This window comes from Vibrio lentus, from assembly GCF_002875945.1.
GTDB lineage: Bacteria > Pseudomonadota > Gammaproteobacteria > Enterobacterales > Vibrionaceae > Vibrio > Vibrio apostichopi.
Genome location: NZ_MCZK01000166.1, coordinates 1 through 57,671, shown reverse-complemented (window position 1 = coordinate 57,671; position 57,671 = coordinate 1). Strand labels below are relative to the sequence as shown.

At 43.8% G+C, this 57,671-nt stretch carries 52 protein-coding genes (1 of these 52 running past the window's edge); 12 read left to right on the top strand and 40 right to left on the bottom strand.

The features are described from left to right. From urtC to trmJ, 24 genes are all read right to left on the bottom strand, one after another. On the bottom strand, positions 1–58 hold the beginning of the coding sequence (gene urtC, locus BCT49_RS21415) for an urea ABC transporter permease subunit UrtC (protein ID WP_102438047.1). It extends 1,115 nt beyond the left edge of the window; the window shows 58 of its 1,173 coding nt (coding positions 1–58); its start codon is at positions 56–58; its stop codon lies off the left edge, out of view. Between the two features lie 10 nt (positions 59–68). Continuing rightward, on the bottom strand, positions 69–1,697 hold the full coding sequence (gene urtB, locus BCT49_RS21410) for an urea ABC transporter permease subunit UrtB (RefSeq protein WP_102438045.1): 1,629 nt from the start codon (positions 1,695–1,697) through the stop codon (positions 69–71). A gap of 159 nt (positions 1,698–1,856) precedes the next feature. Then, positions 1,857–3,143: an urea ABC transporter substrate-binding protein gene (gene urtA, locus BCT49_RS21405; RefSeq protein ID WP_102438043.1), complete on the bottom strand. Its 1,287-nt coding sequence runs from the start codon at positions 3,141–3,143 to the stop codon at positions 1,857–1,859. Between the two features lie 294 nt (positions 3,144–3,437). Continuing rightward, on the bottom strand, positions 3,438–3,665 hold the full coding sequence (locus BCT49_RS21400) for a zinc ribbon domain-containing protein (protein WP_102438041.1): 228 nt from the start codon (positions 3,663–3,665) through the stop codon (positions 3,438–3,440). 36 nt (positions 3,666–3,701) lie between these two features. After that, a complete protein-coding gene (locus BCT49_RS21395) occupies positions 3,702–4,703 on the bottom strand; it encodes a sensor domain-containing diguanylate cyclase (RefSeq protein ID WP_102438039.1) in 1,002 nt (333 codons plus the stop codon). 289 nt (positions 4,704–4,992) lie between these two features. Then, positions 4,993–5,895, bottom strand: coding sequence for a metal-dependent hydrolase (locus BCT49_RS21390; protein ID WP_102438037.1), 903 nt, complete (start codon positions 5,893–5,895; stop codon positions 4,993–4,995). 133 nt (positions 5,896–6,028) lie between these two features. Further along, a complete protein-coding gene (gene der, locus BCT49_RS21385) occupies positions 6,029–7,510 on the bottom strand; it encodes a ribosome biogenesis GTPase Der (protein WP_102438035.1) in 1,482 nt (493 codons plus the stop codon). Between the two features lie 158 nt (positions 7,511–7,668). Further along, positions 7,669–8,829 carry an outer membrane protein assembly factor BamB gene (bamB, locus tag BCT49_RS21380; RefSeq protein ID WP_102438033.1) on the bottom strand — a complete coding sequence of 387 codons (1,161 nt, stop codon included), beginning with the start codon at positions 8,827–8,829 and terminating at the stop codon, positions 7,669–7,671. A gap of 10 nt (positions 8,830–8,839) precedes the next feature. Next, the gene (locus BCT49_RS21375; RefSeq protein ID WP_017106479.1) at positions 8,840–9,454 is read right to left on the bottom strand and encodes a YfgM family protein; all 615 of its coding nucleotides are present in this window, start codon (positions 9,452–9,454) and stop codon (positions 8,840–8,842) included. Between the two features lie 79 nt (positions 9,455–9,533). After that, positions 9,534–10,802 carry a histidine--tRNA ligase gene (hisS, locus tag BCT49_RS21370; RefSeq protein WP_065113443.1) on the bottom strand — a complete coding sequence of 423 codons (1,269 nt, stop codon included), beginning with the start codon at positions 10,800–10,802 and terminating at the stop codon, positions 9,534–9,536. A 70-nt stretch (positions 10,803–10,872) separates the two neighbouring features. After that, positions 10,873–11,994 (bottom strand): flavodoxin-dependent (E)-4-hydroxy-3-methylbut-2-enyl-diphosphate synthase, encoded by a 1,122-nt coding sequence (ispG, locus tag BCT49_RS21365; protein WP_009848294.1) that lies wholly within the window; start codon positions 11,992–11,994, stop codon positions 10,873–10,875. A gap of 7 nt (positions 11,995–12,001) precedes the next feature. Next, positions 12,002–12,934, bottom strand: coding sequence for a cytoskeleton protein RodZ (gene rodZ, locus BCT49_RS21360; RefSeq protein WP_102438031.1), 933 nt, complete (start codon positions 12,932–12,934; stop codon positions 12,002–12,004). Between the two features lie 440 nt (positions 12,935–13,374). Further along, positions 13,375–14,517, bottom strand: coding sequence for a bifunctional tRNA (adenosine(37)-C2)-methyltransferase TrmG/ribosomal RNA large subunit methyltransferase RlmN (locus BCT49_RS21355; RefSeq protein ID WP_009848292.1), 1,143 nt, complete (start codon positions 14,515–14,517; stop codon positions 13,375–13,377). Positions 14,518–15,123: 606 nt separating this feature from the next. Continuing rightward, positions 15,124–15,558 (bottom strand): nucleoside-diphosphate kinase, encoded by a 435-nt coding sequence (gene ndk / locus BCT49_RS21350; protein WP_004735101.1) that lies wholly within the window; start codon positions 15,556–15,558, stop codon positions 15,124–15,126. A 106-nt stretch (positions 15,559–15,664) separates the two neighbouring features. Next, positions 15,665–16,960: an aminopeptidase PepB gene (gene pepB, locus BCT49_RS21345; RefSeq protein WP_102438029.1), complete on the bottom strand. Its 1,296-nt coding sequence runs from the start codon at positions 16,958–16,960 to the stop codon at positions 15,665–15,667. A 207-nt stretch (positions 16,961–17,167) separates the two neighbouring features. After that, positions 17,168–17,368 (bottom strand): Fe-S cluster assembly protein IscX, encoded by a 201-nt coding sequence (iscX, locus tag BCT49_RS21340; RefSeq protein WP_017098072.1) that lies wholly within the window; start codon positions 17,366–17,368, stop codon positions 17,168–17,170. A gap of 92 nt (positions 17,369–17,460) precedes the next feature. Next, positions 17,461–17,799, bottom strand: a complete 339-nt coding sequence (fdx, locus tag BCT49_RS21335; RefSeq protein WP_004735098.1) for an ISC system 2Fe-2S type ferredoxin — start codon at positions 17,797–17,799, stop codon at positions 17,461–17,463. Between the two features lie 20 nt (positions 17,800–17,819). Next, a complete protein-coding gene (gene hscA / locus BCT49_RS21330) occupies positions 17,820–19,670 on the bottom strand; it encodes a Fe-S protein assembly chaperone HscA (RefSeq protein WP_102438027.1) in 1,851 nt (616 codons plus the stop codon). A 22-nt stretch (positions 19,671–19,692) separates the two neighbouring features. After that, on the bottom strand, positions 19,693–20,208 hold the full coding sequence (gene hscB / locus BCT49_RS21325) for a co-chaperone HscB (RefSeq protein ID WP_009848288.1): 516 nt from the start codon (positions 20,206–20,208) through the stop codon (positions 19,693–19,695). Between the two features lie 80 nt (positions 20,209–20,288). Further along, positions 20,289–20,612, bottom strand: coding sequence for an iron-sulfur cluster assembly protein IscA (iscA, locus tag BCT49_RS21320; RefSeq protein ID WP_004735095.1), 324 nt, complete (start codon positions 20,610–20,612; stop codon positions 20,289–20,291). Between the two features lie 103 nt (positions 20,613–20,715). Further along, positions 20,716–21,093 carry a Fe-S cluster assembly scaffold IscU gene (gene iscU, locus BCT49_RS21315; RefSeq protein ID WP_004735094.1) on the bottom strand — a complete coding sequence of 126 codons (378 nt, stop codon included), beginning with the start codon at positions 21,091–21,093 and terminating at the stop codon, positions 20,716–20,718. A 33-nt stretch (positions 21,094–21,126) separates the two neighbouring features. Continuing rightward, on the bottom strand, positions 21,127–22,341 hold the full coding sequence (locus BCT49_RS21310) for an IscS subfamily cysteine desulfurase (protein WP_102438025.1): 1,215 nt from the start codon (positions 22,339–22,341) through the stop codon (positions 21,127–21,129). 27 nt (positions 22,342–22,368) lie between these two features. Next, complete coding sequence (gene iscR / locus BCT49_RS21305) at positions 22,369–22,890, bottom strand: Fe-S cluster assembly transcriptional regulator IscR (RefSeq protein WP_017110474.1); 522 nt, start codon at positions 22,888–22,890, stop codon at positions 22,369–22,371. Positions 22,891–23,006: 116 nt separating this feature from the next. Continuing rightward, positions 23,007–23,735, bottom strand: coding sequence for a tRNA (cytosine(32)/uridine(32)-2'-O)-methyltransferase TrmJ (gene trmJ / locus BCT49_RS21300; protein ID WP_017110475.1), 729 nt, complete (start codon positions 23,733–23,735; stop codon positions 23,007–23,009). 180 nt (positions 23,736–23,915) lie between these two features. Between trmJ and suhB the strand changes: the two genes are divergently transcribed. Continuing rightward, positions 23,916–24,719, top strand: a complete 804-nt coding sequence (gene suhB / locus BCT49_RS21295; protein WP_102279638.1) for an inositol-1-monophosphatase — start codon at positions 23,916–23,918, stop codon at positions 24,717–24,719. Between the two features lie 252 nt (positions 24,720–24,971). Here the strand turns inward: suhB and secF are convergent, their stop codons facing one another. The 5 genes from secF to queA form a co-directional block, all read right to left on the bottom strand. Continuing rightward, entirely contained in the window at positions 24,972–25,919 is a 948-nt protein-coding gene (gene secF / locus BCT49_RS21290) for a protein translocase subunit SecF (protein ID WP_102438023.1), read from the bottom strand. Between the two features lie 14 nt (positions 25,920–25,933). Next, positions 25,934–27,790: a protein translocase subunit SecD gene (gene secD, locus BCT49_RS21285; RefSeq protein WP_102438021.1), complete on the bottom strand. Its 1,857-nt coding sequence runs from the start codon at positions 27,788–27,790 to the stop codon at positions 25,934–25,936. A 20-nt stretch (positions 27,791–27,810) separates the two neighbouring features. Then, a complete protein-coding gene (gene yajC / locus BCT49_RS21280) occupies positions 27,811–28,140 on the bottom strand; it encodes a preprotein translocase subunit YajC (RefSeq protein ID WP_010440492.1) in 330 nt (109 codons plus the stop codon). Positions 28,141–28,250: 110 nt separating this feature from the next. Continuing rightward, on the bottom strand, positions 28,251–29,387 hold the full coding sequence (gene tgt, locus BCT49_RS21275; RefSeq protein WP_004735086.1) for a tRNA guanosine(34) transglycosylase Tgt: 1,137 nt from the start codon (positions 29,385–29,387) through the stop codon (positions 28,251–28,253). 228 nt (positions 29,388–29,615) lie between these two features. After that, positions 29,616–30,668: a tRNA preQ1(34) S-adenosylmethionine ribosyltransferase-isomerase QueA gene (gene queA / locus BCT49_RS21270; RefSeq protein WP_065105028.1), complete on the bottom strand. Its 1,053-nt coding sequence runs from the start codon at positions 30,666–30,668 to the stop codon at positions 29,616–29,618. A 335-nt stretch (positions 30,669–31,003) separates the two neighbouring features. On the opposite strand from queA, the gene BCT49_RS21265 reads away from it, so the two are divergent. Next, positions 31,004–31,450 (top strand): CBS domain-containing protein, encoded by a 447-nt coding sequence (locus BCT49_RS21265; protein ID WP_102438018.1) that lies wholly within the window; start codon positions 31,004–31,006, stop codon positions 31,448–31,450. Between the two features lie 64 nt (positions 31,451–31,514). On the opposite strand, the gene BCT49_RS21260 is transcribed toward BCT49_RS21265, so the two are convergent. Next, complete coding sequence (locus BCT49_RS21260; protein ID WP_241908110.1) at positions 31,515–34,427, bottom strand: hypothetical protein; 2,913 nt, start codon at positions 34,425–34,427, stop codon at positions 31,515–31,517. 493 nt (positions 34,428–34,920) lie between these two features. Next, entirely contained in the window at positions 34,921–35,826 is a 906-nt protein-coding gene (locus tag BCT49_RS21255) for a hydrogen peroxide-inducible genes activator (protein ID WP_017090958.1), read from the bottom strand. A gap of 209 nt (positions 35,827–36,035) precedes the next feature. Between BCT49_RS21255 and BCT49_RS21250 the strand changes: the two genes are divergently transcribed. The 5 genes from BCT49_RS21250 (at position 36,036) to BCT49_RS21230 (ending at position 40,008) form a co-directional block, all read left to right on the top strand. Continuing rightward, positions 36,036–36,644 (top strand): peroxiredoxin C, encoded by a 609-nt coding sequence (locus tag BCT49_RS21250; protein WP_009848275.1) that lies wholly within the window; start codon positions 36,036–36,038, stop codon positions 36,642–36,644. Between the two features lie 322 nt (positions 36,645–36,966). Beyond that, a complete protein-coding gene (locus BCT49_RS21245; RefSeq protein ID WP_102438093.1) occupies positions 36,967–37,710 on the top strand; it encodes a copper homeostasis protein CutC in 744 nt (247 codons plus the stop codon). A gap of 100 nt (positions 37,711–37,810) precedes the next feature. Continuing rightward, positions 37,811–38,752, top strand: a complete 942-nt coding sequence (locus BCT49_RS21240) for a LysR family transcriptional regulator (protein WP_102438016.1) — start codon at positions 37,811–37,813, stop codon at positions 38,750–38,752. A gap of 115 nt (positions 38,753–38,867) precedes the next feature. Then, complete coding sequence (locus BCT49_RS21235) at positions 38,868–39,419, top strand: porin family protein (RefSeq protein WP_102438014.1); 552 nt, start codon at positions 38,868–38,870, stop codon at positions 39,417–39,419. Between the two features lie 97 nt (positions 39,420–39,516). Beyond that, positions 39,517–40,008, top strand: coding sequence for a hypothetical protein (locus BCT49_RS21230; RefSeq protein WP_102438012.1), 492 nt, complete (start codon positions 39,517–39,519; stop codon positions 40,006–40,008). A gap of 26 nt (positions 40,009–40,034) precedes the next feature. On the opposite strand, the gene phoU is transcribed toward BCT49_RS21230, so the two are convergent. From phoU to BCT49_RS21210, 4 genes are all read right to left on the bottom strand, one after another. Further along, positions 40,035–40,733 carry a phosphate signaling complex protein PhoU gene (gene phoU, locus BCT49_RS21225; RefSeq protein ID WP_102438010.1) on the bottom strand — a complete coding sequence of 233 codons (699 nt, stop codon included), beginning with the start codon at positions 40,731–40,733 and terminating at the stop codon, positions 40,035–40,037. Positions 40,734–40,808: 75 nt separating this feature from the next. After that, entirely contained in the window at positions 40,809–41,627 is an 819-nt protein-coding gene (gene pstB / locus BCT49_RS21220; protein ID WP_004735071.1) for a phosphate ABC transporter ATP-binding protein PstB, read from the bottom strand. Beyond that, positions 41,628–43,340, bottom strand: a complete 1,713-nt coding sequence (gene pstA, locus BCT49_RS21215) for a phosphate ABC transporter permease PstA (protein WP_102438008.1) — start codon at positions 43,338–43,340, stop codon at positions 41,628–41,630. 107 nt (positions 43,341–43,447) lie between these two features. Continuing rightward, positions 43,448–45,664 carry an ABC transporter permease subunit gene (locus BCT49_RS21210; protein ID WP_102438006.1) on the bottom strand — a complete coding sequence of 739 codons (2,217 nt, stop codon included), beginning with the start codon at positions 45,662–45,664 and terminating at the stop codon, positions 43,448–43,450. Between the two features lie 201 nt (positions 45,665–45,865). On the opposite strand from BCT49_RS21210, the gene ppk1 reads away from it, so the two are divergent. Both ppk1 and ppx read left to right on the top strand, forming a co-directional pair. Beyond that, positions 45,866–47,962: a polyphosphate kinase 1 gene (ppk1, locus tag BCT49_RS21205; protein WP_102438091.1), complete on the top strand. Its 2,097-nt coding sequence runs from the start codon at positions 45,866–45,868 to the stop codon at positions 47,960–47,962. Then, positions 47,953–49,464: an exopolyphosphatase gene (ppx, locus tag BCT49_RS21200; RefSeq protein WP_102438004.1), complete on the top strand. Its 1,512-nt coding sequence runs from the start codon at positions 47,953–47,955 to the stop codon at positions 49,462–49,464. The genes ppk1 and ppx overlap by 10 nt, the downstream gene beginning before the upstream one ends. A gap of 97 nt (positions 49,465–49,561) precedes the next feature. Here the strand turns inward: ppx and BCT49_RS21195 are convergent, their stop codons facing one another. Genes BCT49_RS21195 through phoB form a run of 3 tightly spaced genes read right to left on the bottom strand, consistent with a single transcriptional unit; the run spans position 49,562 to position 52,557 of the window. Next, the gene (locus BCT49_RS21195; RefSeq protein ID WP_102438089.1) at positions 49,562–50,518 is read right to left on the bottom strand and encodes a PstS family phosphate ABC transporter substrate-binding protein; all 957 of its coding nucleotides are present in this window, start codon (positions 50,516–50,518) and stop codon (positions 49,562–49,564) included. A gap of 20 nt (positions 50,519–50,538) precedes the next feature. Then, positions 50,539–51,834: a phosphate regulon sensor histidine kinase PhoR gene (gene phoR, locus BCT49_RS21190; RefSeq protein ID WP_102438002.1), complete on the bottom strand. Its 1,296-nt coding sequence runs from the start codon at positions 51,832–51,834 to the stop codon at positions 50,539–50,541. Between the two features lie 33 nt (positions 51,835–51,867). Beyond that, positions 51,868–52,557, bottom strand: a complete 690-nt coding sequence (gene phoB, locus BCT49_RS21185; protein WP_004735064.1) for a phosphate regulon transcriptional regulator PhoB — start codon at positions 52,555–52,557, stop codon at positions 51,868–51,870. Between the two features lie 193 nt (positions 52,558–52,750). Here phoB and rdgC point away from each other — a divergent pair, with 193 nt between their 5' ends. The 3 genes from rdgC (at position 52,751) to BCT49_RS21170 (ending at position 55,577) form a co-directional block, all read left to right on the top strand. After that, entirely contained in the window at positions 52,751–53,665 is a 915-nt protein-coding gene (rdgC, locus tag BCT49_RS21180; RefSeq protein ID WP_017106505.1) for a recombination-associated protein RdgC, read from the top strand. Positions 53,666–53,871: 206 nt separating this feature from the next. Beyond that, positions 53,872–55,290, top strand: coding sequence for a tRNA 5-hydroxyuridine modification protein YegQ (gene yegQ, locus BCT49_RS21175; RefSeq protein ID WP_017106506.1), 1,419 nt, complete (start codon positions 53,872–53,874; stop codon positions 55,288–55,290). A gap of 32 nt (positions 55,291–55,322) precedes the next feature. Beyond that, entirely contained in the window at positions 55,323–55,577 is a 255-nt protein-coding gene (locus tag BCT49_RS21170) for a YfhL family 4Fe-4S dicluster ferredoxin (RefSeq protein WP_102438000.1), read from the top strand. Between the two features lie 42 nt (positions 55,578–55,619). Here BCT49_RS21170 and BCT49_RS21165 read toward each other — a convergent pair whose 3' ends face one another. Beyond that, on the bottom strand, positions 55,620–55,928 hold the full coding sequence (locus BCT49_RS21165) for a hypothetical protein (RefSeq protein WP_102437998.1): 309 nt from the start codon (positions 55,926–55,928) through the stop codon (positions 55,620–55,622). Between the two features lie 276 nt (positions 55,929–56,204). After that, the gene (gene mepA / locus BCT49_RS21160; RefSeq protein WP_102437996.1) at positions 56,205–57,044 is read right to left on the bottom strand and encodes a penicillin-insensitive murein endopeptidase; all 840 of its coding nucleotides are present in this window, start codon (positions 57,042–57,044) and stop codon (positions 56,205–56,207) included. Positions 57,045–57,671: the final 627 nt, after the last annotated feature.

The window sequence follows — 57,671 nt, the reverse complement described above, 5'->3', positions numbered from 1 at the left end:
TCAGTTGGCCACCTTTATCACCACGCATCGCCGAAAGTACAAATGATTTAGACTGCATGATGTTGTCCTTAACCTTCAGCCGCACGACCACGTTGCGGGAACAATCCGCGTGGGCGTTTTTGAATAAATAGAATGATGAAAACCAGTACTAGGATCTTGGCGAGTACTGCGCCAGCCCATGGCTCTAAAATCTTATTGAACAAGCCTAGGCTTAGCCCTGCGACTAATGTGCCCCACAAGTTGCCTACTCCGCCGAACACCACCACCATGAACGAATCGATAATGTACGCCTGCCCCATATTCGGGCCAACATTGGTCAATTGAGAGAGTGCGACGCCCGCGACACCTGCAACGCCCGAGCCTAAGCCAAAGGTCATCGCATCAACACGTTCAGAACGAATACCCATCGCACGCGCCATACCGCGGTTTTGAGAAACCGCACGAACCTGCAAACCTAGTGGTGTCTTTTTCAGAACCATCAATAGCCCCATAAACACCAAACCACAGAACAAGATGATATAAAGGCGGTTGTAGGTCAGAGACAACATTGGGTTTAATTGAAGTGCGCCAGACATCCATTCAGGCGTGCTCACCGAGCGATTGAGTGGAGAGAAAATAGAGCGAACGGCTTGCTGCAGGATCAAGCTAATACCGAAAGTCGCGAGTAAGGTTTCTAATGGGCGACCGTAAAGATGACGAATCACGCTTCGCTCAATTACAATACCCACTAAGCCAGACACAATGAACGCCGCAGGAATAGAAAGTATCAGTGCCAAACCAATGTGATTGGGCATCAACAATTGCAATACATAGGTGGTGTAAGCGCCAATCATGATTAGCTCACCATGGGCCATATTAATCACGCCCATCACACCAAAGGTGATCGCCAAGCCAATTCCTGCCAACACCAATACCGAACCTAAACTCAAGCCAAAGAATACGGTCTCAACACCCGAGTAAAGTGCTTGGCTTTGTTGATAATCGTCCATCGCACGCTCAGCTGCAGCTAAGACTTTCGGTTCTTGCTCACTGCTCAGCAGTTGATTCAATGTTTTCAGAACCACGGAATGTTTGAAGTCGCCAACTCGTTCAATTGAAGCCACACGATCTTCAGTGGTGGCGCTGTTATTAAGAGAGGTGAAAATGGCTAACGACAAGTCCATCAACTCAGCGACTTTGCCCTCTGACTCACTGGTTCTCAGCACAGCTAAACGATCGATAATGTCAGAATCTTTGGTACCGAGCAGATCCAGAACCGCTTTATAACGTACATCTGGGTTACTGCTGTTCAGTCCAATCGAGGCAATTTCCCCACGTAAGATGCCGCGCAGTTTGTTGTTCACGCGAACCTTTTTAAACTGCTTAGCATTCTCGATACTGAGGCTTGATTGATCCCATACCGACAGGGCCGAGGTTGCCGTTTTAATGCTTTGAATCAGGTAGAGCTGTTGATAGTACTCGCTTTGTTTGTCATTAAAGTAATAGAGATTACCGTTTAACCAGCCATCCAAAATAGGTTTCGACACGTCTCCCGTCTGTGCCTCAACCACCCAATCGATAGCCAATTCTTTATCCGATGTTTTCTTACCAACTAGCGCCTTGGTAAAGCTAGCTTCATCCGTTATTCCAGCAAAAGCCAACTGAGCACTGACTGCCATGAGCAATAGTGCCTTAAATACGTTTAATACGTTTTTCATCCCTGCTTCCTTAACCAACCAAGTTAGATATTGTTATTTTTACTTGGAGGATGTGTGGATAGTGGTTGTTACCTGAAACGATGAGCCCTCCGTTCGCTTCGCCCCTAAACAGAGGCGCTCTTCCCAAACAGGAAGGCTCAATATTCCTGACTTAACGATCTAGTTACCGCCAGAACACTTCTTAGTTTCGACGTTAAACGCACCACATGAGAATGGCTTAGACCAGCTAGAGAACAGCTTCGCTGATTCAGGTAAGTAGCTCGACCAAGCATCACCCGCAACAAGGCCTGTGGTTTCCCAAACGATATCGAATTGACCATCGTCTTGGATTTCACCGATCAGGACGGGTTTGGTGATGTGGTGGTTTGGCAGCATGGTAGAGTAGCCGCCAGAAAGGTTAGGAACCGACACGCCAATCAAGGCATCTTGTACAGATTCAGGATCGGTTGTGCCTGCGTTGGTTACCGCTTGCGCCCACATGTTGAAGCCAACATAGTGCGCTTCCATTGGGTCATTGGTGACGCGTTTTTCACTCTGAATGAATGACTGCCATGTCTCAACAAACTCTTCATTGGCTTCGGTATCAACACTCATGAAGTAGTTCCACGCCGCAAGGTGACCAACCAGTGGTTCAGTGTCCATGCCTGATAGTTCTTCTTCACCAACAGAGAATGCAATAACAGGGATGTCTTCAGATGAAATGCCTTGCGCGCCAAGCTCTTTGTAGAAAGGAACGTTCGCATCGCCATTCACAGTAGAAACCACAGCGGTTTTCTTGCCCGCTTCACCGAACTTTTTGATGTCTGAAACGATAGACTGCCAATCAGAGTGACCAAATGGTGTGTAGTTGATCATGATGTCTTCTTCTGCGACACCTTTATCTTTTAGGTAGGCTTCAAGGATCTTATTGGTGGTACGTGGGTAAACGTAATCGGTGCCGGCTAGTACCCAGCGCTCAACTTCGAGCTCTTCCATCAAGTAATCCACTGCAGGGATCGCTTGTTGGTTTGGCGCTGCGCCAGTGTAGAAAACGTTTTTCGACGACTCTTCGCCTTCATACTGAACTGGGTAGAAAAGGATACTGTTGAGTTCTTCAAACACTGGCAGCATGGATTTACGCGATACCGATGTCCAACCACCGAAGACTACATCGACTTTCTCTTTCTCGATCAGCTCACGCGCTTTTTCAGCAAATAGAGGCCAATTTGACGCTGGGTCAACAACCACAGGCTCTAGCTTTTTACCAAGTAAGCCGCCCTTTTTGTTCTGCTCTTCAATGAGCATCAGCACGGTATCTTTTAGCGTTGTTTCACTGATCGCCATAGTGCCGGACAGTGAATGTAGAACGCCGACTTTGATGGTTTCGTCAGCCGCAAGCACTGATGCAGAAGAAAATGAAAGTGTTGTACACAGTGCAGCTAGCGATAAATTGAACACCTTGTTCATGATATTACTCCATAATTGTATTTTTGTTATTCAATTACAGAGTTACAAGAAGAGTGCCAAACTTAAAAATTAACAATTAAATTTATAAGCCATTGTATTAATGGAACTAAAAAACCATTCACACCAATAAAGTGCATAGCAATCATGTATCTATGTTTCATACTGGTGCAGTAGCGATAAGAATGAACCAAGATGACACATACCTATTCATCAGATACAAATAAGACCCAACACTTTAGTATTGAGTCTCTGGTATAACATCACTGACAGTCATTTAAGCGCTCGGGCTTTAGACTATTCCGCAGGTTGGAATTCGAACTTTACTCTCGACTTAGATTTAAGCTCGTTACAGTCACCATTACAAAAATAGCTCGCAGCACCACAGGCTTGAAGCTTCTCTAATTGACGGCTGCATTCAGGGCAGAACCCCACTTTGGTAAAGTGAGCCTGACAACTTTCACAGTGATACTTGCCATCCCAAGCCAGCTCAGATCGACACTTAGGGCAGATATTTTCACTCATTAGCATTTCCTAATTCACTACTATTTTTACAATCTACTACTGCTGAGACTTAGCTTGCTTGATTTGGTACATGTTCTTATCAGCTTGTGCGATCAAAGCTTCTAACGACTCAGGATCTTTTTCGTAAGAAAGCCCTACACTGACGGTGAACTGAGTATCGTTGATATAAAGAGCTTGTTCCAAGGCTCTTTCTAAGCTGCGATAAAAGCTAAGAATACTTTCTTTATCATCGAAGCAAGAGAACACCACAAACTCATCACCACCATAACGCCCGATCTTGGCGCAGGCAGTCGTTGCCTCATCGAGCACTTTTGCAACCGCTAACAACACATAATCACCAAAACTATGGCCGTAGGTATCGTTGATCGACTTGAATTGATCGACATCGACAAACAGACACGCCATCACTTTTTCAGCAAAGCAGCGTTTGGTTAATACCTGCTCGGCTTCTCTCAGCAATGCTCGGCGATTCAAACTGTGTGTCAGGGAGTCTCGATTGGCAAAAAAGTTGAGTTGATTCTCTAATTCATACTTCTCTAACGCCACAGAATATAAGGAAGCCAATAACTCTAAGATCTCGAGTTCAAATTCATGGGGTTCAGAGATGTATTTGCTGTAAATCGCAAAGGTACCTAACACATGGCCATGTGAAGAGATGATTGGTACTGACCAACACGCATGAAGATTAGCTTGATTGGTTAAGGCTAAGAAAGGTGCCCAATTCGGGTGTGCATTAATATTGGAGATCATAACGGCTTTTTTGAGTGCCGCGGCTTCGCCACAAGAACCAATCCCAGCACCAATCTCTACACCTTCTATCTGCTGATTATAAAAATCAGGCAGGTTCGGGGCATGTTCAAGGTGCAAAGTCTTTGATTTTGAGTTGAGCAGTAAAATTGAAGCCATGCGCTGCCCAAAAAGCTGCTCGGTAAGCTGAATAATCCTATGGTTTAAATCTTTACGATCCATCCCAAGAGCAAGCTTTCGAAGCAAACTGTTGACTGCTCGGTGGCCTTCTAATAAAAATTGTTGTTCCATTCACTAAAGCTTTCAATTGTGTAATCGGGTACAGCCTGTTCTTATGCAAGCTTGTTATTGGTTAATAATAACACACTAAATTAGTACGACACACAACCGAAGATCATAGGTTGATCTTTCGCTTTAACTATTTTGAACAGCGATCTACCCCAAAAAGAATATTTATATCACCACACACCGAAAGCATAAGTTACATGTGCTGCATTTCAATTTTAAATGGTCATTTATATCAAAAATTACATCATAAAATAGAATAAACAGCACAAGCCATTTCGATCTGTAACCTAAATCATCGAATTACATGCGTCAGCATTTCAATATGTTGGTCATCTAACTGGGTTAACTTAACTGATAATGCCTGAAGCTCTGACGTATTCTCAATGTGAGTACCACCACACGGAATAGACACGAGAGTGTCTGCATTAATCTGCCATTCCCAGTAACGAGAGTCCGTTAATGCCTCGCCTTCCAGTCTCATTGCGACTGAAGTAGACTCAGCTAGCCAGCCTGCAATCATTTGATTGATGTCGGCTTCAACCCCTTCAAGGTTTGCTAGCATGTCTGCGACGTTCAAGCCGCGCTTCTTCAAGGTTTTGCCCAAACGATACTTGTCGGTACATAGTTCTGGGGTCACAAAGCTGGTGACTTGTGCGTAGCTATTGAAGTCGTAACTACCAAGTGGATCTTTTCTATCCGCATCTTTGCGCCAGTAACTCTCAGCCAAGACTTTATTCAACGCTAAGAAAGCGATATGACCAGCACTATGCCCACGGCTCAAGCTTGCTTGATATTCTTTATCAACCGACAACTCAACTTCATCGCCAATATTAATCATAGAAGCTGATGCAGGTAGTTGGTGAACAACCACAAACGCCCACCCTTCCGTATCACGCTTAACAGGAATATCTGCTGCGATACAAAGTTTGCCAGTGGATTGTTCTATTGCACCAACAAGGCAATCTTCAACAATATACTGCTCACCATTTACGCTGACAAAACCTTGGTCTGCTGGGTGATCGGGCCAAATATGACTAACAGGGTGAAAAGGTGTGACATCGGTGATCAAGTAGGTCTGACTATCATTGTTCTCAACATAAAGCGCTTTCGCATTGAGCTGCCACGCCTGATGACAGAATTGAGTGATGGTTGGTGTGATTGCTTGCACAGATGTAATCAAATCGTTAGTTGTCATGTTGTTCTTCTTTTGAAATCGAGTCTGATTCGTTAATCCATAACGCTATCGAGACATGAAGCTATGGCTTAACGTAAATTTTGCTTAAAAAAATACCCGAGACAGGCTCGGGTATCAAATCGATTAGAAAGGGTTATTTACGGCCTTTCATCATGCTCATCATACGCTTACGTTTGCGTTCCTGAGAAATCGTTAGCTTGTTTGTTTTCGCTTCAAACGGGTTTTCGCTGTTCTGGAATTGAATGCGAATCGGTGTACCCATGATCTCTAGTGAACGACGGTAGTAGTTCATTAGGAAGCGTTTGTACGAATCTGGCAAGTTACGAACTTGGTTACCGTGAATAACGATAATAGGTGGGTTATAACCACCAGCGTGCGCGTATTTTAGTTTCACACGACGGCCACGAACCATAGGCGGTTGGTGATCATCGGTTGCCATTTTCATGATACGAGTCAGAACAGAAGTACCAACACGTGTTGTCGCTGACTTGTAAGCTTCTTGAACAGATTCAAACAAGTGACCAACACCTGTACCGTGAAGTGCAGAGATAAAGTGAATGCGTGCGAAATCAACGAAACCTAAACGGCGGTCTAGTTCTTTCTTAACGCGATCTTTAACATCGCTGTCTAGACCATCCCACTTGTTTACTGCAATCACGATTGAACGACCAGCATTCAACGCAAAGCCTAACAAGCTCAAGTCTTGATCAGAGATATTGTCTCGAGCATCAATCAGAAGTAGAACAACGTTAGCGTCTTCAATCGCTTTCAGTGTTTTAACTACAGAGAACTTCTCTACGGTTTCATTGATGTTTTTACGACGACGAACACCCGCAGTATCAATCAGAACGTATTCACGCTCATCACGCTGCATCGGAATGTAGATAGAGTCACGAGTTGTACCTGGCATATCGTAAACAACAACACGTTCTTCACCAAGAATACGGTTAGTTAGTGTTGATTTACCTACGTTAGGACGGCCAATGATCGCTAGCTTAATCGGTTGATCTTGAAGGCGCTTGAATTCTTCTTCCGCTTCTTCTTCAGTGAAATCAACTTGCTCTTCTTCTTCGTCTTCAAACTCAGTCAAATCGCTTACTTCACCATTCTCAGCTTTTAGCGCTTCAGCGAATGGGTTAAGTGCAAGGTCAATCAGTGCGGTTACACCACGACCGTGTGCCGCTGCGATTTGATACATGTCTTCAACGCCTAGCTGCCAGAAATCAGCACTTGCAGCATCAGGGTCGATACCATCAACCTTGTTCACTACTAGCATTGAAGGCTTTTCTAGTTGGCGAAGGTGTTTAGCAATAGCCACATCGGAAGGTGTTAGACCCGCACGGCCATCTACCATAAACAGAACGACATCAGCTTCATCAATCGCCGCTAGCGACTGTTCAGCCATTTTAGTTTCAACACCTTCTTCGGTACCGTCGATACCACCAGTGTCGATAACAATAAAGTCATGCTCACTAAAATGAGCATGGCCGTATTTACGGTCACGCGTTAAGCCAGGGAAATCCGCAACCAATGCATCACGAGTTCGAGTCAATCGGTTAAACAACGTAGATTTACCTACGTTCGGACGCCCTACTAGAGCAACAACAGGTACCATAACAACCTCTACAATTTCTTCTCTAAATGTAGTTATAGGTAAGCACTTGTTCGCAAGTTTAAACTCTTACCTATAACCACATGGTTTATTAATTTATAACAACAAAACGGCTCCTAGCTGTTACCAACCAGGAGCCGACTGTGAATTGTATCACGCTTTTATTGGCTAATCGTTAGTTTCTTTACATCGCCATTGCGAGTAGTCACTAAGTAGCCTTCAGGCAGTTCAATTGGCGCAACCGCAAAGCCGCTATCGTTAACTAACTGCTGAGCAACAAACTCACCCGATGAACGATCTAACCAGTGCAGATAACCTTCTGTATCACCTACAACTACATAACCATTGATAATAGCAGGTGCGGTCAGTAAACGGTTTTCTAACAATGGAGTGCTCCATAGTTCAGTGCCGCTACGCGCATCGACTGCAACCACGTGGTCTTTGTCTGTTACTACGAACAAACGGCTACCATCGCTCGTCAAATCAATCGCTGACGAGTAGTTACGCTTCCAAACTGGCTTACCAGAACGAAGATCGATAGCAATCAACTGACCATTAATACCAACGGTATACAGCGTGCCGCCAAGAACAACAGGTGACGCATCGACATCAACTAAGCGATCAATTTCCGTTGCGCCTTTTGGCGTGCCAACCGGTTGTTGCCAAATCAGCTGACCGCGGTCAACGATTGCAGCAGCCAAACGACCATTTGCCGTTCCCCAGAAAACACCACCAGAAACAGCAACAGGAGCGCTATCACCACGTAATGTTAGGCTTGGAACTTCAGTGCTAATCGTCCACTTCTGTTCGCCGCTTTCTTGATCCAAAGCGATCATCATGCCACGACTGGTATGAACCAGTACCATGTTGCTTTCAGTTGCAGGAGATGCAAGCACCTCACCGTTGACTGATACACGCCACAGTTCTTCACCGGTCGATTCGTCTAACGCGATCACTTCGCCATTTTCAGAACCTAGGAACACTTTGCCGTAAGCCGCTGTTAGGCCGCCTGATAAGCGTGCGAGCACTTCTTTTTCAAGATCGGTTTCCCACAGCTTTTTACCCGTTTCAGGGTCAAGCGCTTTAACAATACCTTCGCGACTCGCGACAAATACTTTGTCGTAAGCAAGCTCTGGCGTTAATTTTGAAAAGTAATGACCAACACCATCACCAACCGACGTAGACCATTCCTGCTTAGGAGTGAACTCGCTGTTTACTGTTGGTACTGGAGCCATGATTACGGTGTCTTCTTCACCCGCACAACCCGCTAACAGGCCAAGAGCAATCGCACACAACGCCGCTTTTGGAAACATCTTCTTCATTCAAAGCGCCTTATTTAGCTAGGTCGTCAAGTTTGATTTGAAGCGTTTGGCTCGCATCAGCAGCTTGTTGAGCTTCAGAGTAAGCACTGTAAGCCGCATCTGTGTCGCCTTTACGAAGTGAGATATCACCACGTAGTTCAGCAACACGGCCTTTCCAAGATTCGTCAGTCATCGCTTCAAGATCAGTCAACGCTGCGTCAAATTCACCTTGCTCAGCTTTGATACGAGCAACACGGTAAGTCAGTAGTGGCGCTAATGCCGCGTCCTTAGTTGCCGATTTTGCCCACTCAAGCTGTTCAAGTGCTGCTGCAAGATCACCTGCTTGAACTTGTGCTTTAGCTAACTGCATAGCAGCAAGAACAGAGTATTCAGCGTCTTTGTTTGCGTCGATGAAAGCTTGAATATCAGATTGAGCATCAACGCCCTTAGTATCAAGAGCTGAAATTACAGAGGTGTAGCTTTCTGAAGCTGCTTCACGCGCTTCAACGACTGAATCTTGGTAATAGCGCCAGCCAAATAGACCACCTAAACCAATAACCGCACCAAAGATTACGGCTTTACCGTTCTCTTTCCACCAATCTTTAATGGCTTCAACTTGTTGCTCTTCGCTATCGTAAAGTTCCACTTCCTGTCCTCTTTAATTCTTTAAACGCCAGCATAGTGCTGACGTTAATATTCATGATGAGCGTTTGCTCAATGGCTAACTAGATTAGCGCAGCTACTTTCTCTGCAACTTCCGTTTGAGACACGGTTTCTTGCACGCCGCCAACCAAATCTTTTAGTACAACGGTATTGTCAGCAACTTCGTTCTCACCAAGCACTAGCGCCACAACAGCACCTACTTTGTCAGCACGCTTGAATTGCTTCTTAAAGCTACCACCACCGAAGTGGTTCATCACGCGTACGCCTTTAACAGTGTCACGTAATTGATTCGCTAACTGCATGCCCGCGATCATTGTACCTTCGCCAGCAGCAACCATGTATACGTCAACGCTACGACGAACTTCTGTAAGTTCTAGCGTTTCCATCATTAGAACTAGACGCTCTAGGCCCATTGCAAAACCAACAGCATTAGTTGCTTTACCGCCTAGTTGCTCAACAAGACCATCGTAACGGCCACCGCCACATACTGTACCTTGCGCGCCTAGGCTGTCAGTGATCCACTCAAATACTGTGCGATTGTAGTAATCTAGGCCACGAACTAGACGCTCGTTAACTTGGTATTCGATACCAACAGCGTCAAGAAGTTCACACAAACCAGCAAAATGTTGCTTTGACTCTTCACCTAGATATTCAGATAGTCGAGGTGCGTCACCTAAGATAGCTTGAACGTCTGGGTTCTTAGTATCTAGTACACGAAGCGGGTTGGTGTGCATGCGACGTTTGCAGTCTTCATCTAATACATCGATGTGTTGCTCAAGGAATGCCACTAACGCAGTACGGTAACTTACGCGATCTTCTTGAGAACCTATTGAGTTCAGTTCTAGGCGAACGTGTTTGTCGATGCCTAGTTCACGCCATAGACGTGCAGTCATCATAATCAATTCAGCGTCTACATCTGGACCGTCTAGGCCAAACACTTCCACACCACATTGGTGGAATTGACGGTAACGACCTTTTTGAGGACGCTCGTGACGGAACATTGGACCCATGTACCATAGGCGCTGTTCATCACGATTGATAAGGCTATTTTGAATACATGAACGTACACAACCTGCTGTGCCTTCTGGACGCAGCGTTAGGCTATCGCCATTACGGTCATCAAAGGTGTACATCTCTTTTGAAACAACGTCAGTTTCTTCACCAACCGCACGGCTAAATAAGTTCGTTTCTTCAACGATAGGCATACGTACTTCGTTGTAACCGTATGCGCTCACCACACTTTTAACTGCGCTTTCTACTTTCTGCCACAGTGGTGATTGAGTTGGAAGGCAGTCGTTCATGCCTCGAATTGCTTGGATATTTTTAGCCACAGTATTTATTCCGTAATTTCTCACAACCAGGTGTTAGTGCGAATAGACAATCACACCCCATCGCGTTGTATTAATCTTCTAAGTTTTCTACATCAATGCGATTTGCTTTATCAAGCACCGATGCTTTTGCTCGGATCTTCGCTTCAAGCTTGTCGACAAGGTCATCGTTGTCAAAACGCTCTTTCTGACGTTTACCGTCTTCATAGAAGGCACTCTTGCGTGCACTACCCGCTAAACCTAAGTGAGAGACTTCAGCTTCACCAGGGCCGTTAACCACACAACCGATGATTGATACATCCATTGGGGTAATAACGTCTTCTAAGCGCTCTTCAAGGGCGTTAACGGTGTTAATAACATCGAATTCTTGACGAGAACAGCTCGGGCACGCAATGAAGTTGATGCCACGCGAGCGAATGCGCAAAGATTTAAGAATATCAAAGCCAACTTTGATCTCTTCAACAGGATCTGCCGCTAGCGAGATACGCAGCGTATCGCCGATACCTTCAGAAAGAAGCATACCCAAACCTACCGCTGATTTCACAGAACCAGCACGAGCACCACCCGCTTCGGTAATACCAAGGTGCAAAGGTTGATCAATCTGCTTAGCCAGCAAACGGTAAGAACCGACGGCTAGGAACACATCAGAAGCCTTAACGCTGACTTTAAATTGATCAAAGTTCAAACGGTCTAGGATATCGACGTGACGCATTGCGGATTCAACCAGTGCTTCTGCTGTCGGCTCTGTGTATTTCTCTTGGATCTCTTTTTCAAGAGAACCGCCGTTAACACCAATACGAATAGGGATATTCATATCACGAGCACAATCCACAACAGAGCGAATGCGGCTTTCGTTACCGATGTTACCAGGGTTAATACGCAGACAGTCAACACCGTACTCTGCCACTTTAAGGGCAATACGGTAGTCGAAGTGAATGTCAGCCACCAAAGGAACAGAAACCTGCTGCTTGATTAGCTTAAATGCTTCAGCGGCATCCATGGTCGGTACAGATACGCGAACGATATCAGCGCCAACTTTTTCCAAAGCTCTAATTTGAGCAACGGTAGCGGCGACATCAGTTGTTCTTGTGTTGGTCATGGATTGCACAGCAATTGGTGCACCATCACCGATCGGCACATCACCCACATAAATACGGGTTGATTTGCGACGAATAATAGGAGATTCGTGTTGCATATAAACTCTAAGGTAAGGTTATTCTAGCTACTTTGCCTGAAGTATACCCAGAAAGGTCAACAGGTTCACTTGCAAATGTCATTGATACGCCCTCTGGCGCACCTAGAATCACTTTGTATGGCGCAGTTCCTGAAAGATTAAGTGTCTGACCTGCTTTTTTGATACCAGTAGACAAAGTCTTGCCTGCCGCATCTTTAACTTGGATCCAACAGTCTGCAGAGAACTGCATCACTAGTTCGTTGGCTACAGGTTCAGGCGTCACTGTCTCTGATTCAGCCGCTACAGGGGTAACCTCTGCAACGTCTTGTGTCTGTTCTGCTTGCTCGATATTCTCTGAAGCCTCAGCCGCGCTAACCACTGCAAGTTCATCCGTCCTTTCAGTCGCTGAAGGCTCCTCAGTATTTTGCTCGGCTTCAATCACTTCTAATGACGTAAATTCTGGCTCTAGAGACTCTTCCACCACAAGTTCTTCTGAGCTTTCTGTGTTGGCGAGAGATTGAGATAAGGTGTCTTGCTGCTGGTTCTGCCACCACCAAAGTGATGAGATACCCGCAATCACAGCAAAGATGCTCCATGTGAGGATCATAATACGGCTGTTGTGCTTCTCTGTTTTTGTCTTACGAGAAAAGCTCAGCATTTCTTGTTCTTGGTGTTGAGCATCACCAGAGTGATGAAGCGCACTCAATACGACCTTTTCGTCAAGATTGACGTATTTCGCGTATGAACGAATGTAACCACGCATAAAGGTGGCAACCTGATCGGACTCGAATTGGTTTTCTTCAATTTGTTGGATCAGCGTAACGCGCAGTTTCAAGCGATCAGAGATCTGCTTTTGTGTTAAACCCAGAGATTCTCGTTTATTTTTGAGCAGCGTTCCCGCTTCAATTGCTGGAGCGACAGTTTCTTTCGGTTGTGTTTGTGTTTCGTGTTCTGTGTTCATAGAGAGTGAACTTCTAAATAATTATCGCAGGTTGATGAGAGCATTTTTTATTTTCGTTTAAGCTCAATCTTACAACCTACTATGTGGAATTTTTCCTGCAACCCATTTCATCAACCCTTAAAGTAGAAAACCACACGCTGTTGATGAGCGATTTTCTCAGGAAGCTAGTTTATCAAGTAGCCAACCTAAATAGACACATTGACGATTATCGGGTAACAAGCGAGCACTTAAATTAATTTAAGATTATTTAATCATAAGCTAATGCCATTACAAGGCAAAAACACTTTCGACAAAATTTACCGTCAGCTCATGGTTTTGTCCAAAATTTAACGAAAAATGTAAGAAAGCGTGGGGAAAAAATCCAATTCTTGGAAATTCACCTTCCAGAAAAGCAACAAGCCAGAAGGAATCCTTCTGGCTTGTTTCGTTCTAAATGGTATTTAAACCGCTTTTACTTGAATCACATCACCTGCGATTAAGTTAGCTTCAGAGGCGGCTTTCAGCATTTTAGTACGCTTGGTTCTATCAATAACATCACCAACCAGCTGACCACATGCGGCATCAATATCATCACCACGTGTTTTACGAACCGTTACTGTGTAGTTGTATTCCATCAGCGTTTTTTGGAAGCGATCAATACGAGAGTTGCTTGGCTTCTTGTAAGGCGAACCCGGGTAAGGGTTAAATGGAATCAAGTTGATCTTACAAGGCGTATCTTTCATTAGCTCAGCAAGTTCACGAGCGTGGTCCATATCATCATTCACATGATCCAATAGAACGTACTCAACCGTTACTTTACCGCGGTTAGCATTTGAAGAAGCAATGTAACGACGAACCGATGCTAGGAAATCTTGGATATCCCAACGGTCGTTGATTGGCATAATTTGGCTACGTAGTGCATCGTTTGGTGCGTGTAGAGAAATCGCCAGAGCTACATCGATGTTGTCTGTCATCTGATCAAGACCAGAAACAACACCAGATGTTGATACGGTTACACGACGCTTAGACAGTGAGAAACCTAGATCATCAAGCATCAGCTCCAATGATGGAATTAGGTTCTTCATGTTCAGCAGAGGCTCACCCATGCCCATCATTACGACGTTAGTAATTGGACGACGACCCGTTTCTTTCTCTAAACCGATTTCACGTGCAGCACGCCAGATTTGACCAACGATCTCTGAAACTTTCAGGTTACGGTTGAAGCCTTGTTGAGCGGTAGAGCAGAATTTACATTCAAGCGCACAACCTACTTGCGAAGATACACATAGCGTCGCACGGTCACCATCTGGGATGTATACCGTCTCAACGTCTTGGTCACCAACGCTCATAGCCCATTTAATGGTGCCATCCGCAGAGTGCTGAGCTTCAGAAACAATAGGTGCAACAATCTCACAGCGATGCAGCAGTTTCTCACGTAATTTTTTGTTGATGTTGTTCATTTGTTCGAAGTCATCGACACCGAAGTGATAAATCCACTTCATCACTTGCTCTGCTCGAAACGCTTTCTCATTCAGTTCTTCTGTGAAAAATTTACGAAGACCTTTACGATCAAAATCGAGTAGATTGACTTTAGCTGTGGTCATGATGCCTCTCAATGACGGAACAATAATTAAGGGCGCGAATTGTACAGCCTTTACGCAACTTCAACAAGCACTGTAAAACCTTGTGTTTACTAAGACATTCAAACTTAAGTGATTAAAATTTACACAGCTAAATTTACCTGCTTACGTTTGGCCAATTCAAAGCGAGATTCCCGATTACACTCCTTCGTCGCTTTCGGGAATGACGGGCTTTAACCACCGAATACTCGCGCCTTTCTCCGACCTCCAACTAACGCTACTTGTTCGTCATTCCAGAACCGAGGAACGAGGTATCTGGAATCTCCAATAGTAAACTCAGATTCCCGATTTCACACCTCTGTCGCTTTCGGGAAAGACGGGCTTTAAGCACCGAATACTCGTGCCTTTCTACGACCTCCAGCTTACGTTATTCGTTACCTTCTCAGCCTTCCAACTAACGCTACTTGCTCGTCATTCGAGAACCGAGGAACGAGGTATCTGGAATCTCCAATAGTAAACTCAGACTCTCGATATGCTCCTTCTTCACTTTCAGGAATGACACTCGAACTCTCCAGAAACGAAAAAGGCTTCACCGAAGTGAAGCCTTTGTTGATACTTGCTGTTGTCTGCTTATTCAGCTGGACGTGGGCAAATTTCAGATTCTGGGAAGAAGAATTCGATTTCGCGAGCCGCAGACTCAGGGCTATCGCTGCCGTGTACTGAGTTGTAACGCATGCTGATTGCGTAGTCAGCACGGATAGTGCCGCATGCCGCTTCTTCTGGGTTAGTTTTACCCATTAGTTCACGGTAACGAGCAATAGCGTTTTCGCCTTCAAGTACTTGAACCATGATAGGACCAGAAGTCATGAACTCTTTAAGTGGTCCAAAGAACTCTTTACCTTCATGCTCTGCGTAGAAGCCACTTGCTTGTGCTTCTGTAAGAGAAACCATTTTAGCGGCAATAATCTGTAGGCCAGCCTTTTCAATGCGGTGGTAGATTTCACCGACAAGGTTACGCTTAACTGCATCCGGCTTAACAATTGAGAACGTTCTTTCTAGAGCCATAGGGATTCCTTCACTTCATTTTTTTGTTATTAAATACTGAAATTACTGAGATCATTCGATCTGAGTTTATGAATAAGCGGTATCGAAATACCGCTCACTCTTATTATTATTTTGCTTGGTCGATAAGAAGACGAGCCAGTGTACGAACACCCATACCAGTCGCGCCTGCAGCCCACTTATCACTTGATGACTTACGGTAAGTACCCGCGCAGTCCATGTGAATCCAACCTTTTTTGTAGTCATCTACAAAGTAAGAAAGGAACGCAGCAGCGGTACTTGCACCCGGTGTGTAATCACCAGAGCTGATGTTTGAAAGATCAGCAAAGTTTGAAGGCAACATACCACGGTGGAAATCAGCAAGAGGCAATGACCATAGGCCTTCTTTCTCTTGGTTTGCAGCTGTTAGTGCTTGATGAGACAACTCATCATCGAAACTCAATAGTGCGTGGTAGTCGTTACCTAATGCATTTTTAGCCGCGCCAGTTAGCGTTGCACAGTCAATGATCAGCTCAGGATTCTGTGCGCTTGCGAACATCAGACCATCAGCTAAAACTAAGCGACCTTCTGCATCGGTATTCATGATCTCGACTGTCTTACCATTTTTGTAAGTAATGATGTCGCCAAGCTTCAATGCACGACCAGAGATCATGTTCTCAGCACAACATAAGATAAGCTTGATACGCTTGTTTAGGCCACGTTCGATCGCTAGACCTAAACCGCCCGTAATAGTCGCCGCACCACCCATGTCAGCCTTCATTGCTGTCATGAATTGACCTGGCTTGATGCTGTAACCGCCAGAGTCGAAAGTGATACCTTTACCCACAAGACAAGCAAACACAGGTGCGTTTTCATCGCCAGTTGGGTTGAAATCCAGTTGCAGCATTGCTGAAGTACGCTCAGAGCCGCGGCCTACTGCGTAGATGCCTTCCCAACCTTCAGTTAGGAGATCTTTGTCTTTAACGATTTTTGCTTTAACAGTGCCTGCTGGAGCCACTGACTTGATGTATTCAGCTGCCATTGTCGCTAATTGACGAGGGGCAACTTCTTCAGCCGTTTTGTTGATGATGTCACGAGTCCAATCTGTCGCGCGGATACGTGCTTCTAATTCAACTTGATCAGCTTCAGCTAGAGCATCCCACTCCAATGCATTCTTTTTCTTTGGTCCACGGTAGCCTTGGTAAAAAGCCCAAACACTTTCTAGATCCCAACCTTCACCGCTAAGTGCAACCAGTGCGATACCTTGTCCGTCAAGCGTACGACCAGCACGTTGAACCGCACCTAAATCGTGGCCTTCACCAATGTGAATTGTCGCTCCCGCTTCCGAAAACGATAAGATAGCTCTTGCTCCCCACTGAGGCTGGGCAGCTTCTTGACTTAAAAATACTGACATCTGTGTAGACATGATTTCTCCTTGTCTTTGAACCACGTTGAGTGAGTGATTCTGATTATTTTTTATTAGCGCTCTGATGTTAGCATTATGTAGAAGTAAAATGTCATTTTGATAAAAAAACGGACCATAAGGTCCGCTTTTTTTAGTAAGAATTGTTAACTTGGCTGTGTTTTATATTGGGTAAATTCCAACCAACGGCCAAATTATAGAACAAGAGGGTTAGTCCATCTCATCCATCCAGCATAAAATAATGGCCTCTAAAATTTTCTCATTCGAGTGATTCGGCTCATCATCAAAATCTTCAAGATCTAACACCCATTGATGCAAGTCCGTAAAACGTACGGTTTTAGGATCAGTCTCTGGGTATAAATCACATAGCTCAATCGCGATATCTCGCGAATCAATCCATTTCAAGCTCATAACACTTCCTTATCTTTATCAGCGACGATTTGTCATCTTAATGATTTATATTCTATGCCAATTTTACTAACACGTTTAGTCGAGCAGAGTTCTTAGTGCTCTTCAGAAGCTAAGTTCAATGTGTACTTTGGAATTTCAACTACTAGGTCTGTATCAGCTACTTTAGCTTGGCAACCAAGACGAGATTCCATTTCCAGACCCCATGCTTTATCAAGCATGTCGTCTTCTAGGTCATCACTTTCTTCTAATGAGTCGAAACCTTCACGAATCACGACATGACATGTAGTACATGCACACGACTTCTCACATGCGTGTTCAATACCAATACCGGCCTTCAATGCAACATCAAGAACCGTCTCACCAGTTTTTGCTTCTAAAACAGCGCCTTCTGGACATAGATCTTCGTGAGGTAAAACAATAATCTTTGGCATGTTTATCTATTCTCTAACTATTAAATATTATCGACTGACTGACCTGACAGTGCAGCTCGAATTGATTTATCCATACGACGAGAAGCAAAGTCTTGGCTCGCTTTGTCGGTATTCTTAATTTCTAGTTCGATGGCATCAGCGCTTTCGCCATTGCGCACTTCAATCAGTGCCTCAATAGCTTGCAGAAGTTGCTGCTTTTCTGGCTCATCAAGCAGCTCATCGCCATCCGCTTGCATTGCTGCAATAAGGCCTTCGATAACACGATCCGCTTCTACACGTTGTTCAGCTAGAGCACGCGCTTGCATGTCTTCTTTAGCAAACGTCATCGAATCTTTCAGCATATTCGCCACTTCATTATCACTTAAGCCGTAAGACGGTTTAACCTGAATCTCAGCTTGAACACCTGTGCTCTTCTCCATAGCGGTAACCGATAGCAGGCCATCAGCGTCTACTTGGTAAGTCACACGAATATGCGCCGCGCCAGCCGCCATTGGTGGAATGCCTTTCAGAGCAAAACGAGCCAATGAACGACAGTCATCAACCATCTCACGTTCGCCTTGCACGGTGTGCACTGTCATTGCAGTTTGACCGTCTTTGAACGTGGTAAATTCTTGTGCGCGAGCAACAGGGATCGTGGTATTGCGTGGAATGATCTTTTCGACCAAGCCACCCATGGTTTCGATACCTAGAGAAAGCGGGATAACATCAAGCAATAGCATTTCAGAGTCAGGCTTGTTGCCTACTAAAATGTCCGCTTGGATAGAAGCACCAATCGCAACCACTTCATCAGGGTTAATGCTGGTTAGTGGCGTACGACCAAAAAAGTCACCCACCATTTCACGTACAAGCAATGTACGAGTTGAACCGCCGACCATCACTACTTCTAGAACATCATCCGCGTCAACTTCAGCATCTTTCAATGCACGACGGCACGAAAGCAGTGTTTTCTTAACCAATGGCTTGATGATGCCTTCAAACTCTTCACGAGTTAACGAACCAGACCAACCTAACACTTCAACATCAACGCTTTCAGTTTCAGATAAACCTATCTTAGCGTCTGTTGCAGCATCCAAAAGGATACGATTCTGTTCTGCTGTAAGCTCTGTTAAGCCCATTTGCTCTTGGGAGTGTTCTGCGATCAAGTGGTCAAAGTCGTCTCCGCCTAATGCAGAGTCACCACCTGTTGCTAATACTTCAAAGACACCTTTAGACAGGCGTAGGATAGAGATATCAAACGTGCCACCGCCAAGGTCATAAACCGCAATCACGCCTTCTTTGCCTGAATCCAAACCGTAAGCAATCGCTGCCGCAGTAGGTTCATTAAGAAGACGTAATACGTGAAGACCAGCAAGTTGAGCCGCGTCTTTCGTACCCGCACGCTGTGCATCATCAAAATACGCAGGAACCGTAATCACGGCGCCAGATAATTCACCGCCTAGCGTAGACTCAGCACGTTGGCCAAGCGCTCGTAGAATATCAGCAGAAACCTGAATTGGGTTCTTGTTGCCTTGTTCTGTACGGATCACAGGTAGACCATTATCACTTTCTTCAAACTGATATGGCAGAGACGGGTATCGCTGTTGAATATCCGACAGTGAGCGACCAATTAATCGCTTTACTGAGATAATGGTATTTTTAGGGTCAGTCTGCGCGTTAGCACGAGCTTCATCGCCAGTCGTATAAGATTCCGACTGGTAGTGAACAACTGAAGGTAAAATGCTTCGACCTTGTTGATCAACAAGTGTGCTCGCCTCGCCACTGCGTACTGCAGCAACCAACGAGTTTGTTGTACCTAAATCAATACCCACTGCAAGCTTGTGCTGGTGAGGAGCGGCGCTTTGCCCTGGTTCTGCAATCTGAAGTAGTGCCATGGATGTGTCCTTGTTATACAAACTAGCCGATCAAACGATCTTCAACTAATTCGATTTCATTCTTTAATTTTGCAATAAACTTAAGCTTTCTTACTCGGTCTGCAGCTTCTAGCCAAGCTTCGCTTTCGAGTTCTTGTTGGATAGCACTTAATTGTTGTTTATACATTTTGCTAACCTTGCCTTCAAATGCAAATAGCGCATCTTCAGGGTCAGAACTGTCTGCGATATCTTCCAGCTCTTCACGCAGTTCCATTTGCTCCATCAGGAACATAGGATCTTGCATGGTTTGTTGTTCGCCACGAATGTCTTCTCCGTGTTGAACCAACAGGTATTCTGCTCGGCTGATTGGATTCTTCAATACCTGGTACGCATCGTTGATTTGTGCCGCTTTTTGCACGGCTAATAAGCGGTCACGCTCAGAAGCTATCGCAAATTTATCAGGATGGAATTGGCGTTGCAGATCTCTAAACTGAGAAGAAAGAAGGCTACCATCCAGTTGAAACTGAAGTGGTAGCCCAAATAATTCGAAATGATTCATGTAAAGGTGGTCCTAAGTTTAGGCTCTTTGTTCAGAGCCTAATTTTATTCTTCGCTTACAACGCTTAACGACTCAAGCGTTTAAACATTGAAGCTCTCACCACAACCACATTCGCCTTTCGCGTTAGGGTTGTTGAATTCAAAACCTTCGTTTAGGCCTTCTTTTACATAATCAAGCTCAGTACCGTCTAGGTATACTAGGCTCTTTGGATCAATGATGACCTTAACACCTGAATGCTCAAACACTTCGTCTTCTTCGTTAAGCTCGTCAACGAATTCCAGTACATACGCCATACCCGAACAGCCAGTAGTTTTTACTGCTAAGCGTAACCCGAGACCTTTACCACGGTTATCTAGGAAAGCTTGAACTCGGCTTGCTGCCGTATCTGTCATGGTGATGGCCATACTACAACCTTGTGTTTTATATAAATTGAGAACTCAGGTGGGAGCACAAAGGGTGCTCCCAAATATTACTTATTTTGTCGACGTGATTACGGTATTGAAGCGATTAGTGCTTCTTTTTGTAATCCGCAACAGCTGCTTTGATTGCATCTTCAGCAAGAATTGAACAGTGAACTTTCACTGGTGGCAACTCAAGCTCTTCTGCGATTTCAGAGTTTTTAATAGCAGCTGCTTCATCAATACTTTTACCTTTAACCCACTCTGTAACTAGTGAGCTAGAAGCGATTGCGCTACCGCAACCGTAAGTCTTGAATTTTGCGTCTTCAATAATACCTTCTGCAGATACTTTGATTTGCAGTTTCATTACGTCACCACAAGCCGGTGCGCCAACCATGCCGCTACCTACACTTGGGTCTTCTTTATCAAACGAACCTACGTTACGTGGGTTTTCGTAGTGATCAATTACTTTTTCGCTATATGCCATGATAGTTACCTCGAATCCTCTATTTCCGTGAGATTAGTGATGAGCCCACTCAACAGTGTTCAAATCAATCCCTTCTTTATACATATCCCATAGAGGAGACATGTCGCGTAATTTGTTTACCGCTACACGAATTTGTGCAATCGCGTAGTCGATTTCTTCTTCCGTTGTGAAACGGCCGAATGAGAAACGTACTGAGCTGTGTGCCAGTTCATCGTTTAGACCAAGAGCACGCAGAACATATGAAGGCTCTAGGCTTGCTGATGTACATGCAGAACCTGATGATACTGCTAGGTCTTTCAGAGACATAAGCAGAGACTCACCTTCAACGAAAGCGAAGCTCACGTTTAGGTTGTGTGGTACACGTTGGTCTAAGTCGCCATTTACGGTTACTGCTTCTAGATCTTGAACACCTTTAAGTAGGCGTTCACGAAGTGCTAGTGCGTGATCGTAATCTTTCTGCATATCTTGCTTAGCGATAGCAAATGCTTCGCCCATACCCACGATTTGGTGAGTTGCAAGCGTACCAGAACGGAAACCACGTTCATGACCGCCACCGTGCATTTGCGCTTCTAGGCGAATACGTGGCTTACGACGAACGTACAAAGCACCGATGCCTTTAGGGCCATATGCTTTGTGTGCAGAAAATGAAATAAGGTCTACTTTCATCTCTTTTACGTCTAGTGGGATTTTACCCGCAGACTGAGCCGCATCAACGTGGAAGATGATCTTGCGTGAGCGACATAACTCGCCGATTGCAGCGATATCTTGGATTACACCAATCTCGTTGTTCACGTGCATGATAGAAACAAGAACTGTATCTTCACGCATTGCAGCTTGTAGCTTGTCTAGATCGATGATGCCGTTAGCTTCTGGATCAAGGTATGTAACCTCAAAACCTTCACGCTCTAGTTGGCGACATGGATCAAGAACCGCTTTATGTTCTGTTTTACACGTAATTACGTGCTTACCTTTCTTCTCATAAAAGTGCGCTGCACCTTTAATCGCAAGGTTGTCTGACTCTGTAGCACCTGACGTGAAAACAATTTCACGTGGGTCTGCATTTAGTAGATCGGCAATTTGCTCACGAGCATTATCTACTGATTCTTCTGCCTGCCAGCCATAACGGTGTGAACGAGACGCAGGGTTACCGAAGTTACCATCCATCGTCATACACTGAACCATCTTTTCAGCAACACGTGGATCGACTGGACATGTAGCTGAATAGTCAAAGTAAATAGGCAGTTTCATTTTCTACTCCAATGTAAAAACTGACCGCTAAGAGCGGGCATTAACACCGTGAGGTGCTGCACTAATCGTTGTAGTGCTCGTATTTTTTTGTGCAAAACCATTATTAACCGCAAGATCGATATCTTGACGATCAGAAATCTGTAAAACTTCGTTATCTTTCATTAGCTCACCGAGCGTAATGTCATTTAAGAAGCTGCTAATACGGGAGCTTAAATCACGCCATAAGGTGTGAGTTAAACAACGACTACCACCTTGGCAATCTGCTCTACCGTGGCACTTAGTTGCATCAACTGATTCGTCTACTGCAGCAATCACAGTTCCGACAGCGATGTCGCCCGCTTCAGCACCTAGGCGGTAACCACCACCAGGACCACGAACACTAGCAACTAAGCCAGCTTTACGTAACTTAGAAAATAGCTGTTCTAAGTAAGATAACGAAATACCCTGTCGCTCTGAAATGTCAGCCAGAGGAACTGGGCTTTTTTGCGAATGCAGTGCTACATCTAGCATAGCTGTTACCGCATATCTTCCTTTAGATGTAAGTTTCATATCACACCGTATCCACATTGTTTATGTGGTTGGAATTTTCCCATACCCGACTAAATTGGTCAAGTATTTAGTTGACTATTTTAGTCAGGTATTCACCCCTACCTATTGCATGGGCTTTATTTATCTTTATTACTCTTCTCAATTGAGGTCAAAATACCACGTAGAGTATTGATCTCTTGCAGTTCTGGACGAGCTCGACTGAATAGACGACGTAGCTTGTTCATCACCTGACCAGGCTTGTCCTTAGAGATAAATTGGGTATCGATGATCACTTTTTCAAGGTGTTCGTAGAACATTTCTAGTTCTTCGTGACGAGGATAGTCATCTTGTTGCTGCGGCTGATATTGGCTAGCAACCATATCAAGGTGTGCCACGCGAACTTCATAGCTTAGCGTTTGTACCGCCATTGCTAGGTTCAGTGAACTGTACTCAGGATTCGCAGGGATACACACATGGTAATGACACTTTTGTAGTTCATCATTTGTTAGACCAGTACGCTCACGGCCAAAGACTAACGCTACAGGGTGTTTTTGACCTTCAACTGCAAACTTTTCACCACATTCACGCGGCTCAAGCATTGGCCATTCGAGCGTACGTGAACGCGCACTCGAACCTACCACCAAACCACAGTCTTTTACTGCTTCATCCAGTGTAGAAACAATCGTCGCATTTTCTGCGATGTCACCTGCACCCGCTGCCAGTGCTAAGGTCTGCTCGTCAACTTCACATTGAGGATCGACAAGAACCAATTGACTCAAACCCATCACTTTCATTGCGCGAGCTGCTGATCCGATATTTCCCGAATGAGACGTACCAACCAGAACGACTTTTACATTGTCTAACATGCTATATGACACCACTTTAAAAATAATCGCGAGATATTAACACATAGCTAAGTAAAATGGTCAGACCCTTCTCGTAATGTGAATTCAAGAGTTCAAAAAACAACCACTTCCCTTTTGCAAAAAATTTGGTATACTCGCCGCCGCTTTAAACTGTTCTTTAACATCTTGTGGGAAAAACCTATGCATCCAATGCTAAACATTGCGATACGCGCTGCGCGTAAAGCTGGCAACCATATTGCTAAATCTCTAGAAACAACTGATAAGATCGAAACGTCTCTAAAAGGTAACAACGATTACGTTACTAACATTGCTCAAGAAGCTGAGTACATGATTATTGAGACAATCAAATCATCTTACCCAGAGCACAGCATTATTTCTGAAGAGTCAGGCCTAACTGAAGGTAAAGACTCTGACGTACAATGGATCGTTGACCCACTAGATGGCACCAACAACTTTGTAAAAGGTTTCCCTCACTTCTCAGTATCTATCGCTGTTCGCATGAACGGTCGTACAGAAGTTGCTTGTGTTTATGATCCAATGCTAAACGAGCTATTCACAGCTCAACGTGGCGCTGGCGCACAACTTAACAACGCTCGTATGCGTGTTACTCAACTTAAAGACCTTCAAGGTACTGTTCTTGCTACTGGCTTCCCATTCAAGCAAAAACAACATTCTGAATCTTTCATGAAAATCATCACTGGTCTATTCGTTGACTGTGCTGACTTCCGTCGTACTGGTTCTCCAGCTCTTGACCTATGTTACCTAGCGGCTGGCCGTGTTGACGGTTACCTAGAACTAGGCCTTAAACCATGGGATCTAGCAGCTGGCGATCTAATCGCTCGTGAAGCTGGTGCTATCATGACTGACTTTGCTGGCGGTACTGATTACATGACTTCTGGTAATGTTGTTGCTTCAAGCGCACGTGGTGTTAAGTCTATTCTTAAGCACGTTCGTGAGAACGCAAACGAAGGTATGCTGAAGTAATTCAGGCCTTACGTTAAAGCTCCCTGTTTCAAGGGAGCGTAGAAATTCTAAAGCCTCGCGATTGCGGGGCTTTTTTGTATCTGCTCTTCAAGAGACGAGAGACGAGAGACGAGCAAGGTGGCGCTTAGTTGCATCGAGTGCAACTCACTTCAACGTTAAATTGCATTGAGCTCAGCCACAAAATACGGATGTAAAAAAACCGCTAGGCTACTAGCGGTTTTTTTGGTTTATCGAAACAGTTTAAGCCAAGGCTTAAGGCATTTCTTCAAACTCTTCGCCTTCTTTTTCCACTTGTGGTGGCATTAGGTGTTCACGCGTGATACCCAACTTCATAGCTAGTGCTGATGCAACGTAGATAGAAGAGTAAGTACCAACCGTAATACCCAATAGAAGTGCAGTCGCGAAACCGTGAATCATAGCACCACCCTGTACAAACAGAGCGATAACCACGAACAACGTCGTACCAGAAGTAATCAAGGTACGGCTCAATGTTTGTGTGATTGAGCTGTTCAACACTTCAGGCGCTTCGCCTTTACGCATCTTACGGAAGTTCTCACGAATACGGTCAAATACCACTATGGTATCGTTGAGGGAGTAACCGACCACCGTCAGCAAGGCTGCCACGATAGTAAGGTCTACCTCAATTTGCATTAGAGAGAACACACCTAGTGTGATGATAACGTCGTGCGCTAGGGCTAATACAGCACCGGCAGCCAATCGCCATTCAAATCGTACTGATACGTAGATCAAGATACAGATTAGAGAAACTAAGATCGCAAGACCACCAGCTTCTGTTAGTTCATCACCCACGTTTGGACCAACGAACTCGATACGACGCATCTCAACTTGCTCACCAGTACCATCTTTAATTGCAGACAGGATTTGGTTACCAAGCGTTTCACCCGCAACACCGTCACGTGGACGTAGACGAACCATTACCTCACGCGCAGAACCAAAGTTCTGAACCGTAGCATCACCAAAGCCTTCAGCTTCTAGTGCACTTCGGATATCGGGTAGGTTTGCTGGTTCCTCAAAACCCACTTCAATCAGAGTACCGCCAGTAAAATCTAGACCCCAGTTCAACGATTTCGTTGTTAGGGTGAAGATAGCCGTACCAATCATCAAGATAGAGAATACAAAGGCAACCTTTGACCAACGCATAAAGTCGATCATTTTTTCTGCTTTTAGAATCTGAAACATATTAATTCCTAGCCTTAGATCGACAGTTTCTTAACACGTTTACCGCCGTACATCAGGTTCACGATACAACGTGTTCCGATAATAGCTGTAAACATTGAAGTCAAGATACCGATTGATAACGTTACTGCGAAGCCTTTAATCGCACCTGTACCGACAGCAAATAGAATGATTGCTGTTAATAGTGTGGTGATGTTGGCATCAGCGATTGTACTAAATGCGTTTGCATAACCTTGGTGAATCGCTTGCTGTGGACTGCGTCCATCTCGAAGTTCTTCACGTATACGCTCAAAGATAAGAACGTTGGCATCGACTGCCATACCGACCGTCAATACGATACCGGCAATACCTGGTAGCGTCATTGTCGCACCAGGAATCATCGACATCACACCAATAATCAACACCAAGTTAGCCATCAGAGCGACGTTCGCAATCAAACCGAAAGTACGGTAGTAAAGCAGTGTAAACAGCATTACTGCAGCCATACCCCAAACCATCGCCATGATACCCATATCGATGTTTTGTTGACCCATAGATGGACCAATCGTACGTTCTTCTACAATCGAGATAGGAGCAATCAATGCACCAGCACGTAGTAGAAGTGCCAAGTTATGAGCTTCAGCCGTTGAATCGATACCTGTAATACGGAAGTTACGGCCAAGCGCAGATTGAATCGTCGCTTGGTTAATCACTTCTTCGTGCTTACTTAGGATCACTCGGCCTTCAGGTGTTTTACGACCGCTGTCTTTGTACTCTGCAAATACGGTTGCCATTAGCTTACCGATATTTTGACGAGAGAACGTAGACATCTTGCTACCACCTTCGCTGTCTAGCGAGATGTTAACTTGTGGGCGACCATATTCATCAACACTTGAGCTTGCATCTGTAATGCTAGAACCGCCTAAGATAACGCGTTTCTTAAGTACGACAGGGCGACCATCACGGTCTTGCTTGATTTCACTACCAGCAGGAGCACGACCAGAAGCTGCAGCGGCCAAATCGGCACTGCTGTCCACTTCGCGGAATTCAAGAGTTGCGGTTGCGCCTAAAATTTCTTTAGCACGAGCCGTGTCTTGAACACCTGGCAATTCCACTACGATACGGCTAGCACCTTGACGTTGAACCAAAGGCTCAGCAACACCAAGTTCGTTAACACGATTGCGTAGAATGGTAATGTTTTGCTCTACCGCGTAGTTGCGGATTTCTTGAAGGCGAGTTTCAGTGAAGTTAGCAATCAAAGAGAAACGACCGTTAGATTCTGAATCTACGAACGTCATATCTTGGTGCTTAGATTGCAGTAGCGATTTCGCTTCAGCAAGCTGCTCTTCGTTACGCAGAATCACTTCTACGGCATCTTTACCCGATGGGCGAATAGCACGGTAACGGATTTTTTCTTCACGAAGTTCGCTACGGAACGCTTCTTCTTGTTGGCCAACGAGCTTTTCCATTGCAGCGTCCATATCCACTTCCATTAAGAAGTGAACACCACCACGTAGGTCAAGACCCAGTTTCATTGGTGCAGCACCAATAGACTCGAGCCAATCAGGAGTTGAAGCAGCTAGGTTTAAAGCAACGATAACGTCATCGCCTAGTGCTTCTGTGATGATATCACGGGCACTGATTTGCGTATCTGTATCGTTAAAGCGAACAAGAATGGAACCGTTCTCTAGAGCAACGGATTTAGTAGAAAGGCTCTTTGCTTCAAGAGCGTCGGTGACAGCATCCAGCGTAGACAGATCTACAGAGGCGCCGCGCGCCCCTGTAACTTGAACTGCCGGATCTTCACCGTATATATTTGGAAGTGCGTACAACGCAGCGATAGCGATGGCAAACATCACCATCAAATACTTCCATAACGGATAACGGTTTAGCACAGCGAGGATCCTCTAGCTGTTTATAGAGATTTCAGAGTACCTTTTGGTAGCACTGCTGTAACGAAGTCTTTCTTGATAACAACTTCGTTGTTTGCGTTCAGTTCGATAGCAACGTAGTCGCTGTCTTCTGCAATCTTAGTGATCTTACCAATCAGACCGCCGCTCGTTAGAACTTCATCGCCTTTGCCCATAGAAGACATAAGGTTCTTATGCTCTTTTACGCGCTTAGCTTGTGGACGGTAGATCATGAAGTAGAAGATCACAGCGAACATACCTAGCATGATAAGCATTTCGAAACCGCCGCCTGCTGGTGCACCTTCTGCTGCTGCGTGAGCTTGAGAAATAAACATTAAAAACATCCTCTATTATATTTTAGTAATTGTTTGTCTAATTGGGTTGTATCCCTTTATTTTCAAGCCCCATCACTCGGAAGAGAGATAGGGCTCGCAAAAAAGAAATACTAAGATTCTTTACCTAGTGGTGGCACTTCACGCCCCATTCTTGCGTAGAACTCAGCAACGAACTCTTCAAAACGGTCTTCATCAATAGATTGACGAATGTCTGACATGATTCGTTGGTAGAAACGCAGGTTATGGATAGTGTTTAGTCTTGCACCTAGGATTTCATTACAGCGATCCAAATGATGTAAGTAAGACTTACTGTAGTTCTTACAAGTGTAACAGTCACAATCTGAATCTAGTGGTGTTGTATCGGTTTTATGCTTCGCATTACGGATCTTGATCACACCTTCAGTCACAAACAAGTGGCCGTTACGTGCATTTCGCGTTGGCATAACACAGTCAAACATGTCGATACCACGACGAACACCTTCAACTAAGTCTTCAGGTTTGCCTACGCCCATCAGGTAACGTGGCTTATCTTCAGGCAGTTGAGGACATGTGTGCTCAAGAATACGGTGCATGTCTTCTTTTGGTTCGCCTACTGCTAGGCCACCAACAGCGTAACCATCAAAACCAATTTCTGTTAGGCCTTTAACGGATACATCACGAAGGTCTTCGTATACGCCACCTTGAACGATACCGAATAGTGAGTTCGGGTTTTCTTGCTTATCAAAGTGATTGCGTGAACGCTGAGCCCAACGAAGAGACATCTCCATTGAGTCTTTAGCTTCTTTATGCGTCGCAGGATAAGGCGTACATTCGTCAAAGATCATTACGATGTCTGAACCTAGATCCTTTTGGATTTCCATCGACTTTTCAGCGTCCATGAAGATCTTGTCACCGTTTACAGGGTTACGGAAGTGAACACCTTCTTCAGTGATTTTACGTGTAGCACCTAAGCTGAATACTTGGAAACCGCCTGAATCAGTCAGAATCGGACCTTTCCAGTTCATGAAATCGTGCAAGTCACCGTGCAGTTTCATGATTTCTTGACCAGGGCGTAACCATAGGTGGAACGTATTACCTAGTAGGATTTCAGCACCGGTGTCTTTCACTTCTTCAGGAGTCATGCCTTTAACCGTACCGTAAGTACCTACTGGCATGAACGCTGGTGTTTCAACGCTACCACGTTCAAACTGAAGTTGACCACGACGTGCGCCGCTGTTTGTTTTTTTAAGTTCGTATTTTAATTTCACGAAGCCTCCAATATGCCAGAGAAACAATCTGACTGATAATTCAGAACCTTAAGCTAAACATAAGTTCAATCTAGCGAGTTCTATGAGGAGCGGTCGCGTATTCCTTGCGAGAGATTAGACAGTGACCTGCCCGACTCCTAGCCTACTGCTAGCACCCGTAAATATTTTGTATCTAATGGTGAATCTATTAGCTCACCAAGCTTTGAGCTTTAAGAGCAAAGCTTTAAATTATGCTGTTTTCTTGTTGATGAACATGGCATCACCGTAGCTGAAGAAACGATATTCGCTCTTCACTGCGTGATCGTATGCGCCCATCACATTGTCATAACCAGCAAATGCACTCACCAACATAATCAGTGTTGATTCTGGTAAGTGGAAATTTGTAATCAAGCAATCCACTAGCTGGTATTCATAGCCAGGGAAGATGAAGATTTCTGTATCACCAAAGAAAGGAACGAGCTCAGTGCCTTTTTTTAGTGCGTCTTGCGCTGCACTTTCTAATGAACGCACAGATGTTGTGCCAACGGCAATGATACGTCCGCCACGTGCTTTTGCAGCCGCTACGGCATCAACCACTTCTTGCGGCACTTCAACGTACTCTGCATGCATGTGGTGATCATTGATGTTGTCCACTTTAACGGGCTGGAATGTGCCAGCACCAACGTGCAGTGTCACGTAAGCAAACTCAACACCTTTTTCTTTCATGCCAGCCATTAACTTGTCATCAAAATGAAGGCCAGCTGTTGGCGCAGCAACTGCACCTGGCTTTTCATTATAGACAGTCTGGTAGCGCTCTTTATCGGCGTCTTCATCTGGACGATCGATATAAGGCGGTAATGGCATGTGACCGACGTTGTTTAGAATATCTAAAACGCTTTGATCGGATGTGAAATGGATTTCAAATAACGCATCATGACGCGCCACCATTTCAGCTTCGTATTCATCGTTCTCACCAAGGAACAACTTAGTGCCCGGCTTTGGTGATTTAGAACAACGAACATGCGCCAGAATGCTTTTCTCATCCAACATACGCTCAACAAGCACTTCAAGCTTACCGCCTGATGCCTTGCGACCGAATACGCGAGCAGGAATAACACGAGTGTTATTGAAAACGACAAGATCGCCTGGTTCAACCAAGTCTAAAACGTCTTTAAACGAACCATCAGCTAGGTTGCCATTATTACCGTCTAATTTAAGCAGTCGGCTTGCTGTACGCTCTTCTTGAGGGTAGCGAGCAATAAGTTCATCTGGTAGGTCAAAGTGAAAATCTGAAACTTGCATGTGTCTAATCTTGTCTTAGTTGATGAGGTTTGTATCGTTGACGAATCATCAATCGCTGCCGCCAATAAACCGTTACCGTAAGGAAATAGCTACCGTAAACAGATCGCAGGCGCGACTAAAAATTTCGCAGTGGGCTAGTATAGGCACACGAGCCGCAATAGCAAGGTTTACAGCAATGGATTATTGTAAAGAGGCGTAAAATAATGCTACTGATTCACCTCTTAAAGTTCGCGAATTAGTTGCATAAAACTCCCCCAAAAATGCGTCAGCTCTCAGTTATTTTTTGGATAAAAAACTATAGTAATAGCAACAAATTAAAAAATAAGGAGGTTCGTATGATCAAGGTTGAAGATATGATGACTCGCAACCCTCATACTCTATTGCGCTCACATTCACTGGCCGATGCTAAGCACATGATGGAAGCGCTTGATATCCGCCATATCCCAGTCGTTGATGCGGACAGAAAGCTACTTGGCGTCGTCACACAACGAGACGTTCTTGGCGCTCAAGAATCCAGCCTACAAAATATCCCACAAGCTCAATCTTTTACTCTCTCAACACCACTCAACGACATCATGCACAAAAGCGTTATGTCGGTAGAGCCGCGTGCAGGATTAAAAGAGTCAGCTATCTATATGCAGAAACACAAAGTGGGCTGTTTACCTGTTGTAGAAAACTACGAATTAGTGGGGATCATTACAGACAGTGACTTCGTCACGATAGCGATCAATTTGTTAGAATTACAAGAAGAAGTAGAACCGGAAGAAGCTGAAGTAGAGTAACGCTCGGAAGCTATAAAAAGAGCCTCATAAAATCATGAGGCTCAAAGTAAGGTTATTTATGTTGTTATAAAGGACCAGATTCGCCGCTGCAAATTGAGGCACGTCGAGCCTTCAGGTTGTGCTGCACTATCACTTGGATATCATCAATCGCTTCAGTTTCAACAATATCCCCATATTCGTCACCTAACTGAAGAGACAATCTCCATCCTGAAGCTGCAACACTTCTTTCTTTAAATGAATAAGTTGGGTTAAGGAGTTCTTTATTATCATGATAGCCAGTCATGATATTAGCGCTCATATGCTGTTTAAAACTGCTTTTAGATACAACACCGTTATTGGAAATATCCGCAAAACGTGTTGAATAGGAAATCAAATCACCTTTAAGCCCTTGTCCATCATCCATTAACACTCCTGGAATACGGCTACGCATGTAGTTATTACCACCATAAGTAAGAAGTGCTCGAGTTGCAGATTCACCCGATATGTCATAATTGATTGCAAGGTTAATCGAAATCCCGTCAATTTTATCCGAGTAATTCCCTGCTACTTCTAAACACATCACATCATCTTCGTTGCCAAGTATCGGTCCATGAAAAAGGTTCGTTTTAGGAAAGTGTTTCACAGTACTGAACTCTACAGTTAACCATTTATCAAAGCCAAAGTTACGAGAAAGCAGCTTTAACTTTGCGTTAAACGCTTCATCTGCAGTCAACATATCTCCGCTACCATCAGGAGCAGGATAATAAATGGTTTTCCCACCATGATTATCGATGTAACCGAAAATATGTTCCTTTAGGGAAATAACATCCGTCACTTTCTGGCCGAATGGCGTATACCTCTTATCGTCAAAACGCTTTAATGCGTCTAAGTAAACGGTTGATTGCTGAGTATCTTGGAGCTTAAACACATAGTTTTTATCAAAACCCTCAATACGATCATAAAACGACTCTTGCCATTTATATTCAAGTGCTTGTACAGCATAAAAAAGCCATTCTTGAAGGTTAGAGAACTGTGATTCAGCTCGAGATGTTTCAACGGTCAACGCACTAAAATTCAGCGGGTCAGCATAAGAGCGTTCAGATTTAAGATGTTCATTTTGTTCTATTTGAGCAACCAAACGCTGAGCTTCTGCACTAAAGATTACTAACCTACCGGCATCATCAACTAAATTAGAAAGCGACTTAGCCATATCAGCTTTAGCAGTTTCTAGCTCTAACGTTAGTTCCTTAATCCGACCTTCTGTAAAGACATCTAATTGTTCTGCTCGTAAGCCTTTGATTCTTGAACGCTCGAGCAAAGCCAACTTCTGAATATATAATTCAGCTTTAAGGGAGCTTTCGTTCAAAGCGCCTTGTAAGCTTTCAATAGCAGAAAATGTCGATGACAAGTCGGTGGAACCGATATCATTCAAAAAGCGGCCTAGTATATCGAGAGAGCGCTTAACTTCTTCGGAAGACAGCACTAAGTTCATGTCCAAAGTCGACTTTCGGCTTTCATCAATTAAGCTTTTGAAAGGAACGTCATTAAGGCCCAGTTTAACCGTAATGTTATCGATCGCATTGTTAACTTGTTGTTCTTGTTCAATACGTTTAATTTCTATCGATATATTTTTTAATACCTCACGATGAGCTCTATAGGCTCGTTCACCTTCGGTCTTTGCAGCTTGAACGCTTTTCAACTGGTAGCCGATTAAACTGCCCTTACGTTGACCCTCGGTCTGCTCTTTACAAGGAGTAACAACTGAGTCGACCGAACAGCCGAGTAAAGTAAACAATCTTGCCTTTAATCGGCCATTTTCTTGAGCAAAGTTTCGTGTAAATGAATCCAATTGGTAGTGGTAGTCAACACGTTCTTTTTGAGCTTTATTCAATGAATACTCTAATGAGTGTGACATCCCACCTAACACTTTTTCCACAGACTCGAATGAGCTATTTTCAACATTCTCTTGTGAGTTGTAATCAGGCATCAACACGACAAAGTCATCAGGTAACCCCAAATAGTTCCCATCACCTTTAAGCCAAGTTATCACCGATTTCAATTCGGCCGTGTTGCCTTTAAACTTACCTAGCTCAGAGGACAGCATTATATGAGTGTAGGACTCAGCACCTAACAAACTGCTTAGCTGCTTCTCTTTTAACGAAACAAGAGCAAGAAGTGATCTAGCTTCATCTGCAAGCTTAGACTTTTGCTCTTCAGGGTTAGCCGATACTGCCTTTAATTTACTGAGGTGTAATTGCTGGGCCAATAATTCATTCATTAACTGATACGCTAATAAAGCATCTTTATAACCCGTAATTAAACTGCCACCTTGATATACAGGTACTGACTTGCCATCGCCATTTAAATATCGAGCACTTTGTACATTACGAGATGACTGCTCACTAACAAATTCTTGAGAGTGGTTTTCGATTAACTTCCAATAATCATCAAAAGCACGTAACAGAATATCGAAAGATTGTTGGCGGTGTTTTTCTATTGTCGAGACACTCGCTTGCTCAATCCATTGTATTCTGGCCTCATCAATTGAACGATTAGCAAGAATAAATTCAGCTGTAGCACGGTCATAATAGGCATCAAAAAGCACCGTTTTTAAAACATCCAAATCTGAAGGTTTTATAACAAGGCTTTCAATGGTTTCAATTGCATCGTCTGCTTGGCGCTTTTCTTTATTTCCCCACAAAGAATCGAAACGAGTTCCTTCTCTACCTTCAGATATTGCGACAATAATTTCGCCACTTTTTGGGTCGAGAGTGTACATACGCTCTAAGTAACGAAAAGTAGTCAAACTCTTTGCTTCAGAGCTATTCGCATATTGAGGATACAGCGCAGCCAAAGTCTCATCTATTACAGTTGCAGAATCACTTTGAGATAACTGAATTAACGTTTCTTTACTTATATTTTCTGTAGCACTAGCCGCACCCGACAATAATATTAAGGGTATAAGAAGCCCTACCAAACTGTGTTTAGTATCATTCATGATTTTTCTTTTGATTTTTATTTTTGATTAATAGGTAAATAGCACCAACACTATTTACCTCGACCTAATTATTCGACTCTACCCTCTTCGTTTTACATTAGTCCCTCGAATTTTTACCACAACAACAGAAATTAAAAATATTGCTCTAACACTTACGTTAACAACGTCAAACCATTAATAAAATCAGTAGATAACATCATAGAAAGTGGCAAATACACTCAATTTTTAGGCGTTAGAGTAATGAGGGCAATACGAATAACTAGGTTAACTATCCATATAAAAAATGTGACATCAATATTTATAAATTCAATTTATCATTAACCTAGCACTGCTCACGTTTACTAATCATTGGAGTGATAGAAAAGATAATAAAATCGGCTTTAAACCAAGCAAACTATCAATATTTATTGACAGTTTGCTTGGTTTAATAAAAATAGCGACTTGAATAGCCACTCAAAGGTAGTGGGAATACGTAAGTGTCGACGACAGTTTTTTACAACAACTCAGAAACCACATCGGCTAGTTGATGGAAGGTTTCACGGCGTGATGAGCTTGGTCGCCATACAAGGCCGATATCTCGGTACGCTTGCTGACCAGGAGGATCGATCACAACGAGATTCTGGTTTTCCAGCAAACCGTGGTCGATGGCCATTTGAGGAATAAAAGTAGTACCTAAACCATTGGCCACCATTTGCACCAATGTGTGGAGGCTTGTGGCGGTGAACGGATTTATCTTCTCTTTGTCGGTTAACTTACAAGCTGATACCGCGTGCTCGGTTAAGCAGTGTTCATTTTCTAATAGAAAAACAGATTCATCCGGCAGGTCGTCATATTTAATTGGGACACGAATACCATCGGCTTGATTACGACTGATCACCATTCTGAACGGGTCTTGCCCGACAACTTTACTCTCCATGTTGTCGATATCGACAGGCAGAGCCAGAATCAACACATCTAACTCACCATGACGCAGTGCAGCCAATAAGTTAGTCGTCGTGTCTTCACGTAACAGTAAGTTCAATTGTGGGAAACGATGGTTGGCTTCTTGGACCAAATCACACAAAAGGAATGGCGCAATGGTAGGGATACACCCGACTCGCAACTGCCCTTGCATCGCATCACCATTGCATAGATTTCCGAGCTCAACCAAGTCTTGCCCTTTCGCCAATAACTCTCGACCGTGCTTAACCACCAGCTCACCCGCTTGAGTAAAAACCAATGGGCTCTTTTTATCTTTCTTCTCATACAGAGGACAACCAATCAGCTCTTCTAGGTTTTGAATGCCTTTACTTAGCGTAGATTGACTCACGAAGCAGCGATCCGCTGCATCACTAAAGTGACGAGTTTCGTGAAGGGTAACAAGATAGTGAAGCTGCTTAAGACTTGGCCATTTATTCATGAAATTACTTTGTAATATGAGTAGGATAAGTTACGTAAAGGTCAGCAGACCTAAGGACTGGGCAAAGATTAAGCTCATCGCTTTTTTCGATTAACTTAATCTATTTAATTCGCTTTTTTCTATAGTACCGATTGTACTATAGTTTGTCCCGTAGAAACGGAGCCCAAACAAAGATGTGTTGGGCCAACTAATTTTTTAGGAGATTCCAAATGGTACTAGTAGGTCGTCAAGCCCCTGACTTTACTGCAGCAGCTGTTCTAGGTAACGGTGAGATCGTTGATAACTTCAACTTCGCAGAATTCACTAAAGGTAAGAAAGCTGTAGTTTTCTTCTACCCACTAGACTTCACTTTCGTTTGTCCTTCAGAGCTAATCGCTTTCGACAACCGTCTAGAAGATTTCCAAGCTAAAGGCGTTGAAGTAATCGGTGTTTCTATCGATTCACAATTCTCTCACAACGCATGGCGTAACACTGCTATCGCTGATGGCGGTATCGGTCAAGTTAAATACCCTCTAATTGCTGACGTTAAGCACGAGATCTGCAAAGCATACGATGTTGAGCACCCAGAAGCAGGCGTTGCTTTCCGTGGTTCTTTCCTAATCGATGCTGACGGCCTTGTACGTCACCAAGTAGTTAACGATCTTCCACTAGGTCGTAACATCGACGAAATGCTACGTATGGTAGACGCACTAAACTTCCACGAGAAGAACGGTGAAGTTTGTCCTGCACAATGGGAAGAAGGTAAATCAGGTATGGACGCATCTCCACAAGGTGTTGCAGCATTCCTATCTGAGCACGCTGACGACCTAAGCAAGTAATTACCTCTTAAGCCTGAACTCAACTCAGGTTAATGGTTGGAAGACTCTCTATAAAGAGAAATAAAGCATAAGCTAATAGCGCAAAGCGCACCGCCAATCAGTTAAGAAGTAAAGTCCTATTAAAAGCCCGAAGTTAACGCTTCGGGCTTTTTTCTTTTATATCCCCAGCGTATTTCCTTTCACACTAACTTGTCTCTACGGATGCGCAATTGAGGTAGTTGCAAACTCAAACTTTACCCCTATTTTCCTCTACCGACACCTATTCAGATTCGTATCTAGATTGCTATTATTTCATCAGTATCTCTTAGAACGAGTAAATATGATGAATACCGAAATTGAAGTCTGTATCGATAACTTAGAATCTCTCCATAACGCACTGTCTGGCGGCGCGAATAGGATCGAGCTCTGCTCGTCATTGGCATTAGGTGGACTAACACCGAGCTTTGGAATAATGAAGCAAGCGGCTCGAATTTCATCAGTTCCGGTATACGCCATGATACGCCCAAGGCAAGGCGACTTCATTTTCGATGATGATGATGTGTTGTGTATGCTTGACGATATCCAAGCCACTGCCGATGCTGGTTTAAATGGTGTGGTACTCGGTGTACTAACACCCGAAGGGAAGATAGACATGCTTGCGATGCAAACCCTCGCAGCCAAGGCTCATCAACTCAAACTAGGCATCACCTTCCACAGAGCAATCGACCAACTTCAGGATTATAAAGTAGCATTAGAGCAGATTATTGAGCTTGGTTGTGAGCGTGTTTTAACGTCAGGATTAGCAAGTAATGCCGAGCTAGGAAAAGACATTCTTAAAGAGATGGTATCACTCAGCCAAGGACGATTGGATATCATGGCAGGGGCCGGTGTTACCGCTGACAATGGTCATGAAATTCTTAAGCATGCCAAAGTTCAGGCTCTGCACTTGTCTGCAAAATCAACACGGCCGAGTCTAATGACACAAGCTTCAAAAGCTCAGATGGGACACGATGACGTAGACGACTACTTGATTCCGATCACGAGTAGTCAAAAGATTAAAGAACTGAGAGCTACCATCGATAAGTAGAAAGCCTCCGAGAGCTGACTAAACACTGATATTACACCCCTAGTAAAAGCACGGAACTCAAGTATATTGGTAGGTTCAATATAGCGACACATGGAACGTTATGGCTAAGGATCTATTCAGCTCTCTCGATTTAAACTTATTACGTACCTTTCTGATTGTTTACCAAGAAAAAAACACCAGAAAGGCTGCGGAGCGTTTATTCGTTTCTCAGCCAGCGGTTAGCCAAGCTCTGCAAAAGCTACGTTATCATTTCTCCGATGATCTCTTCGTTAAAGTCCATGGTGGATTGCAATCAACGACCTTTAGTGATCAGCTAGCCAATGAGATCACCCCTCATTTAGACGGTTTGATGACAGCCGTTAACTCCTCAAAAGCATTCGATCCAAAAGCCATTGATTACCCGATAAAAATAGCCTTATCTCCAGTCGTACTTTCTTGCTTATCTGGCACCTTATATAAAGAGATCATGACCCAAGCTCCGAACTCAAAGCTAGAGCTTACAAGCTGGACGACATCGTCAGCCGAAGATATTCAAAAAGGGGAAGTTTTACTCGGGGTTGCGTATGAACTGCCAAACCAATCGAAGGAAATCTATGCCAAGCAAATGGTTGAAGTCACGGGTCGTTTGATAGTAAGAAAAGATCACCCAATCAAAAAATCCTTGGTAACACCACAAGATTTGGCGGGCTACGATATTGCATCGATGATATCCCCAGGTTGGAACGATAACTTCAGTCGAGCTTCGCAGATTCTAGAAAGTCTTTCCATCCCCCATAAGATAGGCTTTCGTTCTGAGATCGTGATGGCCATTATCGATGTCTTAAACCACTCTGATATGTATATGCCACATTCTGACCTATTCCCCATAGACAGCTATCCTAGCCTTAGAGCGATTGATATCTTAATTGCAGATGAATATAAGAAAGTTGCTGTCTACAGCCATATCCATACCAAGAACCGGAACAACCCGCTTTTACACTGGTTATTCAATGTTATTCAAACCGCATTGGAGAAGCAGGTTAATAAGAATTGCTTATTATAGGTATATAAATACCTACTTAGAATAACAATAAAACACTGTTTAATATTAACTCTATCAAACGGACACTAAAGTACGAAGGATCGTGCAGTTAAGTTAACCCTAAATAGAGACTAATATGAAAATTGCACTTACTACCCTAATTTCAGCTTCACTACTTTCTGTTCCTGCTCTTGCAAACAGTTTCGAAAGCCAACACCGTGTAGGTCTTGGTTATAGCAAAACCCAAGTTGCCGACTGGATAAGCGACGATACTGTTGATTGGGGTAACGGCATCAAACTTGAATACGGTTATGAGTTTAACCGTATCGTAGGTATCAACGTTTCTTACGCAACTAACACTGACGATGAAAGCGTCGAAGGCTTAAAAGCCGATATCGATGGGTCTAAATTTCAAGTTGACGCGGACATCGGTTACAAATTTGACCTAGATGGCTTCTCTTTGAAGCCTTATGGTGTTCTTGGTCTAGCTCGTCAAAGTGAAGATAACTCTATTAGCTATAATGATACAAAATGGACGGAATCATACAATGATACCAGCTTCGTCGTTGGTCTAGGTGGTCGTGCTGAATTCGGTCAACACCTATACACTGATATGCGTTTTGAATTCGCTAGTTACGACAGCATGGATTACGACACATTCTCATGGACTGTCGGTTACCGCTTCTAGTCAATAGAAAAAGCCAGCGCTTACGCTGGCTTTTTTACGATCAATTCACAAATAAATATTAGCAAGCCAAGGACGGCTAACTGCTCTAGGTATTTTTATGAAGATAAAAACTCCCCTGTTTTTACTTACCCTCCTTTCCTCTTCCGTTTCGGCAAGTGGGCTTCATCTTTCTCCAGAAATAAAAATCGGGGCTTATCATGGCTTTGGCATTCAAGCAGGAATGACTCAGGTTGCTGATCTTGGAGCAATCTATTTGAGCTACTCGGATATATGGTATGAGAGTGGCCGTTATGATGAAACGGTGAATTCATATCGCGTTGGAATCCAAAACATGTTTGGTGCAAAGCAAATACACGGATTCCAAGCTGAGATTGGTTTTGCTGATTATGATGGTGAAAAGACACGTTCTGGCATCACACAAAAGAAAACAGCGACGGGTTTGAGTTTGGGTGGTGCTTATGTGTATCAAGCCAATTCATTCTTGGCTTTGAGAGCGGGTGCAGATGTAAACATGTTTGATCACAACAAGACTTTCGTGCCTTATAACACCACCGTCAACATCACCCTAGGGGCGATAGTAAGCTTCTAGATTGAGTAGGATTTTAAGAATTACAACTATCGTAAAACGTCATCTAAGCTTTGATCACCTAGGTGACGAACATCTTTGCCTTTCACGAAATAGATGATGTATTCACAAATATTCTGACAACGATCGCCTACTCGCTCAATCGCCCTTGCAGACCACATCACTTGTAAGATGTTAGGAATGTTCTTAGGGTCTTCCATCATGTACGTCATCAACTGACGAATCACGGCTTCGTACTCCGCATCAAGCTTGTCATCTAGCTTATGGACTTCTGCCGCGGCATCTACATCCATTCGCGCAAAAGCATCCAAAACTTGATGAAGCATAGTGATCGCTTGTCGACACAGAGGCTCTAAAGAGACGTGGAATTTCTGCTCTTTCGTTGAAGGGATCTCAATAGCACCTTGTGCAATCTTAGAGGCAACATCGCCGATTCGCTCAAGATCGGTAATGGTTTTGATGATCGCCATAATCAAACGTAGATCTTTTGCTGTCGGCTGACGCTTAGCAATAATACGAGTACATGCTTCATCGATTGAAACTTCCATCGCATTCACTTTGTGGTCATCACGAATCACTTTTTTGGCCAGTTCCGCGTCATCTTTATGAAGTGCTTGCATCGCAAAGGACAACTGCTGCTCTACCAGCCCACCCATGGTTAATACGTGGGTACGGATAGATTCCAATTCGACATTAAACTGTCCTGAGATGTGGCGACCAAAATGCATGTCAGCTCCTTAAAAGAAATGAATAAAGTCATTTATTTAAGAGTGACTTAGCTCTAGATGGCACTAACTTAAACGTTAGCCATACCTACCTGTAATGTAGTCTTCTGTTTGATTTTTCAATGGCGAAGTAAATATAGAATCGGTATCTGAGTACTCGATCAACTTACCCATATGGATAAAAGCAGTGTGGTCACTCACACGAGCAGCCTGTTGCATGTTATGGGTAACAATAACAACGGTGTATTGAGTTTTCAGTTCGTTGATCAACTCTTCAATCGTCAATGTGGAAATCGGATCAAGTGCCGATGTCGGCTCATCCAACAACAACACTTCAGGCTCAATCGCAACCGCACGAGCAATAACCAAACGCTGTTGTTGGCCACCTGATAAACCAAAGGCATTCTCATGCAAACGGTCCTTCACCTCATCCCATAACGCGGCAGCGCGCAGAGAGCGCTCAACTGCATCATCAAGGTCTCGGCTATTGCTCACACCCTGCAGCCTCAAACCATAAACCACATTCTCATAGATGGATTTAGGAAAAGGATTCGGGCGTTGAAATACCATGCCGACACGACGTCGTAGAGTCGCGACATCAACCTTAGGGTGGTACACGTTCTTACCATGAAGCTTCACTTTCCCAGAAACCTTACAGCCTTCAACTAAATCATTCATTCGATTAATGCAGCGTAGCAAGGTCGACTTACCGCAACCCGATGGGCCGATAAAAGCCGTCACCTGCCCTTTAGGGATCTGCATCGAGATATCATCAAGTGCTTGGCTCTCTTTATAATAAAGATTCAGCCCTTCAATCGAGATAGCAATTTGCTCATCTTTCAGGTTGTGAACATCAAGTGGCGCTTGGTAACCCAAGGTTTCATTAATCGAGAACATCTAATCTTGTCCTAAGGTTCGGTATTTTTCACGTAAGTTATTACGGATATTGATTGCCGTTAAATTCAAGCCAACGATAACGGTAACCAATAGAAATGAAGTCGCGTACACCAACGGGCGGGCAGCTTCTATGTTCGATGTTTGGAATCCAACATCGTAGATATGAAAGCCTAAATGCATGAACTTTCTATCCAAATGTATATATGGAAATTGGCTATCAACCGGCAGGCTTGATGCTAATTTAACGACACCCACCAGCATCAACGGCGCTACTTCACCTGCCGCCCTCGCGATCGCCAATATTAAGCCAGTAATAATCGCAGGGCTTGCCATAGGTAATACAATGCGCCACAAGGTCTCAAATTGAGTCGCTCCCAGCGCTAGAGAACCATGTCTCACCGCGCTAGGTATACGTGTTAAGCCTTCTTCCGTGGTGACAATAACAACGGGAAGGGTTAAAACAGCCAAGGTCAGTGCGGACCATAACAAGCCTGGAGTACCAAATGTCGGTGCAGGCAATCGCTCTGCATAAAACAAAGAGTCGATCGAGCCACCAATGGTATACACGAAGAAACCTAAGCCGAATACCCCATACACAATCGACGGAACACCCGCCAAGTTAATCACCGCAATGCGAATCAAACGTGTCAGTGCGTTATTTTTTGCATACTCATGTAAATAGATAGCGGCGACAACCCCAAGAGGCATTACCACAATCGACATCAATATTACGAGCAATACCGTACCGAAAATCGCAGGAAAAACGCCACCTTCCGAGTTTGAATCTCGAGGGTTTTCAGATAAGAACTTCCAAACCTGTTTACCCCAATGCACAACCTTTTCAGGGTATGACATGTTATTGGGATACCAGTAATCAAGAATATGACTAAGCGATATCTCGACTTGCTCACCCGTCATATCTTCAACCAACAAGCTTTCCACATTTAACTGCGTTCTAAGGTGCTCGAGTTTAATCTCAGCATCACCAAGCTGACTGTTTAACTCAAGCTTAGTCTTAGTATAGGTTTTAAGATATTCATTACTGACCGACTCATTGAGCTCGAGTTTGCGCTTTTCTAAACGCAGGTTTTCCAACTGCCAACTGATATTGCGAATTTCCTGATCCACAACTCGTGACGTTTCTTCACGTAAGGTATCGGCAAACGCCAAGCCTTCTTGGAGTTTTTGGTCTATGTTGGTTTGGTATGTCCCTGAAGCCGTTTTAAAGCCAACCGGTTTACCAAAGAAATAACCACCACGACTGCGCTCGATCACAGCCCATTCTGACGGAGTGGTCGGTTCACGCAGGTTCACATCAAGTATTGAAACAAAATCGGCTGGGTAAAGCTCTCTATTAGCGACTTTGATACTTAAGCGTTGAATTAACCCCGTGGCAATATTTTGAGGCGACAGTAAGTCATGAGCTTGTGGCACTTGCTCTATCGGGATGTACTTTCGTTCGTAAAGTTGACCAATCAACACATCCTGCTGTGAGACCGTTTCATCAAGATCGACAACTAACGATAGATCTTTAGAATCAACTTGCCATTGATAAAGAGGAGCAGGCCAAAAATAGGTTAAACCTTTCCAACCGATCAGCAGCATTAGGCCAAGTACTGAGAGCATACTAATACTCACCGCACCGCCAGTTAACCAGATCCAAGGGGAACCAGATTTAACCCAAGATAATAATGATTTGAGTTTGTTAAACATGATTCACCTGCCCTTTAACTGTATCAGCTAGGCAACACGCGCTTTCATGACAGACATAAACCGATGATTCAGCCATATTAGCAAGACAATGAGGCATAACTTCAACACTACAAAGCACGATATTTATCTCTTAACCTTTGTCTTACCCACTCTGCTACAGAGTTTACTGCGAACGTGAAAATAAACAGCAACAGTGCCGCTAAGAACAGTAATCGGAAATGAGAGCCGCCAACTTCTGACTCTGGTAGTTCGACCGCAATCGTAGCAGAAAGCGTCCTCATCCCTTCGAGGATATTCCAATCCAAAATTGGAGTATTGCCGGTTGCCATCAACACAATCATGGTTTCACCCACAGCTCGTCCAAGTCCCATCATTACGGCTGAAAATATACCCGGACTTGCGGTAAGTAACACAACATAAATCAGAGTCTGCCACGCTGTTGCGCCTAGAGCTAATGAACCATCCGATAGGTGCTTTGGTACAGAGAAAATCGCATCTTCTGCAATCGTAAAGATGGTAGGAATAACCGCAAAGCCCATCGCAAATCCAACCACCAGCGCATTACGTTGGTCAAAGTCGATGCCATAGCTAGCAAGGAAAGTACGTATATCTCCATCAAACAACAAGGCTTCAATACCGTTTCCGCCTGCAAATACCGTAATCACGGTAATGATTAATACCGGAATCAATATCAAGGCATGCCAACCATTAGCAAAACGGCTCGTGATGACTTTAGGTAAACAGAACCAAGCTAATCCGGTCAATAAAGTGCTTAATGGCAACATCACCATTAAAGAGAAAACAGCGGTGAGATGCGTCTCTACAATAGGAGCGAACCAAAGCCCAGCAAGGAAACCAATGATCACTGTTGGCAAGGCTTCCATCAATTCGATTGAAGGCTTTACCACTCTACGCATTCGAGGCGACATGAAATAAGCGGTATAAATAGCGCCTAATACCGCCACAGGCACGGCAAACATCATCGCAAACAAGGCCGCTTTAATGGTGCCAAAAGTAATAGGGACTAGGCTGAATTTTTCTTCAAAATCGTCATTAGCGGACGTGGATTGCCAAACATACTGAGGCTCAGGGTAGCTCTCATACCACACCTTCTGCCACAACGATGAGAATGAAATCTGAGGATACTCATTGTCGACTTTAGCCACGCTGATTTCGCCATCAATAAGCGTCGCAAGATGCAGTTCATTAGCCGACATTGCCGCCAATTGTGGTGACTTATCAAATGCTCGTTCGAATAGGGATAGCTTTTCACTGGTCGTATAATGGCTTTGCAACGTGCCATTTTTATAGAAGCTGTAGAAACCTTTACGATAGGTATCTGGCAAAATAAATTGCACTTCTTCCGCGAGCTGGAAGTCTCGAATGTGTGTCAGGCTACGCTGTTCATCTTTAAGCACATCAAACCACTGAGAAACCTGTCCATCTTCATGCGTCACCAATAGAGAATAGGCGCCCGACAACAAGTCGATGCTTTTCACCGAGTGTTTCGCATCATTCAAACTAAGGTCGATCACTTCGCGAACATTGAAACCAGTGTCAGACAGCTTCAACACAGCTAGATCCGATTGAGATCTTAGATATATCGTTCTTCCATCCGGTGTAACTAACAGTTGCTGCTGTAAACCTAACTTGTTCGATAACCACTGGCTGTTCTTAAATACATAGTCACCAGCAAGATCGCTTTGATACCACTTAACGATAACTCGTTGATCGCTTAACTGCGCAACAACGGTAATTCCACGCGCATTCTTAGAAAATACGAACTGATCGATGATCGCTCCGTTCGATTCGTCACTCTTCAAAAACGGTTCAGGTAATTCGATCTGTGTGATCTTAGGTTGTACAACCCTGTCCTTTTGAAGCACAGGCGCACTATACTCTGGATAAAAGAAGGTCATGTTGCTGGCGCTGTCAGCAAAAGCAAACCAGTTTTCAGATGGGGTGTTACGAGAGAATACTATTGGGTCATCGAAAACATCGCGCTCAAAGTAAGACTGCGTATTTTGAGCGTCTAAAGCCCAAAATTGCACTAAGCCGGACTTTTCGATAGTAAAGGCATGTTGACCATATTCATCGACAGATAAAGCAATTGGCTGCTCAACATCAACGGTTTTAACGACTTGGTCGGTCTGAAGTCCAGTATCAGAAAATACCGGCAAAATGACCATAGCAAGGTAAACAAAGATCAAAACTAAACAAGCTAAAACACTGACACCGCCACATGTCACCGAAAAACGGACGAGACGATCTTTCAACCATCTTTTTTTGTCGCGCTCTTTCAATGAAAATTGGGCTGAAGCCATCTGTTTATCTACCTTTTTTTAGCTACTGACATAATATGTACGTTAGATGACAATTATATTACAAGTTACTTTAAACAACTGAAACTAATAACAAGTTTCTTCGTCATATTTCTTAAAATAAGATCATTGTTTTTGTGAATAGCCACGTTCTCACTTAAAGTAACAAACTCTATAACCAGCGCCCAAGGAATAAGCATGACGATGGAAAAAGACTATGTTACTAAAGAACTTAGCTGGTTATCGTTCAATGAAAGAGTCCTACAAGAAGCCGCTGATAAGTCTGTTCCGTTGATCGAAAGAGTGCGCTTTTTAGGTATTTACTCCAACAATCTCGATGAGTTTTACAAAGTTCGCTTTGCTGACGTTAAACGAAAGATCATCCTTCAAGATCCACAACCCTCACCCCATTCACCGAAAACGTTATTGGCGCGAATGCAAAGTAAGGCAAGCGAGCTGGATCTTCGCTTTAATGAACTTTATAACGACTTACTGTTAGAACTGGCACGTAACCGGATTTTTCTCATCAATGAACAGCAAATCAGTGCAGAGCAAAGTGAATGGGTAAGAAAATACTTCAAGAAGAAAGTACTGCCACAGCTAACGCCATTCTTGTTGAACGACGAAAGTCCATTGCTCAACATTCTAAAAGACGAACAAAGCTATCTTGCCATCGATATAAAGCATCAAGATAGCTCTCAATACGTGTTGCTCGAGATCCCATCGGAGAACCTTCCTCGTTTTGTGAAACTTCCTGACAACTCAGATTCACAACGTACGACTCTGATCTTATTAGATAATATAGTTCGGTTCTGTTTAGATGACCTGTTAAAAGGGTTCTTTGAATACGACTCTTTGAGCTGCTATGCGATTAAAATGACTCGCGATGCAGACTACGCGCTCCAAGAAGGGAATGACAGTAACATACTAGAGGCCATGTCATTAGGGCTAGAGCAACGGCTCACAGCACTTCCTATTCGCCTCATTTACGAATCAGAAATGCCTCTTGAAATGCTGAATTTTTTACGCAGAAAGCTACAGCTATCCGACTATGACAGCGTCATTGCTGGAGGTCGTTACCATAACTTTAAACACTTTTCTGAGTTTCCAAGCCTCAGCCGTCGTGAATTAGTCCACCGCCCTCTACCGCCAATCAAATGCGCTCAGTTCGGCGGGTACCCCAACTATTTTGAGGCGATTAAAGCGCGCGATATCTTATTGCACTACCCTTACCACACCTTCGACCACATCACTGAACTCGTCAGGCAGGCGTCATTCGATCCTAAAGTAACGGTCATCAAAATAAATGTTTATCGTGTTGCTGAAGGTTCCAAACTACTCAGCTCGATTATTGATGCCGCGCACAACGGAAAAAAGGTGACGGTGGCTGTTGAACTTCAAGCTCGTTTTGATGAACAAGCTAATATCCAATGGACGAAAACACTTCAAAAATCCGGAGTAAAAGTCATCCATGGTATTCCAAGTTTAAAGGTGCATTCCAAGCTTCTACTGATCACAAGAAAAAATGGAAAAGCGCTCGAGCATTATGCTCATATTGGGACTGGCAATTTTCATGAAGTGACCGCTCGTGTTTATACGGATTTTTCTCTGCTGACGGCACGAGAAGAGATCACTCAAGAGGTTAAACAGGTCTTTAAATATATTGAAAGCCCACATCAAAAATCTCAATTTAAACAACTGATTGTTTCTCCCAAGAACACCAGAAAACGCCTGTATCAGTTGATTGATAATGAAATTCAGAATGCCACTGAGAACAAACCAGCCAGCATAACCCTCAAGCTCAACAATTTAGTCGACCGTGAGATCATTGAAAAACTCTATCAAGCTAGCCAAGCCAACGTCACCATAAAAATGATCATTCGCGGTATGTGCTCCTTGGTTCCAGGAATACCAAACATCAGCGACAATATTGAGATAATTAGTGTGGTCGATCGTTTCCTTGAACACCCTAGAGTGATGATCTTTCATAATGATGGAAAGCCTAGGGTATACATATCTTCTGCCGACTGGATGACTCGAAACTTTGACCATCGAATCGAAGTCGCAGCGCCGATCTTAGATTCCAAAGCCAAGCAAACGATCATCGATATCACAGAGTTTCACTTTGATGATTACAACAAAGCGAGAAGCCTTGACCAGGCAATGAGCAACCTTTACTTAGCGCCACCTTCAGAGCCGCTTGATTACTCGACGTCACAACTGGCGACATACCACTATATTAAACGTATAGAGAAGCACGCACGTAAAAAACATAAGAAAGAGAAAAAATCATGCAGCTAATCGACCATAAACGTTCAAGACGTATTGCCGCCATCGATTTAGGTTCGAACAGCTTCCATATGGTTGTCGCTCAGGTCTTTGAGCAGCACTTACAATTAGTGAGTCGCCACAAACAAAAAGTACGATTAGGTGACGGGCTCGACGCTAACCTACACCTATCAGAAAGTGCCATTCAACGGGGTTTAGACTGTCTTGAACTCTTTGCTGAACGACTGGCCGATTTTGAACTCGATGATGTGAGAGTCGTTGCTACCCATACACTCAGGAAGGCAAAAAATTCCAGAGTTTTTCTGGAACAAGCAAAAAAGGTTTTTCCCTTTCCGATAGAAATAATCTCAGGCAAGGAAGAAGCCAGACTCATCTACAACGGTGTCGAACATACTCAAGCTACCTCTAACAGTAAACTCGTTATCGACATTGGTGGCGGCAGTACAGAAATCGTCGCTGGGCAAGGTTTTACACCAACAACGATGCATAGCTTACCTATGGGTTGTGTCAATTTTACCCAACGCTTCTTCGCAGATAAAATATTAACGCCTGAAAAATTCGCCATTGCTTGTACCGCAGCGATTCGTTTAATTGAGCCTGTAGTAAATGAATATCGCAGCGTCACTTGGGAGATCGCTTTCGGCTCTTCCGGCACAGCGAAATCAATAAAAGAGGTCTTAATTGGGTTAGGGTTTACTGACGGCTATGTAACTCCACAGCGGCTTAGCTACCTCAAAAATCGATTATGCGAATTTGACACCTCTGATGACATCAACCTTTCAGGTTTGAGTGACGAGAGAAAGGCCGTATTTGCCGCTGGAGTTTCAATTCTATCTGCCGTCATGGACACTCTCGATATCAAGGAGCTTCATTTTTCTGATGGCGCATTAAGAGAAGGGGTTCTTTATGATATGGAAGAAAGATTTAAAGATATTGATATCCGCACTCGAACAGCCGAAACACTCATATCTCGCTATCACGTAGATTTAACTCATGGGGAAAGAGTAAAAAAACTAGCCGTCACCTTGTTGAAACAAGCTCAATCTCAAATAAACATACCTGTGCATCGCGAGTTGTTTGATCTTTTGGGTTGGTCTGCACTGCTTCATGAGGTCGGGCAAAGTATCTCATTCCAAGGTTATCATCGCCATTCAGCTTACTTGCTTAAACATACGACGATGCCCGGTTTTAATGCTGAACAACAACGCTTGTTGTCGCTTTTAGCTCGCAATCAAAGAAAAGCCATTAAGCTTCGCGAGTTGCCAGAACTCTATTTATTTACCGAAGAACAGGTAACGCTGCTCATTAGGGTTCTGAGACTGGCGATTATTCTTAACCGACAACGAAGCCAATCCCCAACCCCAGAGATACACTTAAGGATTGAGAGAAGAGAATGTTGGTCTTTGACCGGAAGCAATGTTGACTGGCTAACAAACCATCAGCTAATTAGCTATGAACTTGCAGAAGAGCAAGAACGTTGGAAAAGTGTGGGTTGGACGTTAGTGTTAAATTAATCATGACCAAAATGAAAAACAGCCTGCATTAGCAAGCTGTTAGGGCGTTATTATCATGGCTGATGAAGCATTTTTTTATCGTTCTATAACGACCGTGTCATAGCCCTATCTTCGCTAACTCTTGCTCTGCGAACTCAGACGGTATTGCCAAGTAACCATCTTTTTCCACCAACTCTTGTCCTTGTTTTGAAAAAACAAAAGTAAGGAATTCTCTCTCAACCGGCGAAAGTGGCTTATCTGGATGCTTGTTTACATACACATACAGAAAACGAGATAGTGGGTAATCACCACTCAAGATGTTTGCTCTAGTAGGCTCTACATAATCGGAACCTTGTTCAGCGATCGGTATCAATTTCACACCGGCAACGCGATAACCAATTCCAGAATAGCCAATACCACTAATGGAAGAGGCCACGGATTGAACCACAGATGCAGAGCCAGGCTGTTCATTCACTCGGTTCTTAAAATCGCCGCCACACAAGGCATTTTGCTTGAAATAGCCGTATGTCCCTGAAACCGAATTTCGGCCAAACAGTTGGAATCGATGTTTAGCCCAAGGCTGTTCAATATCGAGATCTTGCCAACTATTGAGTGGTTTCGTTGCACCGCAGCGTAATGTTTGCGAAAAGATCCCATCGATTTGTCGAAAGTTAAGCCCTTCAACTGGGTTATCACGGTGTACAAACAAGCCTATGGCATCAATTGCAACTCGAAGAGCTGTGGGTTTATAGCCATGCTCTCTCTCGAATGCTTCAATTTCACGTAAGCGCATCGGACGACTCATCGGCCCGAGGTGAGCAGTACCTTCCGTTAATGCAGGAGGTGCCGTCGAAGAACCAGACGCCTGAACTTGAGCATTCACGTTCGGGTAATAAGACTTAAACTCTTCAACCCATAACGTCGTCATTCCCGCTAATGTATCGGAACCGACAGACAACAAGCTGCCAGAAATACCCGGAACTTTAGAGTAATCAGGAAGCGACTCTACGCTCTGCTCCGCATAAGCGTAGTGAGTTGTAGCCAACACGAGCGCAGAAACAATAGGAAGACGCATTATGCGTATCAGCGCTTTCATTACACAGTCAATCTGCTTGGAAGTGTGAAATGGAAACGACTACCAACACCCACTTCACTTTGAATTTCTAAGTGTGAGTCATGATGGCTAAGTGCGTGTTTAACGATAGCTAACCCGAGACCACTGCCACCCGTATCACGAGAGCGTGCCTTATCAACTCGATAGAAACGCTCAGTGAGTCGATGCAAGTGCTGAGGTTCAATGCCATCACCGGTGTCTGACACATCCAAACACGCACCTTGACTGGTTTGATACCAACGAACCTTGACGGTTGCACCGGGCGGAGTGTACTTCACCGCGTTATAAACCAGATTCGATATCGCACTTCTCATCTGATCTTCATCAGCTAATACGCGCAGGCTCTTATCAATATCAAATTCCAGCTTGTGTTCACGATCCCCACTTAGGCTAGCCGCTTCCTTTTCAAGAACTTCTAACATAGCCGGAACGTTAACCACCTCATCCAATTCATGCATTGGCGCCGCTTCAATCTTTGAAAGCGTTAGCAGCTGATTGACCAAGCTGTTCATGCGATTCAATTGCTCAGTCATCACACCATGAGCTTTCGTCCACATTGGACCAACAATCATGTCTGGGTCTTCCGTCATTTCAAGGTAACCTTGAAGTACGGTCATAGGTGTACGTAGCTCGTGAGAAACGTTAGCAAAGAAGTTCCGACGCATGCCTTCCAGCTGTTTAAGCTGAGTAACATCACGTACTACCATCAAATGCTCACCTTCGGTGTAAGGCACGATACGCAGCTCAAGCATACGTTCCACATTGAGTGGCGATGGCATTTCTAATGGCTCAGAGAAGTCTTGTTTATTGAGGTACTTGATAAAATCCGGAGTTCGGATCAAATTCGAGATCGGTTGACCTGAATCGTCTGGCCAGCGAAAACCCAGTAAATACTGAGCAAGCTTGTTACACCAAACAATATTACCTTCACCGCGAAACACCACAACGGCATCGGGAAGGGATTCAGCACCGTTTCTGAAACGGCGGATAAGGTTGGTCAATTCTTTACGCTTGCGACGCTGTCTCTGCTGCATACGATAAATACCGTTAAACAGAGATTCCCAATTTCCTGAGCCTGAAGGTGGTGTTAGACGCTTCTCATCCCACAACCATGCGGACAAACGCATTTGATTATGTAGATGCCAGCCGAGCTGCAATACTGTAGCAGCCAGCAGTAACCAAGGTAGGTAACCGAATATCCATCCGACTAAAACCCATGGTGCGTAAAAAAAAGCCAGCTCCCAAGCTAGCTTTTTCCAGGTTAACTTCTCAACCATTCAGGACTCCGTAAACTAGGCAGCGAAGCCACATTAAGCCTTTGTAGAAAAACGGTAGCCTGCGCCGCGAACCGTTTGAATTAATTTGTCATGACCAGCAGATTCAAGTGCTTTGCGTAGACGTCGAATATGAACATCAACCGTACGATCTTCAACGTAAACGTTGGTACCCCAAACGTTATTTAGCAGTTGCTCTCGGCTGTATACTCGCTCTTGGTGAGTCATAAAGAAATGCAGCATTTTGAACTCGGTTGGTCCCATATCAACTGGACCTTCGCTTGCTGTAACACGGTGAGATACAGGGTCTAATTTAAGCCCTTGAACATCAATCACATCTTCCAATGCCGTTGGTGTTACACGGCGAATAACCGCTTTCAGACGAGCGACCAACTCTTTTGGCGAAAATGGTTTGGTAATGTAGTCGTCAGCGCCAACTTCTAAACCGCGAACCTTATCTTCTTCTTCACCACGAGCCGTCAGCATCACAACTGGGATGTTGCGAGTTAACTCTTCACGCTTCATGTGCTTGATAAAGTTTATCCCGCTACCACCAGGTAGCATCCAATCTAGTAATACTAGATCTGGGAAAGGTTCACATAGCTTGTTTACCGCTGTATCGTAATCTTCAGCCTCTACTGCTTGGTAGCCTTTTTGTTCAAGTACAAAACACAGCATCTCACGAATAGGTGCTTCATCTTCAACGACCAGAATCCTTCTCGACATAATTGAATAGCCTTAGTATTTAATCAACGCATTGCATTATCTGGTTTAATTATGACACTTTTGTGACCTTTGAAAACAAATTTTCATATAACTGTCTCAAACATTTCACTTTTAATTTTTATTGCAGGTATAAGACAAATGGATCGAAATCTCCTATGATGAGCGTCTTCAGATAAAGGTATGAGAAATATTTATGTGGTTTAAGAATTGCCTCGTCTATCGCTTTAATCGTGATATAGACTTCAACGCAGATCAGCTAGAGAAACAACTTGAAGAGTTCCGTTTTACCCCTTGTGGCAGCCAAGACAAACAGAAGTTTGGCTGGGTAAATGCGATGGGTAGACACGGCGATATGATGACGCACGTATCAGAAAACCGCATTCTCATCTGTGCAAAGAAAGAAGAGAAAATGCTTCCAGCTTCTGTGATCAAAGATTCATTGAATGCAAAAGTAGAAACGCTTGAGGCTGAGTCTGGTACTCCTCTGAAAAAGAAAGAGAAAGACAGCCTAAAAGAAGACATCATCATCGATCTTCTTCCTCGTGCTTTCAGCCGCAGTAACTTCACTTACGCACTGATCATGCCGAAAGAAGGCTTTATTGTTGTTGATGCTAGCAGCTACAAAAAAGCGGAAGACGTATTAGCATTACTACGTAAAACAATGGGTAGTTTGCCAGTAGTGCCTGCTATCCCAGAGCAAGCGATTGATACGACTCTGACAGAGTGGGTGAAATCTGGTGATACGCCTAAAGGCATCACTATGCTCGATGAAGCAGAGCTTAAATCAATCCAAGAAGACGGCGGTATTGTTCGAGTTAAGAAACAAGAATTAGAAGCTGATGAGATTAAAAACCACATCGAAGCCAACAAAGTGGTAACTAAGCTTCTGATCAACTGGCAAGATCGCATTGAGTTCATTCTTGCTGAAGATGGCAGCATCAAGCGCCTGAAATTCAGTGATGAACTAAAAGATGAGAACGACGACATTCCTCGTGAAGATCAAGCAGCGCGCTTTGATGCAGATTTCTCACTGCTATGTGGTGAATTCAGTGTTTTCCTACCAAACCTATTTGAATCATTAGGCGGGTTAACTCAACCTAACGCTTAATTGTTCCGATTTGAAGCTCAGGTGTCGACGATATCTGAGCTTATTTTCTTCCCTGCTCCCCTTTATCAATACCTATCAACTCGCTTCTTAATACCATTGTTATCTTTAGGGCTATCAACCAAACTCGTTTTAGCGTAAAATTTGCGCCCCTTTGATATCACTTGGTGGTATCAACCTGACTTGAGATCAGATTAGAGAACGAAGCAATGACTACACAAAAACCATTTGTACCTGAACTATTATCACCGGCAGGAAGCCTTAAAAACATGCGTTACGCATTCGCCTACGGCGCAGATGCAGTATACGCAGGCCAGCCACGTTACAGCCTTCGTGTTCGTAACAACGAGTTCAATCACGAAAACCTACAAATCGGTATCGATGAAGCTCATGCTCAAGGCAAAAAGTTATATGTTGTATGTAACATTCAGCCACACAACTCTAAATTAAAAACATTCATTCGCGACCTTAAGCCTGTTGTTGAGATGGGCCCTGATGCTCTTATCATGTCAGACCCAGGTCTTATCATGATGGTACGTGAATCGTTTCCTGAAATGCCGATCCACCTTTCCGTTCAAGCCAATGCTGTAAACTGGGCGACCGTAAAATTCTGGTCCACTCAAGGTGTTGAGCGTGTGATCCTATCTCGTGAACTATCACTTGAAGAGATCGAAGAGATTCGCGAACACTGCCCAGAAACAGAGCTAGAGATATTTGTTCACGGTGCACTATGCATGGCTTACTCAGGTCGTTGCCTACTTTCTGGTTACATGAACAAACGCGATCCAAACCAAGGTACTTGTACTAACGCTTGTCGCTGGGAATACAAAACCGAAGCTGCAAAAGAAGACGAAAACGGTCAGATCGTGGAAGCAAACCCAACAGGTGTTGCTATTCAAGAAGTAGAAACTCAAGGTATTGAAGTTCAAGACGAGCGCCCAGACAACACTCTAGGCCTTGGTAAGCCAACGGATGAAGTCGTTTTACTTTCTGAATCACACAAACCTGAAGAGAAAATGGCTGCGTTTGAAGACGAGCATGGTACTTACATCATGAACTCGAAAGATCTTCGCGCAATCCAACACGTTGAGCGCTTAACTAAGATGGGTGTTCACTCATTGAAGATTGAAGGCCGTACTAAGTCTTTCTACTACTGTGCACGTACAGCACAGGTTTACCGTAAAGCTATCGACGACGCTGTTGCAGGCAAACCATTCGATGAGAGCCTTATGGGTACGCTAGAGAGCCTAGCTCACCGTGGTTACACTGAAGGTTTCTTGCGTCGTCACACCCACGACACATACCAAAACTACGAGTACGGTTACTCTATCTCTGATACTCAACAGTTTGTTGGTGAATTCACTGGTAATCGCCGTGGCGACTTAGCAGAAGTCGAAGTTAAGAACAAATTCCTAGTTGGCGATAGCTTAGAAATGATGACACCAAAAGGTAACATCGTTTTCAAATTAGAAGTTATGGAGAACCGTAAATCTCAGCCAGTAGAAGACGCAAAAGGTAACGGTCACTTTGTCTTTATTCCAGTACCAGCTGATCTTGACCTAGAGTTTGGTTTGTTAATGCGTAATTTGAGCGCAGGCCAAGATACACGTAACGCTTCAGGTAAATAACGTTACCTAGAAACTCTACTGAGAAGAAAGCAATGGCTCTACTAATAACTGACAAGTGCATAAACTGCGATATGTGTGATCCAGAATGCCCAAATGGCGCAATCACTATGGGTGGCAGTATCTTCGAAATCGATCCTGATTTATGTACTGAGTGTAAAGGTCACTATGAGAAGCCAACATGTCAGTCAGTATGCCCAATTACTAAATGCATCATTACTGACCCAAAACATATTGAAACCGATGACGAATTATTAGAAAAGTTTGTCATCATTCAAGGCTTGACCTAAAAGATAAAAGGTTCAACTTAATCATCAAGTTGAACCTTTTTTTTAACCCGATTTCTCAATGGGATATATGTTACAGAACATCTCTTTCTCAAATTGATATTCAAGTTGCTCTCGCCAGTTTTTAGCTTGAGACACCGGTACTAGATAAAAGCTCTCCCTACTGGTATCAGTGACAAACGCCATTCCATGCTGCATCAGTTCATAATGAACATCATTAACAAAGCTAGGGTCTAACCGTTGTCGACCTGTTAGCTGACTTATATCTTCTCTAGAAATTGAAATACCGACATTCTCATTAGTGAATCTATGTCTTAACCATTGAGAGAACTCCCTCGCACAAATCATAGTCATTGTCTTATCCTTGGAATTTTTATAGACGGGTATCAGACTCTGATTTTCATATACTGCACATAAGCCGCATCTTTCACCCAAGAAACACGCCATCCCTGACTAAGCATTATCAAATTCATCGTTGTTTTTGCTGTTGTCGTTATTCGTTTGTTTTGATATCAAACGATGTTCTTAATTACGTGTTTATAAACTCTAGACAAAAGTGTGACATTTCTCCAGTTTTAGAGACGAGAAAGACAGTGGCATTACCACTGTAATGAGCCTCGACAAGTACGATTACTTATCTGATATCAAGGCCAAACACTGACTCGGCATCACTTTAACTTTCTTTTTTTTCTTACTTTTAGCCACTTTTTTAGGTGGAGGAACTGGAATGGTCTGCGGGGCCCAACTTGCAAGTTCATCCCCACAACCATCACCTTTTGGCGGGTTTGCTTGAGCGATACAGTTAGAACTGCCTTTAGGACATTTTAGACGAACATGAAAATGAGAATGATGTCCCCACCAAGGCCTGATTTTACCTAACCAAGCTCTTTCATTGGCATCAGAATTTTCTTGGTCACAAAGAGTTTGTTTAATGACAGGATGGACGAAGATTCGTACCACTTTTTCATCTTTGGCTGCATAGCGAATCACTTGAAAATGATCATCGGTCCAATTTGATTTACGTAATTTGTAGTTGGTAAGGTCGACAACACTTATTGGCTTAGGAACAGCGAGTTCATTCTCGGAAAGTCTCTCATCAGTGAGCCTTAACCATATATCAATATCCAACCCAGTCTGGTGGCTTGAATGACCAGATGAGAAGCGTCCACCTCTAGGTAGCGAAATATCGCCAACTAATAAGTTGGTGTTGAGTTGCTTGCTTGTAATTACACCTAGTCTTTCAATAAATTGAATGGCCTCGGTATGGCCATAGTAGCGTTCTCGCTGAGGGCGAATAATTTGATACCCTTCCCCATTGATTGGCAAAGCCTGTGCACCATCTAGACAGCCATTAGCATAACTGCCAATAGATGATGTTGAGTTGATTGTCGGGCTCTTAGCCTTTTCCCAAGGCGTTGCTATGGCTACGAATGAACATAACACAGTAGCCGCAGCGCAAAGTAACCTCATAACGATCCTAAATGATTTATCTTTAATATTTATACTAGCTGTCATTGAGGAATTGGGGCACATAAGTAGTAAGTTTTTCGGGGCATTAAATGAAAATGACAAGCAACGCATCTTATCAGCTAACTTTCATCACTACTATTGGCTAACCGAAGAGACGTAAGGGTCTCAAATTTGTCACTTAATTTACTACACCTTATCGATTAACAGCGTTAATTCATCGCCTTATAGATGAAGTTTCAACATGAGCAGAAAATAAAAAGGCTTCAGTCTTTCAACTGAAGCCTTAATCTATTCAAACAGCAATATTGGTTACTTTTAAGTTGGACTGCCCATTAGCGATAATTTGTAGCCGCAGAGGTTTGTTGCTCTTTTCTCTATACGGAGAAAGCAAAAGGCTTTAGTCTTTCTACCGGGACGCGCAGTCTAGAGCCTTAAGTATGGCAGGGGGGAACGCCTAGTGCTCCCAACATTGCTTCGCAAAAACAACAGACATAAAAAAGCCCTAGCATTTCTGCTGAGGCTTTGTATATGGTAAGAGTAGAGGTTTAGACTACAACACGCGCAGTTCTCGTAAGTCGAGGAATCCGGTGTTCTGCTAATGATGTAATTAGATTCAGAAAGCAAAAA

Bases quoted from the DNA above. Each gene is read 5' to 3' on its own strand.
- urtB (WP_102438045.1), bottom strand. From the start codon at position 1,697: ATGAAAAACGTATTAAACGTATTTAAGGCACTATTGCTCATGGCAGTC.
- urtA (WP_102438043.1), bottom strand. From the start codon at position 3,143: ATGAACAAGGTGTTCAATTTATCGCTAGCTGCACTGTGTACAACACTT.
- BCT49_RS21400 (WP_102438041.1), bottom strand. From the start codon at position 3,665: ATGAGTGAAAATATCTGCCCTAAGTGTCGATCTGAGCTGGCTTGGGAT.
- BCT49_RS21395 (WP_102438039.1), bottom strand. From the start codon at position 4,703: ATGGAACAACAATTTTTATTAGAAGGCCACCGAGCAGTCAACAGTTTG.
- BCT49_RS21390 (WP_102438037.1), bottom strand. From the start codon at position 5,895: ATGACAACTAACGATTTGATTACATCTGTGCAAGCAATCACACCAACC.
- der (WP_102438035.1), bottom strand. From the start codon at position 7,510: ATGGTACCTGTTGTTGCTCTAGTAGGGCGTCCGAACGTAGGTAAATCT.
- bamB (WP_102438033.1), bottom strand. From the start codon at position 8,829: ATGAAGAAGATGTTTCCAAAAGCGGCGTTGTGTGCGATTGCTCTTGGC.
- ispG (WP_009848294.1), bottom strand. From the start codon at position 11,994: ATGCAACACGAATCTCCTATTATTCGTCGCAAATCAACCCGTATTTAT.
- rodZ (WP_102438031.1), bottom strand. From the start codon at position 12,934: ATGAACACAGAACACGAAACACAAACACAACCGAAAGAAACTGTCGCT.
- BCT49_RS21355 (WP_009848292.1), bottom strand. From the start codon at position 14,517: ATGACCACAGCTAAAGTCAATCTACTCGATTTTGATCGTAAAGGTCTT.
- ndk (WP_004735101.1), bottom strand. From the start codon at position 15,558: ATGGCTCTAGAAAGAACGTTCTCAATTGTTAAGCCGGATGCAGTTAAG.
- pepB (WP_102438029.1), bottom strand. From the start codon at position 16,960: ATGTCTACACAGATGTCAGTATTTTTAAGTCAAGAAGCTGCCCAGCCT.
- iscX (WP_017098072.1), bottom strand. From the start codon at position 17,368: ATGAGCTTGAAATGGATTGATTCGCGAGATATCGCGATTGAGCTATGT.
- fdx (WP_004735098.1), bottom strand. From the start codon at position 17,799: ATGCCAAAGATTATTGTTTTACCTCACGAAGATCTATGTCCAGAAGGC.
- hscA (WP_102438027.1), bottom strand. From the start codon at position 19,670: ATGGCACTACTTCAGATTGCAGAACCAGGGCAAAGCGCCGCTCCTCAC.
- hscB (WP_009848288.1), bottom strand. From the start codon at position 20,208: ATGAATCATTTCGAATTATTTGGGCTACCACTTCAGTTTCAACTGGAT.
- iscA (WP_004735095.1), bottom strand. From the start codon at position 20,612: ATGGCCATCACCATGACAGATACGGCAGCAAGCCGAGTTCAAGCTTTC.
- iscU (WP_004735094.1), bottom strand. From the start codon at position 21,093: ATGGCATATAGCGAAAAAGTAATTGATCACTACGAAAACCCACGTAAC.
- BCT49_RS21310 (WP_102438025.1), bottom strand. From the start codon at position 22,341: ATGAAACTGCCTATTTACTTTGACTATTCAGCTACATGTCCAGTCGAT.
- iscR (WP_017110474.1), bottom strand. From the start codon at position 22,890: ATGAAACTTACATCTAAAGGAAGATATGCGGTAACAGCTATGCTAGAT.
- trmJ (WP_017110475.1), bottom strand. From the start codon at position 23,735: ATGTTAGACAATGTAAAAGTCGTTCTGGTTGGTACGTCTCATTCGGGA.
- suhB (WP_102279638.1), top strand. From the start codon at position 23,916: ATGCATCCAATGCTAAACATTGCGATACGCGCTGCGCGTAAAGCTGGC.
- secF (WP_102438023.1), bottom strand. From the start codon at position 25,919: ATGTTTCAGATTCTAAAAGCAGAAAAAATGATCGACTTTATGCGTTGG.
- yajC (WP_010440492.1), bottom strand. From the start codon at position 28,140: ATGTTTATTTCTCAAGCTCACGCAGCAGCAGAAGGTGCACCAGCAGGC.
- queA (WP_065105028.1), bottom strand. From the start codon at position 30,668: ATGCAAGTTTCAGATTTTCACTTTGACCTACCAGATGAACTTATTGCT.
- BCT49_RS21265 (WP_102438018.1), top strand. From the start codon at position 31,004: ATGATCAAGGTTGAAGATATGATGACTCGCAACCCTCATACTCTATTG.
- BCT49_RS21260 (WP_241908110.1), bottom strand. From the start codon at position 34,427: ATGAATGATACTAAACACAGTTTGGTAGGGCTTCTTATACCCTTAATA.
- BCT49_RS21255 (WP_017090958.1), bottom strand. From the start codon at position 35,826: ATGAATAAATGGCCAAGTCTTAAGCAGCTTCACTATCTTGTTACCCTT.
- BCT49_RS21250 (WP_009848275.1), top strand. From the start codon at position 36,036: ATGGTACTAGTAGGTCGTCAAGCCCCTGACTTTACTGCAGCAGCTGTT.
- BCT49_RS21245 (WP_102438093.1), top strand. From the start codon at position 36,967: ATGAATACCGAAATTGAAGTCTGTATCGATAACTTAGAATCTCTCCAT.
- BCT49_RS21240 (WP_102438016.1), top strand. From the start codon at position 37,811: ATGGCTAAGGATCTATTCAGCTCTCTCGATTTAAACTTATTACGTACC.
- BCT49_RS21235 (WP_102438014.1), top strand. From the start codon at position 38,868: ATGAAAATTGCACTTACTACCCTAATTTCAGCTTCACTACTTTCTGTT.
- BCT49_RS21230 (WP_102438012.1), top strand. From the start codon at position 39,517: ATGAAGATAAAAACTCCCCTGTTTTTACTTACCCTCCTTTCCTCTTCC.
- phoU (WP_102438010.1), bottom strand. From the start codon at position 40,733: ATGCATTTTGGTCGCCACATCTCAGGACAGTTTAATGTCGAATTGGAA.
- pstB (WP_004735071.1), bottom strand. From the start codon at position 41,627: ATGTTCTCGATTAATGAAACCTTGGGTTACCAAGCGCCACTTGATGTT.
- pstA (WP_102438008.1), bottom strand. From the start codon at position 43,340: ATGTTTAACAAACTCAAATCATTATTATCTTGGGTTAAATCTGGTTCC.
- BCT49_RS21210 (WP_102438006.1), bottom strand. From the start codon at position 45,664: ATGGCTTCAGCCCAATTTTCATTGAAAGAGCGCGACAAAAAAAGATGG.
- ppk1 (WP_102438091.1), top strand. From the start codon at position 45,866: ATGGAAAAAGACTATGTTACTAAAGAACTTAGCTGGTTATCGTTCAAT.
- ppx (WP_102438004.1), top strand. From the start codon at position 47,953: ATGCAGCTAATCGACCATAAACGTTCAAGACGTATTGCCGCCATCGAT.
- BCT49_RS21195 (WP_102438089.1), bottom strand. From the start codon at position 50,518: ATGCGTCTTCCTATTGTTTCTGCGCTCGTGTTGGCTACAACTCACTAC.
- phoR (WP_102438002.1), bottom strand. From the start codon at position 51,834: ATGGTTGAGAAGTTAACCTGGAAAAAGCTAGCTTGGGAGCTGGCTTTT.
- phoB (WP_004735064.1), bottom strand. From the start codon at position 52,557: ATGTCGAGAAGGATTCTGGTCGTTGAAGATGAAGCACCTATTCGTGAG.
- rdgC (WP_017106505.1), top strand. From the start codon at position 52,751: ATGTGGTTTAAGAATTGCCTCGTCTATCGCTTTAATCGTGATATAGAC.
- yegQ (WP_017106506.1), top strand. From the start codon at position 53,872: ATGACTACACAAAAACCATTTGTACCTGAACTATTATCACCGGCAGGA.
- BCT49_RS21170 (WP_102438000.1), top strand. From the start codon at position 55,323: ATGGCTCTACTAATAACTGACAAGTGCATAAACTGCGATATGTGTGAT.
- BCT49_RS21165 (WP_102437998.1), bottom strand. From the start codon at position 55,928: ATGACTATGATTTGTGCGAGGGAGTTCTCTCAATGGTTAAGACATAGA.
- mepA (WP_102437996.1), bottom strand. From the start codon at position 57,044: ATGAGGTTACTTTGCGCTGCGGCTACTGTGTTATGTTCATTCGTAGCC.